The sequence below is a fragment of the Myxococcales bacterium genome (assembly GCA_012517325.1).
GTDB lineage: Bacteria > Lernaellota > Lernaellaia > Lernaellales > Lernaellaceae > JAAYVF01.
Window position 1 is genome coordinate 1 of sequence record JAAYVF010000003.1, and the last position, 48,045, is coordinate 48,045.

A 48,045-nucleotide genomic window follows, 5' to 3' on the forward strand; every position below is an offset into this window, starting at 1 on the left:
GGGGCAGCTGCCCCTCCAGGACGCAGACCAGCAACCTCATCCGCTGTAACTCCTTGGGAGTCATCGAAATCATGTCCTTCTTCATGGGGGACATAATCGCTAAGCAGTTACAGGGGACAAAGTCGCTAAGCTAATACAGCGATTGAACCGCATCTTGACAGTCCACACCCCGGCCGACACAATCCCTCGGTATATTGTTGACGGAGAATCCATGGGCCGTTTGTTCAACCTCATCTTTTGTTTATTCGCCATTGCCGTCGCCTTGACCGGCCTCCCAGCCTGTCATGGCGAATCCAAGGGCCCGCCGGACGAAGATACACCGGCCGACGATTCCGTCTCTTTCGACGGTTCCATCTATTTTTCCGGAACCTGGCTCGGTCAGGCCGGCACCTATGAATTGAACCTCGACACCCGCGAAGCCAAATTGCTGTCTTCCGTCGTGGGCGTTTTCATGCAGACCGCCGGCGCGACCGATGCGATCCTGCTGCTCACCGCTCAGAACGAAGCCGTGATCCTCCGGCCCTCCGACGGCCAGATCATTCCCCTGACCACCACGACCAACGCCTATCTGGCGCCGAACGGCCGCAAATATTTCTATCACGACCCGGAATCCAATACGCTGTACGAAAGCCACGTCGATGCGACCGGTGGCCGCTCCTTCGCGGCGGACGGCCGCTACGGCGCCCACTCGCCGGACCTGGAGCGCGTCGCCTATCTGAACAACCAGGGGGTCGTGCTGACCGACGCGGACAACACCTCGCCGACCCAGGTGGATTTCACCGGCCTGGTCAAACCCGACGAGACGTTCATCGTGCCGGAAAGCGGCGATTACTTCCCGCGGTGGTCGCCCGACGGCGAACGCGTCGTGGTGTCGGTGATGGTGGCCAACGCGGACGGCAGCTTCAACCGGGGGTTGGCGATCGTGACCGACCGCGCCGGCGTTTTGCAATTTTACCTGGCCAACAGCCCGACCGAACCGGCGTGGTCGGCCGACGGCAAATTGCTTTATTACATTTCGGAAAAAACCATCTACGCCTGGGATTTCGACGCGGAGCAGAACCTTTACATCGACGGCGGCAGCAACACCGTCAACAGCAAGATCCGCCTGAATCGAAAAGGCAATTACCTGGGCTTCGTGCGCCTGGCCAGTGACGGCCGCACCGGCGCCCAGGTCTACGACCAGGCCGACGGCGCCTCGACGATCATCGTGCCGTCCGCCAACAACGGCGCTTCCTCGCTCGATTGGCCGCGCCAGTCTTATTGCACCGCCGGCGGCAATGCCGCCCCCACCCTGACCAAGGTGGAAGTGCTGGTGGATGGCGTGGTCCAGGAAAATCCGCAAGTGACGCCGCCGAGCGTCGCGGTACTGCGCCTTTACCTGTCGGACGGTGATTGCAACCTGCGGCACGGCGTCGCCTTGTACCAGACCGGCGACAACATCCGGCGCCCGGTTTCGCTCAACCTTCCCGCCGACGCCGGCTGCAACAACCAGACCACCGATCTGCCCGCGCCGGTCCTGGCGCCGGGAACGTACGAGATCAGCCTGACGGTCGAGGATATCTGCGGTTCGGCGAGCGGGCCGGCGACTTTTCCGTTGACCTATTTGGAAGCCGCGGATGATGATGACGACAACGACGATAACGATAACGACAACGACAACGATACGACGCCGTAGGGCGACGCGATTTTCACATTAAAATTTTGCAGCCTTTTCATCGGGTCAAAACAGTGAAATATTGGCCATTATTCAAGTTCATGACGTGTCGGAGTTTAATATGACCGAGCTGAACGAAAAACGGACGAATTATCGCAAGGCCAAGCTGGCGAAGCAGGATTTGACCAACCTGGATTTGCGCCAGGCCGACCTGACCGGCGCCAATTTGCGCAAAGCCAAGCTGGCCGGGATGAATCTGGAAAACGCCATTTTGGAAAAAGCGGATTTGCTGGACGCCGACCTGAACGGGACGACTCTCTTGCGGACCAATCTGCGCGGTTCGTCCATTCGCGGCACGTGGGTGAAAGTCCAGGCCGATTGCGCGGATTTTTCCGGCGTCCTGGCGCAAAAATGGCAGTTGGTCGACTGTCGCTTCTCGCACGTCAATTTTTCGCAACTCAACACCCGGCGGGTGGAATTTAAAAACTGCACTTTCGAGGCCTGCGACTTCACCCGCGCCAACGCCCCCGACGCCGTGCTGACCAATTGCCGGCTGATCGATTGCACCATCGATCAGGCCGATTTTTCCTGTCTGGTGATCAACCAAACCGAGTTTCAACACGTCAGCCTCAAACAGGCCGATTTTTCGGGAATGATCGCCGAGCAGAGCGCCTTCCGCGATTGCGACCTGACGCGCGCCCTGTTCATCGCCAGCGAAGTGAAGCAGTTCACGCTGGAAAACAATCCCTACACCAAGGCCGATTTCCGCCACGTCAATGGGCTGACCGAGGACCAGCAGGCAAAGATCCTCGCCGCCGGCGGCCGCATCAGCAAACGCCGTCTGCGGAAGTGGATCAAATCGATTTGGCAAACTCCGAAAGGCAAGGCCGCCATCATCGCGGTTTTCGCGTTGATCGTCTTCTTTTACTACAACGCCACGAACAACCCTTCTTCCTGGCGCGAAGAAAAATTAATCCGTCACGCCAACGAGGCGAGCGGCAAAGGCGATTACGACCAAGCGCTGAAGTATTACAAAATTCTGCTGATGCGACAGAAAAAGGATGAAAACGATCAGGCGGTTTTCCGCACGCAAATCGATATCGCGCATCTTGACGCGGCAAAGAAGGATTTCACCAACGCGTTCGCCTCGCTCCGCGAGGCTTTGACCGTGCCCAACATCGGGGAGATGGAACGCCGCAACGCGATGCTGGAAATTCTGCAGCTCTACCTGGCCAAACAGGACATGGCGGGATTTTTTGCCGAGTTGGAAAAAATGATGGCCGCCCAAACCGTTTCCGATCAAATGTTCGAATTATTAAACCAGGTCATCGGCCTCACCAAGGATCCGCAACAGTTGCAATCCATCTTGGCGTTGTTGGATAAACACGGCAGTACCGCCGCCCCGGCCGACAAATTCCAATTCCTTTTCTATCGGGCATTGACCCTCCACGAAATGCGGCAAGATACGGAGGCGGAAAACCTCCTGCTGGCGTTGGAACAGGAGCCCGCGATTCCGCCGCTTCTGCTACGGCGTTCAATGATGACGCGCGCCAATATTAAAGAACTCAGCCAACAGATTGACGACGCCCGCGCCATTTACGCCCGCCTGCGCGAGCTTTTTCCGGACGCCGTGCAGGAAAACGATTACGCTAAAATCAACGAAGCCAACCTGCTGGCCTCGCAAGGAAAATTTGCCGAAGCCGAAAAATTGTATCAGGAAATCATCAGCCATACCGTCTCTCCCGAAATCGAGAATTCCACGAAAATGAGCCTGGCGATCGTTTACAGCAACCTGCGGAAATTCGATCAGGCCCACGGGCTCATCGACGAAGCGCTCAAATACTTCAAATCGGACCAACCGCAATATCAGGAAGCGCGCATCCGGCAGGCGACGATTTACGCCGATGAAGGCAAGAACGACAAAGCCATTTCCTTGCTTCAGGAATTCCTGCTTTGGACGACCAATAAAAACTACGCCGCCTGGGCCAAAAGAGAGTTGAGCAATATTTACCGCCGACTCGGCCGGTACGAAGACGCCTACGCTCTGTTGCGCGAAATCGCCGACAACCCCAACGCCCCGGAAACCAAGGTCGCCTTGCTGGAAGAATACGCGACCATGTTGATCGAAGGCAACGAAGTGGACCGCGCCACCAACGCCATTACCCAGGCTTTGACGATCGCGACCGGCGATCAGCAAATCAATCTGAAACGGCGGCTGTACGAATTGCAAAAACAAAGCGGCAAAATCGCCGAGGCGACGATCACCTTGAACGAGTTGACCGCGTTGCCGCCGCCGGATAAGGAACTTCACCTTTGGGCGTTGCTGGAGCAATCGAATCTGGAACGAATCAACAACAATCTGCCCAAAGCCAACAAATGGTTGCAGGAGATTCTCGCGATCAACTGGGCGCCGGGACAGACTCCCCTGAATTTCGCGATGACGACCAGAGCGCAGGACCCGGAAGGGATCAACCTGGCCAACAAGCTCTACGAAAAAATCATCGCGCTCGAGCCGGAAAAAAGTTATCTCGGCGGAACCGCCCGCCTGGTCCTCGCCGAACGCCTGGCCGACGAGGCGATCGCCAGAAAAACCGCGCCGAGTTCCCGCCTGGAGGAACTGTTGTCGGGGGTGATTCAGGCCAACACCGACATCAACCTCGTCATCCAAGCCTACGATTTGCTGGCCAGGCCTTATCTGGCCAATGGTGACTATTCCCGCGCCCTGCAGTGGTACCAGAAAATGGAACAGAACCGGTCCAACGACCGCCTGGCCATCGTCGCGAAATTGGGCCAGGCCACCGTCTACGCGGCGCAGCAACAGACGGACAAGGCGCTGGATCTGCTGGCCACCGCCCAAGCGACCTGTATCGATGCGATGGACTGCTGCCGCATCGGCACCGAGCAACTGCGCATTTTGAAAAAAGCCCGGAAAACCGACGAAATCAAAAAAATGAACGACTTCCTTCGCAACAAATATTTCGATTGCTGGGCTTCGCAGAATCAGGATCTGGTGGTCAATCCCTAGCAGGCTGTTGAAAAAAGCCGTCCTGGCCTTTTTCAACCGCGCTCAACAAAAAGCGTGGTTTTTATTTCGCTTCATTTTCGGCAACTTCGGAAGTTGCCGAAAATGGCGATCCATCCATGGATCGCACGCCGGGTGTTTTTCAACACCCGGCTAGCCGGCTATTGTTTGGCCGGACGAACCTCGGCCATCGCCAGATGACCCGCCACGAATTGCCGTAGCGCCGCCGCGCTGTCGGGAGGCACCAGGGCGCCGACGTCGATGCGGCTCGCTTCCGCGCAGAGCGGATGATCGGGGTGGCCGGCCCAGATGTTGCCCGTGCATCCGCCGAGGATCAACCAGGGCTGCAAGCCGGACGGCGCCCGGCGAACCAAGGCATCCAATTCCTCGACCGGCAGTTGCCGCCCTTCGTAAAGCCCGACGCCGATGCCGAACCAGCAGTAAGGCAGCAAGGGATCGGGTTGTGCCGCGCATTTGTCGACAGCGATATTCAACTGCCGCGCATGGTCCAAGCCATATTTGATCCCGGCCCCGAAAACAAAGCTCTGCAACGCCGGCCCGGACAGCCGCCTTTCGATCTGCTGAATCCGTTCGTGCTCGGCGCCCCATTTGATGCCGATTTCCATGTAAATCACGTCGCGATCGTAGGCATTGCTCTTCAATCGCTCGGCCTGCGGACGGACTGGGGTCAACAAGCCGGCATAGGCGACCGCGCCCAGACCGAGCAAGCCGACGAGCGCCGCCAGGGCGGGATAGCGCCAGCGTCCGGGCCACGCCGCGCCGACCGCCAGGCCGCCGGCCAACAGCAGCATGGGATAAAGAATGAAAATATGCGCGTGGCTCTCCGGATCCAACAGGCCCCATTCCGGGGCCAATAAACCGTAATCGCTGAAACTGAAAACCACCGAGTAAAGCAGGACGAAACCGATGGGGAACATCGCCCCGAACGCCGCATCCGCTTCGACCCGCCTGGAACCGGGCAGCAGAGCCCGGCCCATTTCGGCTAGCTTGCGCCTATAAAAGGCGATCGACATCCCGAACAGGAACAGAGCGAGAATCAGATATCCGTAAGACAAAAACTGGATCGCCGGAACGGAAAAACCGTGAAAATGAAGCCCGGAGGCCAGGTCGTTGGTCCACAAATGCCAAAGCCGGCCGAAGCCCGACGCCAACCGCCGCCCCAGGCCGGTGGACTTGCCGACGGCGTCGGTCAACCGCCCCAGGCCGCGCCAGTCGTGGGTGAGGTTGTACAAAAACCAGGGTAAAAGCCCGACGAGCGCCCCCGCCAACACCGCCATTCCATGACGGAACCCCGCCCCGGCGGGCCGCGCCAGCCACCACAAAACGAGCAGCCAGAGAACCGTGACGGCGAAACCGTAATGGATCCACACGCCGAGGCCGAAAAACACCCCGTGCAGGAGGTAATCGCGGATGGTCTGACGCGGAGCCGCGAGCTGCCGGAAAACCAGCAGAAACGCCGCCAATGACAGCATGGCGTTTTCCGCGTAGTTGCCCCACGGCAGCAGGCCGATCTGCAACACGGCGGCCGGCGGCAGCAGAAACAGCGCTCCCGTCGCCAGTCCGCCGGGCCATCCCGTCCGCCGCCAGGCGAACCAGGAGGCGAACAGCGCCATCAATACCGTCGTGGTCAGCGCCACGCCCTTCAGCGCCAGGTAGGTTTTTCCGAACAGCAGGAAATACGGAATCGTCAGCAAGCCGAACAACAGGGTGCCGCCCTCGTAATCGCCCGGTTGATATTCAAGCAGGGGCAATTCGGGCCCGGCCATGATCAGCGCGGCGATCGAGCCGGTTTTGTATTCCTCTTCGTCGTAAACGTACTCACTGTAGTAGAGCAGCGGCAGGCGGTCGGCCAGCACGGCCAAGACCAGCAACAAAGCCAGCAGCAGCCCGATCCGGCGATTCATGGCAACGGCACCACTTGCCCGCCGATCGAGCCGGATTCGAAAACGATCGTCCCTTGCCGGTTGCCGGCGCAATCGCCGCCGATCACCCGGCCGTAATCGGAACCTTCAATGAAGGAAATGCCGCGGAAATTGCCCGTCGCTTTCGCCCGCACCGCCAGGCAATCGTCGCTGTCGTACAAAAACAAGAACCCGTCGACGCCGTTGTCGATCGCGGTCGAATCGAGCACGACCGTCCGCGGGCTGGAACGGACGCTGACGCCTTGAAAACGGCAGCGTTCGGCGCGGCAGCCAGAAATCAATCCGGCAGGCGAGTAATAGAAAAAGAAACCGTGCCGATCGCAAAATTCCGCTCGGCAATCGAGAAACGAAACGCGCCGGGCGCCTTCGGCATCGAATCCCGAGTCGGGAGCGAAGCGAACGTCGATCCCCTGGATCCAAACGTCGTGCGCCCCGTTCACGACCAACGCGTCCTCGGCATAAGCCAGCTCAACGGTCTTGGGCAAAGAGGCCGGGCCGAGATCCAAAACCACTTCCTTTTTCTCGGCGTCCCACCAACAAGTGTTTGGTTTCAGTTCACCCGGATTCGCGACCGCGGCGAGGATCTCGACTTGATCCGGGGCCGCCGGCAGAAAAGCGCCGAACACCTGCCGTTCGGCCTTCGCCCGCCAGCGGCTGTCAGCCTGTTTTTGCCAAGCCGCCGCGGTGATCGCAGTGGTCGGTGATAGAACCGGCCGCGGCCGACCGGGCCAGGCCAGGAGGCGGGTCGGCCGGCGCGGATCGCCGGAAAGAGCGGCGGGGATCGCGACCGCTTCGCGGATCGGCTCGTCCTTCACTCCGGCCAACCACAAAGTTCCGCCCGGCGAAAGCGCCGTCAACCCACGTTGGATGGTCCGAAACGGTTTCTGTGCCGAGCCGTCGCCCTCGTCGGCTCCGGCGGTCGGATCGACGTATACCGCCGTCGCGGGCTGCTTTTCCTCGAAAACCGCCTCGCGCGGCGCGGTGATTTTCCACGATTCGTCGAGCCGCCCGGCCTCCGCCAGGGCGCGGGCGACCGCCAGCGAAACTCGCTCGTCGTTCTGGTCGGCCATTTCGACGAGCGCCGGCGCGACCCGGCCGTCGAGATGCGTCGCCAGCGCTTCCACGACCGCCAACCGGACCTCGACCGACGGATCCTCGCGCGCCGCGAGCAGGGCTTCAGCGGCCGTCGGCCCACCGATCCGGCCCAGCGCATAGGCGGCGATTTCCCGCACCCGCGGATCGCGATCGTTTTGCAAATGGCGGATCAGCGACTCGCGCGCCGCTTCCACGCGGTGCACCCCCAGCTTGAGGGCCGCCAGGCGGCGCTCGACATCGCGATCGTCGTCGGGGTAATCCAAGGTCGCCAACCAGGCGCCGCTTTCCTTCGGCGGGGCCGGCCGCGCCGCCGGTCCGCCGGGCGAGCCGGACGAGCAAGCCAGCAGTATCCCGGCCAGAAACAAAATCAAGAGATTGCGTTGCATCGGGGCAGTGTAGCATCGTCGGCGGCAAAACCAAAACCCAACTTGACAGGATCGGGCGGCCCCTCGTACGCTCTGGAGTGGTTTTTTAAGGAAGGAGACCCCCCATGAAAGCGAATTGGCTGTGGTTATTGCTGGGCTTGGCCCTGGTTTTCGGTTTGGCGATGGCTTGCGGCGGCGGCGATGACGACGATGACGACGACAATGCCGCCGGCGATGACGATAACAACACCGACGACGACAGCGGCGACGACGATGACGACAACGACGACAACGACGATTCCGGCGACGACGATCTGGGCGTGCAAAACGCCACGCAGAGCGAATGCCTGGATGACGCCGAAGGGAAGGACGACATCTGGGATCCGATGGAAGATCCAATCGACGTCGTGCAAGTGGCCTGGGACAGCGGCGTTCTGCAGATCGAGGATCTTTTCGCCTACGCCAATTGCGGTTTTGAACTCGAAGTGGCGGTCGCGTTGGAAGACGACGTAATCACCGTCACTGAAAACGACATCGGGACGCCGGCCGATTGCATGTGCCCCTTCAATTTGAATTACGAAATCACCGGCATCCCCGCCGGCGACTACACCCTGCGGATCGAGCGCACCAGCCTGAAGGAAAAGGCCGGTTCGGAAATCTTCGAATTCGCTCTGACGCTCGGCGCCGACAATTTCAAATGGTACGTGCCCTACGTCGAGTTGTTCTCCGCCGGCGACACCGCAACGCAGCCCTTCCAGGCGCGGATCGCGGCCTGCTACCTCTATCACCTGGCCGACCAGCGATTCTACGTTTCCGGCAGCGGCAACATGTATCACGTCTTCGCCTACGATTGGTACAACCTGGACCAGCCGGGCGAAGCCGATCCGAATTGCCAGATGCCGGTCCTGGTGGATATCGGCAACCTGGGTGCCGGTTCTTATTATTTCGGCGCGCCCTCTTACCACGATGACGAATGGTCGATGCTGACCTTCGAAGCCGACATCGAATAACGAAATGCCGTATCCGGGCAAATTGACGCTGGTTGCCACGCCGATCGGCAACCTGGGCGATTTGACTGTCCGCGCGCGGGACGCGTTGGCCGGTGCCGATCTGATCGTCGCCGAGGACACCCGCCGCACCGGGAGACTGCTGCAGCACCTGGCGCTCGACAAACCCCTGCTCTCCTTTTTCGAGGGAAATCAAAAAAGCCGCACGGGCCAGATCCTGGCCGAATTGCGCGCCGGCCGGCAAATCGCCCTGGTCACCGACGCCGGCAGTCCGGTGATTTCCGATCCGGGTTATGAACTCGTGTACGCCTGCCTGGCCGAGGAAATCGCCGTCGAGGCGCTGCCCGGCCCGTGCGCGGCGATCATGGCGCTGCAGCTTTCCGGGCTGCCGCCGGACCGCATTGTGTTCGACGGCTTTCTGCCGCGCAAAGGCCCGGCGCGCCGCGACCGGCTCGAATCGTATCGTCGTCTGGAAGGCACGGTCGTCCTTTACGAGTCGCCCAATCGGTTGACGGAGACCCTGCAAGACCTGCTCGACGCGCTGGGTGACGTTTCCTGCGCGGTGCTGCGCGAAATGACCAAGCTGCACGAGGAGGCGGTGCGCGGCCCCGTCAGTTACGTACTGGAACGCTTCGCCGGGCGGGAAGAAATCCTCGGCGAGGTGACCATCGTCTTTCGGTTGCCCAAGCCGCTGCCGGCCGAATTGGGTCAGGCCATCGCCGGCGCCCGGCGGCTCAAACACGATCTGGGATTCAAAACCAAGGACGCGGCGACGGCGGCGGCGCTGTTCACCGGGGTCGATAAAAAGGCCGTCTACCGCGCACTGACGGAGGATGAACCGGAATGAGCGACGAAGAGATTCGCGCCAAAGTAAGGGAAAAAGCGATCGAAAACCGATTGCCCTGCCGGGTGGCGCTGGCACTGGCGGACGAACTGGGCGTGCCTCCCAAGCGGATCGGCGACGCGGCCAACGCGGAAAAAATCAAGATCGCCGCCTGCCAGCTCGGCTGTTTTAAATAAACAGCCGTCCCCGCCGGCTGGCGGGAACGGCGGCGGCGTTTCCAGGGAAAACGCTATTTGGCCTCGGCCGTTTCCTTATGGATCGGGAACGGTGGCGTCACGCCCTTGGCGTCCCGGCGCTTGCGCGCTTTGGCCTGGTCGCGATCCCGCCGCTTGCGTTTCATCACGGTCATCTTGGTATTCGAAGCCATCGCAAACCTCCTGAATAACCTACCCGCTTTCGCGTGGAGCGCGTTATATACTGCAATTGAAAAAGGCTGTCAAACGCCGTCACTCCGCGAAAACCCGGTAAAAAAACGAAAAATCATCCGGCCGCGCACCTTTTTCGCCCGGAGAGACCCCTCCCCGCCCGCTTCGTGATTGACCCTGCCGGGCGACGATGACAATATGTTTTTTCGTCTGAACTTTCGCTTCCGAAAATGGAGGCCTGCATGGTGCGAAAAGCGAAAAGCGGGATGGAATCCTTCGAGGAACGCCTGGCGCGGTTGGAAGAGTTGGTCACCCGCCTCGAAACGGGCAATCTGCCGCTGGAAAACGCGGTCGACACCTTCGAGGAAGGGATGAAACTCTCGCAATCCCTGGCGGCGACCCTGCAAACCGCCGAAAAGCGGGTCGAGGTGCTGTTGGCCGGCGAGAACGGCCAGGTCGTCGCCAAACCGCTCGAAATCGAAACGACCGACGACGAGGACGACGCCGACGAGGAGCAGAATCGTTGACCAATCTTCTTACGCGCATCCAATCGCCCGCCGATCTGAAAACGCTGAATCCCGATGAATTGACGGAGTTGGCGCGGGAAATCCGCACGGCGATTCTGGCCACCGTCTGCGAAACCGGCGGACATCTGGCGTCCAACCTGGGAACGGTGGAACTGACCCTGGCCATGCATTATGTGTTCGACAGCCCCCAGGACAGCATCATTTGGGACGTCGGCCATCAGGCCTATACCCACAAATTGCTGACCGGCCGGCGCGACCGCTTCGGGACGCTGCGGCAGCTCGACGGCATCTCCGGTTTTCCCAATCCGGCCGAAAGCGAGCACGATAAATTCATGGTCGGGCACAGCGGCACCTCGATCAGCTCCGGCGTCGGCCTGGTGGAGGGCAATCACCTGGCGGGGCGCGACGACCGCAAGGTCGTGGTGGTGATCGGCGACGGCTCGATGACCGCCGGCATGTCGTACGAGGGCCTCAACCATGCCGGGCAACTCAGCCGCAACATCATCATCGTGCTCAACGACAACGAAATGAGCATCAGCCCCAACGTCGGCGCGTTGTCGGGCTACCTGAGCCGGCGTTATCTGAGCCGCGCCGGCGAGGCGATCCGCCGCCGCCTCAAGCTGTTTTTGAAGGGCATCCCGATCGTCGGCGAGGACATGTACCACACGGCGCACCGGATGGAAGAGGCGATCAAGGCCTTTCTGGCGCCCGGTTTTCTGTTCGAAGCGCTGGGCTTCCGCTACGTGGGGCCGCTCGACGGCCACAATCTCGACCTGCTGATCAGCACCTTCCACAACGTCAACCGCGCCACCGAGCCGGTGCTGGTGCACGTGCAGACGGTCAAGGGCAAGGGTTATCCGCCGGCGGAAACGAACCCCGATAAGTTCCACGGCGTCGGCGTCTTCGACCTGGCGAGCGGCCAGGCGAAAAGCAAGGCCGGCGGCCCGCCGAGTTACACCGAGGTGTTCGCCGACACGATGGTCCGGCTGGGCCGCGAAAACCCGCGGATCGTGGCGATCACCGCCGCCATGCCCAGCGGGACGGGCCTGGAAAAATTCGCCGCGCAGTTCCCCGACCGCTCTTACGACGTCGGCATCTCGGAACAACACGGCATCACCTTCGCGGCCGGCCTGGCCAAGGCGGAATTTCAGCCCATCGCCGCGATCTACAGCACTTTCCTGCAGCGCGCCTACGACCAGATCGTCCACGACGTCTGCCTGCAAAAACTGCCGGTCGTTCTGGCCCTCGACCGCGGCGGCCTGGTCGGCGACGACGGCCCGACGCACCACGGCGTTTTCGATCTGTGCTACCTGCGCCACATTCCCGAGATCGTGCTGATGGCCGCCAGCGACGAGGCGGAACTGGTCGACATGCTGGCCAGCGCCTTCGCCTACCGGCGGCCCGTCGCGGTGCGGTATCCGCGCGGCGCCGGCGCCGGCGTGCCGCTGCCCGATCCGCCGCGGATTCTGGAACTGGGCAAGGGTGAATTGAAAAAACCGGGAAACGACGCCGTCATCGTCGCGATCGGCAACCGCGTTTATCCGGCCCTGGAGGCCGCCGCCATCCTGGCGAAGGAGGGCCTCGACGCCGCGGTCATCAACGCCCGCTTCGTCAAGCCGCTCGACGGCGAGTTGATCGCGGAATGGGCCGCGAAGACCCGGCGCGTGGTCACGGTGGAGGAAGGCAGCGGTTTGGGCGGCTTCGGTTCGGCGGTGCTCGAGCTCTTGTCGGCGCGCGGTCTCGCCGACGTGAAAACGCGCCTCGTGGCGCTGCCCGATCGGTTCATCGAACACGGCGCGCCGGAGGCGTTGCGCCGCCGCACCGGCATCGACGTCGCCGGCATCGTCGCCGCCGTGCGCGAACTCGGCCGCGCCGACGCGCCATGACCGCCAAGGTCCGCCTCGATCAACTGCTGTTCGACCGCGGCCTGGCGCCCTCACGCGAGAAGGCCAAGGCGCTGATCATGGCCGGCCTCGTGCTCGTCAACGACCGCCCGGAAACCAAAGCCGGCTCCCCGACCGATCCGGCCGCCGCGATTCGCCTCAAGGACGAGGGCAGCCGCTACGTCAGCCGCGGCGGCGACAAGCTCGTCGGCGCGCTCGCGGCGTTCCCCTTGCCGCTCGCCGGCGGCCGCTTTCTCGACATCGGCCAATCGACGGGCGGTTTCACCGACGCACTGCTGGAGCACGGCGCGGCGGCCGTCACCGGGGTGGATGTCGGCTACGGGCAACTGGCGATGAAATTGCGGCGCGACCCGCGCGTAACCTGCATCGAACGCTGGAACGCGCGCGACCTGCCGGCCGATTTTTTCGCGGGCGCGCTCTTCGACGGCGCGGTGATCGACGTGAGTTTCATTTCGCTCACCCTGATTCTGCCCGGCGTGGCGGCGCATGTGCGGCCGGGCGGATTCCTGCTGGCGCTGGTGAAACCGCAGTTCGAGGCCGGGCGGGCGCAAGTCGGCAAGGGCGGCGTCGTGAAGGATCCGCTGATCATCGCCGCCTGCGTCGAAAAAGTCGCCGCCGGCGCGGCGACGCTCGGCCTGGTCGACCGGGGCCGCGTGCCCTCGCCGATCACGGGCCCCAAGGGCAACCAGGAAATATTTCTTTGGCTGGAGAAACCGGCGGGATGACGGCGCGCTTTTTACATACGGCCGACTGGCACCTGGGCCACGCCTTCGCCTCTTTCGGCGAAGCGGCCGCGCGGCGGCGTGAGGATCAGCGGCAGGCGATCGCCCGCCTGGTGGATCTGGCGATCGCCGAAAAAGTCCATGCCTTTCTCATCGCCGGCGACCTGTTCGATTCCACCCGGCCCGACGGCGCCGCGCTGGGCGTGGCGCGGCAGGCGCTGGACCGGCTCGCCGCGGCCGGCATCCCCGCGTTCGCCGTGGCGGGAACACACGATTACCTGGGCCTCGAAAACGGGCGGCCCGTGCTGGCCCACGAGAACCTGCACTGGTTCGACGCGCCTGCCTGCGACAAGCCGGTCAAAACCGGCCCCGCCGAAAACCCGCTGTGGCTGTACGGCCTCTCGGCCCTGCCCGGCAAACCGGCCGACCTGGACTCGCTGAAATCGCGCGGCGCCGAAGGGACGCACGTCGCGTTGTTGCACGCCACCGTGCTGGCGCAGACCGGTTTGGCGGTGGAACACAAAGACTTGCCGGTCACGCCGCCCCAACTCGCGAATCTGCAACTCGACTACGTCGCGCTCGGTCACTTTCACACGTTCGCCGAAATCCGCTTCACCGGCCGGCTCGTCGGCTGCTATCCCGGCACCCCGGAAAGCCTGCGTTTCGGCGAGACCGGGCCGCGCCTGGCCTTGCTCGTCACCGCCGACCGGGACGGCGTGCATGTCTTTCCCCACGCCGTCGGCAGCGGCGTCTGTGCCGCGGCGGCCCTCGACTGCGCCGGCTCGGCCGACGAGGCCGCCCTCGTCCACGCCATCGAGGCGCACGGCGGCGCGAACGTGTACGCGCGGTTGCGCCTGCAGGGGCTGATCGACGAGCCGCTCGATCCGGAAGCCTTGCACGCCCGCACCGCCGACCGCTTCGCCTATCTCGAACTGGTCGACGAAACCGATTTGTCGGCCAGTCACCGGCTGGCCGATCTGGCCCGCGAACCCTCGGTGCGCGGCCACGCCATTTCGCTGTTGTTGCGCCACCTCGAAGGCGAAACCGATCCGCGGCAGCGCCGGCTCGCGCAACGCGCCCTCGCCCACCTGGTGCTGGAATTCGACCGCCATCGCTCCGGGGGCGCGGCATGATTTACCTGGCCAAACTCCGCCTGGACCAACTGGGCCCCTTCGAGCAACGGGAAGTGGAATTCGGCCCCGGCCTCAATATCGTCGTCGGCCCCAACGAAGCGGGTAAATCGACCATCGCCTGGACGATCCTGGCGGTGCTCGTCGGCGACGCCGAGGCGGAGCGCCGCCATCATCGGCCGCACCAGGGATCGTTCGGCGCCGCGGTGCGGCTGGAAACCGACGCGGAATCGTGGATCGTCGATCGGGATTTCGCCTCGCACGAGGTGAAAATTTCGCAGGTGCGGGACGGCCGCGCCGAGGAAAAATTCCGCGCGGTCGTTTCCCCCAAGGGCCGCAGCGCCAACGTGCAAGCCTTCCGCCAGATTATCGGTTCGCTGTTCGCCCTGCCCGATCCGCAACTCCTGCCGCCCCTGCTCGGCGGCAACCTGGAGCGCGTCCTGCCGGCCGAGGCCGCCGAACGTATCCGGCAGATACTTTCGGGACGGTTGCTGCACGATCACGCCCAGGTGGCCAAGAGCCTCCAGGACAAGTATTTCGCCCTGACGAAGGTCAACCCGGCGGGCCGCAAACGAGTTAAAAACGGCCGGCTGGAAAACGTCGAGGAACGGATCGCCGAGGCGCGGCGGATGCTGGAACAGGCGCACCGCTCGGCCGAGGAATGGCGCAAGGCCGAGCAGGGATTCACGGCGGCCGCGCAGCGGCTGGCGGCGATCGAAAACGAAATGCGCGCCGCCAACCAAAAAATCGACCGGCTGGGCGCCCTGCTCGAGCTCGACGAGAAGCTCGACACCCTGCGGGAAAAAGCGCGCAACCTGGACGTCGATCAGCAGCGCTGGCGCGACCTGGAAGCCCGCGAAAACGAGTGCCGGCGCGAATTGCAGGCGCACGCCGCAGTCGACTCCCTGACCGCCGGCCAGATTCAGAACCTGCGGCGCAAACGCAGCCTCCTGGCCTCCGCCGCCGAACGCGAGGAAAAGCGCCGGGAATTGACCGATCAAACCCAACTGCAAAGCGCCGGCGACCTGGCCTGGAAATTGATCGCCACCGGGCTCGCCGCGGCGCTGGGCGCGGCCGGCATTTTCCTGTTGCCGTCCTGGCGGCCGACCGTGGCGGCGGTGAGCGGATTGTTCGTGCTGGTTTTTCTGGGCCTCGCCCTGCGGACCTGGCTCGGCCGGCTGACCGCCGGAAAAATTCTGCAGGCGCGCCTCGCCGATCTGGCGGCCGACCGCGACCAGGCGTTGGCCGAAGCCGGTAACCTGGCGATCGGCGCCGGTTTCGATCACCTGCATCTGGGTGAACTTGAGGACGTGCTGCGTCGCCTGGAAATCGTGCAACAGTTGCGCCATCAGCTCGAAACCCTGGCTTCGCAGAAGGAGATTTTGCCGTCGGCCGAAAACCTGGCCGAGGCGCAAAAGCGGTTGCGGGCCGAGGAAGAGCGCCTGCAGGACGAAAAGAAATCGCGGCAAGCGGCCCCGCCGGCGATCGCCGCTTACGACACCGATCAACTCGGCGCCCTGGTCGCGCGGTTGACGGCGCTGGAATCGGCGCAGGAAAAGGCCCGGACGGAACGCGACGAAGCGCTGGCCTGGCTGGCGCAGTGCCAGGGGCGGCTCGACAACCCCACGGCCTGGGAAGAAGCCTTGCAGGATTACGAAGCCGAGCGCGAATACCTCAAACAGGAAAGTGAAGCGCTGTGGCTCGCTCTGGAAACCCTGGATCGCGCCCGCGACGAATTCATGGGCGAGGATCTGATCCGCCTCGCCGCGACGACCCAACGCCTGTTCGACCTGCTGGTCGCCGACAACCGGCGTCGCGTGGCCGTCGACCAGAACCTGTCGCCGCTGCTGACCGATCGCGAGGCGACCTTCGACCTGGACCTGCTTTCCCGCGCGACCGGCGATCAATTGCTGCTCTGCTGCCGGTTGGCGCTGCTCGATCACCTGACCGGCGACCGGCGGGCGCCACTGTGGCTCGACGACGCGGCGGTCGGTTACGATCGCGAACGCCGCGCCCGGCTGCTGGAATTGCTGGCGCGCATCGCCGACGAGCGCCAGATCATTCTGTTCACGCCCGACGAGGCGCTGGTCGCGGCGGCCGGCGATCGCGCCCGCGTGATCGCGCTGCCCTGAGCAAACGGAGGAACGGCACCCGTGAGCGAACCGAAAAAGGTCCGCGCCTTATCGATGTTTTCCGGCGGTCTGGACTCGCTGCTGGCCACCCGTCTGCTGGCAAATCTGGGCGTGGAGGTTCTGGCGCTGCATTTCACCGCGCCGTTCATCGACCCGCACCCCGCCGCCGGGAAAGGAAACCGCGCCGCGCAGTGGGCCGAACGGCTCGGCGTGCCGCTGCGGATCGTCGATGTCTGGCCGGGCTTTCTCGAAATCATCCGGGCGCCGCGTTACGGCCACGGGAAAAACCTGAATCCTTGCGTCGATTGCAAGATTCACCTGCTGGCCCGGGCGCGGGAAATCATGACCGGCGAAGGATTCGATTTCGTGTTTACCGGCGAGGTCCTCGGACAGCGGCCGATGAGCCAGCAATTGCCGAGCTTGCAGATCATCGCGCAGCAGTCCGGGCTGGCGGATCGTTTGCTGCGTCCGCTGTCGGCCAAGCTGCTGGAACCGACTCGGCCGGAACTCGAGGGCCTGGTGGACCGCGACAAGCTGCTCGCCTTTTCCGGCCGCGGCCGTAAACCGCAGTTGGCGCTGGCCACCGAGCTGGGCATCGCCGATCCGCCGGGATCGGCCGGCGGCTGCCTGTTGACCGACCACGTTTACAGCCAACGGCTGCGGCACTTGCTGGCGTTGAAAACCGCGATCGGCCACGACGACCTGTACCTGCTCAACGTCGGCCGCCACCTGGCGCTGCCCGGCGGGGCCAAGGTGATCGTCAGCCGCAACGAGCAGGAAAACCACGCGATCCAGCGGCACCAGGCGGCCGGGACGGTCCTGTTGGAACCGCTCGAATGGCCGGGACCGACGGCGCTGCTGGTCGGCTCGGCCGACCCGGCGTCGCTGGAAACCGCCGCCGCCCTGATGAAGCGGTGGGGCAAACCGCCCGCCGAAGCGCGCGTTTCGGCGCGCTTTTTGAGCGACCGTTCAGAACGCGTTTTGGCGACCGCGCTTGAACTGGATGAAACGGCGATTCGCGCCATGCAAATCCTATAATATCGAAAAATAAAGCAATTTCCTCGAACCGTTGTTTTCCGCGCACCGCTGTTTTGTCACGAAGAACCGGAGTCTCAATAAAAAATCGTTGCCTTTGTTTTCTAATAAATACTTTATTAATTGCCGGCATTTTGCTATAATGGTGGTTTGTGAGGTGATTGGCACGATGCATTTGAACGCAAACATCTTGGTGATCGAGCCAGAATCCTATGTCCGCGAAGCCATCACGGATGTGTTGGGTTCCGCCGGTTATACGATTTTCGAAACCGCCACCTCCGCCGAGGCCCGCCGGGTCCTGCACGAGGAAGAAATCGACCTGATGCTGACCGACGTCGGCCTGACCAACTCCGCCGGCCTGGAAATGCTCAACTACGTGCAGCAGGGCCGTTTCGGCCTCGATGTCATCGTGCTGACCTCCTACACCGACATCGACAACGTGCGCCGGATCATCGACAGCGGCGCGTACGACCTGATCGCCAAGCCGGTGCACGCCTACGATCTGCTGCTGTCGGTCAAGCGCGCCATGGAAAAGCGCCGCCTGATGCTCCGCAACAAAGAGCTGCAATCGAACATGGAGAAGAAGATCAAGGAAAAGATGCTCTCCCTGCGGCTGCACACCCAGGAAAAGCAGCAACTGCTCATCTCCACCATCCGTTCGCTGGTCAGCACGCTGGAAGCGAAAGACAAATACACCGAAGGCCACAGCCGGCGCGTCGCCGACGACGTGATGAACATGGCCGAGGCCGTGGGACTCAACGCCGGCGAGGTCGAGGAACTGCACCTGGCCGGCCTGTTCCACGACATCGGCAAGATCGGCATCAGCGAAATGGTGCTCAATAAAAAAGGCCAGTTGCTGGCCGAGGAATACGAGCTGATCAAAAAACACCCGCTGATCAGCCAGAAGATCATCGAGCAGGTGCCGCAATTCAAGCGGTTGTCGCGCATCGTGCGCGCCCACCACGAATCCTTCGACGGCGCCGGCTACCCCGACGGCATCAAGGGCGAGGAGATCCCGCTGGGCGCCCGCATCATGGCCGTTTGCGACGCCTTCGACGCGATGACCTCCGACCGCTCCTACCGCCAGGCCCTCGATCCGGAACGCGCGATGAACATCGTCGAGCGCAACGCCGGCTCGCAATTCGATCCCGAACTGGTGAAGCTGTTCCTCAAGGTGAAGGGCTTCAAGAACTGATCCCGGCGCCGTCGGCGCCTCAGACTCCGCCATCCAGCACGTAGATCGCCAGATTGGCCAGCGTGTGCAGCACGATGGGCGCGGCAATCGTGCCCGTGCGCGCCCGCAAAAAACCGAAAAGCAGGCCGGGAAAAAAGACGCTCAGCCGATACAGGCGCGGTTCGGCGGCCAGGTGCGCGACCGCGAAACAGGCGCTCGCCGCGAGAATCGCCGCGCCGTCCGCGCCGATCAGCGGCCGCGACCGCGCCGGCCAGGCGCGGCTGAACAGCGTTTGCAGGTAACCGCGAAAAAACACCTCTTCGGGCAGCGCGACGGCCACCAATTGCACCGGCAGGCGGGTGAGCAATCCCAGGTCGAAGCGCCAGACGGGCGGGCGGTGGCCGGCGACCCGCCAAAACAGCCAGGCGCCCAGCAGAAAAAGCGGCAACGTCACCGCCGCGGCGCCGAAACCCCAACGCAGACCGAGGCGCCAATTCCGGGTGGTGAGGCCGAAATCGGCGGCGTTGCGCCCCGAGTAAACGATCAGGCCGAGCGGCAACCAGAGCAGCAGATTGGGGACCAGCAGGCCGGCGGCGGTTTTCCAGAGCGGCGCCAAGCGGCCGCCGGCGTAAAACAGGGCGATCAACGCCGGCGCGGCGGCGGCGACGATCAAGGCTTCCCGGGCCGGCCGGGCCGTCAGCCAGCGCATGGCGCGCGATTCCATCAAGCTCACCTCGCCCCGCGTCAAATCTTGCAGCAACGGGCGCAGCCGGGCATCAGCCCTTCCTTCAGCGTCGCCCGGAATTGGCGATACAGCTCGTTGTTCCAGATCGCCGTCAACGGCTCCGTCTTCACGTTGCCGAGCCGCACGTACAGGAACTGGCAGGGATACACGTCGCCTTGTGCGTTCAAAAACGTGCTGCGCCAGATGAAAAGGCAGCGGCGGTCCAGGCGCGCGTTTTCGCTGTACCAGCGACGGATTTCGGCGTCGTTCAAGACGGGCTTGGTCAGCACGCGGTGCCCGGACGGCGTCTGGAGAAATTCGATCAGCGGCGCGAATGCGCCCGTTTCCGGCTCCCACTGGTGCGAAAGAATTTGGATCGGCGTCTCCGGGAACCGCGCGGCCCAGAAGCGCTCCTGCGCGGCGAGTTCCGCGGCGGTGAGAAAATTCAGGTGCGACAGCCGGACCGACAGCGGCTCGATGGCCGCCGTATCCGCGATGAACTGCGGCAAATCGCGGACGCTCGCGGGCGACAAGACGTAGTTCACCATCGCCGTCGAGCGCGCCTTCTGCGCGGCCCACAACCGCAGGGCCGCCAGCGAGCGGTCGTACGCGCCCGGCAGGCCGACGGCACGATCGTGGGTTTCGCGCGCGCCGTGAAAACTGACCATAAACGCGTCCAGGCCCAGGCCGGCGAGCCGCTCGACGGCGGCGACGGTCACCAGCGTGCCGTTCGTGACCAGCCCGACGGGCAGCCCGTGGCCCTTGAAACTTTCGACGATCGCCACCAGATCCGGGCGGGTGAAGGGCTCGCCGCCGGAAATGAAGATGCCCGGCCGGTACGGCGCCCAGTCGGCCGCCAATCGCTGGTATTGTTCGAGCGTCAGTTCGTCGGCGAGCGGCACGCGGTTTTCGTGATTGAAGCAGTACGGGCATTGCAGATTGCAGCGCGTCGTCACGTTGAGGTTGAGGACGAACGGAAAGGCGTTGGCGCGGCCGCCGCGTCGGGCCAGTTGGGCCGGCAGGATCAGCAAATCGCCGATCGTCCGCGCCAGCGGAAAGAAGGGGCGGAAGTTTCGCAGATTGGTGAGCTGCGACTCCAATTTCGTCCAGAGACTCACCCGTCCTCCTGGCCGACGATCCACCGTCGCAGTTGAGCCTTTTCATCCGCCGTGAGCGCCGTCAGGCGCCGGTGAAATTCGCGGTTGTGCATCAGGTTGTCGCAGGTGCGGTGACAGCCGATCGCCGCGAAGTACGGATGCCGTTTCGATTCGTGCGCGGCCATCCGGCGGAATTCGCGGTAGGGTTCGCCGTGCCAGATTTCCGCGAATGATCGTTCGCCCAGCCGTCCCAAAGGCAAATTCACCCCACGGCAGCAGGGCGCCACTTCGCCGGTCGGCAACACCCGCGCGAACATCCAGCCCACGTAGCAGGGAATCTCCTCGACCGCCTCGCGATCGTACTCGCCGCGTGCCGCGCCCAGCGCGCGCAGGCGCCGCCGGAAGCCGCCCCAGTTGTCGAGGCGGAACCGTTCGCCGGCGGCCGCCAATTCCGCGGCGCGCCGCTCGATTTCGTCGAGATGGCCTTCGAGAACCTTCAGGTGCGGTGGCGTCAGCAACAGGCCGTCGGTCCGCAAGTGCACCGAATCGACGAGCGTGAAGTAAGCCCCGTCGGCGCCGACGCGCCGGGCGAAGTCGAACATCTCGCGGGTTTCCTGGTAGTTCATCGAAAACAGCACGTTCGCCAGAATGACCTCGGCCCCCGGCCCCTTCAGCGAGCAATAGAGCCGCAGCAGGCGCTCGATCCGCGCAAACGTCGCCTCGGTCTTGTTCGGATGGCTGCGGCTGTAGACCGCCGGCGTCCCCGCCCACAGACTGACGGTGAGCTCGTCGAGCCCGGCCGCCGCGAGGCGCCGCACGCCCGCTTCGTCGATCGCGCTGAAATTGGTGGTCAGCGCGCCGATCATGCCGTGACGCTTGATCGCCTCGACCGCCTCGAAAATCGCCGGATGCAAAAGCGGCTCGCCGCCGCCGGTCAGGCGGACGCGGCGCGTGCCGAGCGCGGCCAGTTCGTCGATCAGGCCCAGCAGCAGCGGCGCGGGCATCTGCCGCCGGTGCCAGTTTTCCGGCGGGCCGAACTCGCCCAACAGCGGCGAGTTGGTCCAACACGGCAGGCAGTTGTTGTTGCAGCGGTTGGTCGGATCGATGACCACCTGCTCCGGGCCGACGAATGCGCGTTCGCCGTCCAGCGCCCCGGCCAGATCGCGATGGTCGTCGAGAAATTTTTTAAACTCGGGCGCGTGCCGTTCCGCGGCCGTTTCGCTGCGCGGCGCGGCGGTCGCGCGAAGGCAATACGACTCGATCGGCGCGCCGCGGGAAACGAAGCGGTAGCGTACGGCCGCGCCGACCGGCACGGGCAATTCGGCCCGCCAACGGCGCGTCGCCGGGTCATAGGCCATCGCCGCCGTTTGCTCCGCGCCCTCGCCGACCGCGTAATACACCGTCACCTCGCGCGTCTCCGGAATCGCCGCCAGGTATTCGACCGGCAACCGGCCGGCGGCCAAGGCGTCGACAAACGAACCGCATTCCGCGTCGCCGTAGGTCCGCCCCGTGGCGGCGCTTCGCATCGTCCATTGTTTTTCCGCCGGCAAGCCGGCCAGCACGTAATCGGCGAACAGGGCAAAGCCGAGCGCCAGGCCGTCGTCGCTCGCCGCCGGCTGAATGAAAATGTTTTGAAAGCCGGTTTGCGCGAGGATCTTTTGATTGGCCACGCTGTTGAGCCCGACGCCGCCCGCCACGCACAGGTTCGGGCTTTGCGTCTGGTCGAACAAGTGCGCCGCCACGTGCACCAGCGCTTCCTCGAGCCGGTGTTGCAGCGACCAGGCGAATTGCTGGTCGCGCGCGGTGATCGGCTCGTCGGGGGCGCGCGCGGCGCCGAATGTTTCGAACCACCGCGGCGCGAGACGGGACAGCGAAACCGGGTCCTCCAGCACGCGGTCGCCCGACCAGAAGCGCAGCCAGTCTGGATTCAGCCGCAAACCGCCGCCGTTTTCCAGCGTAAGGATTGCGGCGAACGCCGCGTCGAATTCGTTCGGCCCGCCGTAGCCCGCCAGACCCATCAGGCTGCCTTCCTCCATGCTGAGAAAATGCGCGCCGATGGCGTACAAATAGCCGAGGCTGGATTCGGCGAGCCGGCTCTCGAGGCCCACCAGCACTTCGCCGCGTACGAAGTGCCCGAGGGTCAGACTCTCGGCCGGATAATTGCGGGCGTCCGCGGCCGGTTCGGCGGCCAGCAGGTCGGCCGCCGTCGGATGCCGGCGCGCCGCCGAATAGCCGCGCGCGCGAAACGCCAGGTCGCCCGGCACGAAACCCCAACGGCCGCGATCCGGCACCAGCGGCGCGATGCCGCCCGAGGCGTCGACCGTCAGCACCGCCGCTTCGTCGAACGGGCTGGGCAGAAACGCGCCGGCGGCGTGTCCCAGGTGATGATCGAGCAAGACGATCCGCGCCGGATCGGGAAAATCAGGGAACAGCGCGATCGGCGGATGTCCGGCAGGCGGATAATAATACGCCGTGTCGGCCGCGATGAGGTCGACATCCGCCAGGGCGATGCCGGCCTCGGCCAGCACGTAGTTTAGGGCGCGGCGCAGGCTGTTGCGCGGGTCGCCGCGCCGCACACGGCACAGGCGTTCCTCGTTGATCGCCGCCACCGGCCGACCGTCGGCCAGCAGGGACACCGCGCTGTCGTGGTCGCTGACCACGGCGCCGAGCACGTACCGCGGCTTACTCATGGCCGTCCGCCTTGGTCACCAGCAGCGGGCCGACGGCCAGCGCGTCGACCGCCGTCGTCGCGAAACACTGGTAGGCGTCCAGCGGCGTTTCGACGATCGGCTCGCCGTGATCGTTGAAACTGGTGTTGAGCAGGATCGGCACGCCGGTCAGGGCATGCCATTTTTCGAGCAGCGTCCGGAAGGGTCCCTCGCCCGGCGCGACGGTTTGCACGCGCGCGGTGCCGTCGGCGTGCACGATGGCCGGCACCACGGCGCGTTTTTCAGGCCGGACCGGCGCGACCAAAAGCATGAACGGGCTGGGCGCGGTCAGTTCGAACCACTCGGCAAGCCGCTCGATCAGCACGGCGGGCGCGTAGGGCCGGAACCACTGGCGGTGCTTGACGGTTTCGTTCAAGCGGTCGTGCATCCGCGGATCGCGTGGGTCGGCCAGGATACTCCGGCAGCCGAGCGCGCGCGGGCCGAACTCGGCGCCGCCCTGAAACCAGCCGACGATCCGCCCGGCGTCGAGCAGGCACGCCACGCGGTCGGCCAGGTCCGCCGGCCGTTCCACCCGCAACGGAAGGTTGGGCACGCGCCAGCCGCGTCCGGCGCGGTCGTCGGAGTAGATAAAGTCGCTCATCGTCCCGCCCGTCCGACGGCCAGGCCGCGCGCCCGCAGCCAGACCGCCGCGCCCTTCAGCACGGCGCGTTGCAGCGGCGTCATCGCCCGGTAACGCCCGACCAGATGTTCGATGCGGCCCAGGTCATCGCACGATTTGTAGCAGCCCACCGCCGCCGCGGGGTCGTTGCCGAGGTTGGCGAACCACGGCCCGCGTTTTTCCAGCACGTTCGTCCGGCGCCGCCAATCGGCCTGCCGTTCGCCGGCCCACAAATCGCGAAACCGCGTCGTCGCCAGATTTCCGGCCGGAATGCGATGCGCCTTCAGGCATTGGTTGACGTTGCCGTCGGCCAGCACCCGCGCGAACTGCCAGCCCACCGTGCAGGGCATCGCGTCGATGATCGTCTTGTCGTGCTCGCCGGTCGTCGTGTGCGCGCCGGAAATGCGGCGCAGAAACTGCTCGTACTTGAACAGGTGCGGCGCGCCCGGCCCTTCGGCCGCCACCTCGGCGCGCACGCGCTGCGCCTCTTCGTAAAGCCACCGGCGCTGCTCCTCGTCGAGCAGCAGGGTGTCGGTGCGCTCGGGAATGACGTCGAGCACGGTGAATTCCACGCTTTCCGACCGCGTGCGCCGCGCCAGGTCGACCATCGCCCGCAGTTCGCGGTAATTCAGGTTGTTGAGGACGTGGTAAATCTTGATGTACGGCACCTGTCGCTTGCCGCCGTTGAGCAGCCGCAGCATGGCCTCGATCCGGTGGTAGGTTTCCTCGGTCTTGTTCGGGTGCAGGAGGCTGTACATCTCGGGCGACCCCGCCCAAACCGAAACCGTCAGGTAGTCGACGCGCTGCTCGATCAGAAAGCGCACCGTATCCTCGTCGACGAGCGTGAAGTTGGTGTTGATGTTGCACACCAGGCCGCGCTTTTTAATTTCGGTGATGATCGCGCGGATGTCCGGGTGGCAGAACGGCTCGCCGCCGCCCGCGAGGTACACTTCCTTGCTGCCCAGCGCCGTCATGTCGTCGAGCAGGTCGATGATCCGCGGCAGCGGCAGCGTCGCCTCGCGCTGCGGGCTGGGCAGCGCCTTGTCCAGCAGCAACGGGCTGTTGCACCAGCAGGCCAGGCAGTCGTTGTTACAGCGGTTGGTCGGGTCGATCTGCACCGTGTGCGGCCCGACGAAGCTGCGCTCGCCGTCGAGCACTCCGACGATGTCGAGGTTGGCCAGCACGAAATCGTTCAGGCGCCGGAAGGGATCTTCCGGCTGATCGAGCGGCCCGGCGGCGACCGTTGGCGGCTCGCCCGGCATGGCGCGATAGTCGGGGATGGCTAGCTCAGGGCTTTTTTTTTTCGGCTCGTCGATCTTCCAGAACAGCCAGCGGCGTTCGTGCAACGCGACTTCGTAGGCCAGCAGGAGGTTTTCGGCGGTGGCGCCCCAGTTGTACTGCGATTCGGCGCGGCGGCGGGCCTTGGCGCCCAGTTCGCGAACCAGCGCCGGATCGCCCAGCAGGCGCTCGATGCCCTCGGCCAGTTCCGTCGGGTTGCCCGGCGCGACCAGCAGGCCGGCGTCGCCCAGCATCCGCGGCACCTCGCCGACCCGGCTGGCGACCACCGCTTTGCCCGCCGCCATGTATTCGGCGATTTTCAGCGGGCTCTTGGTGCGGGTTTGCGCGTTGTCCTCGAAGCAGGCGACCACCGCGTCGGCCGCCGCGAGGTACTCGGGAATTTCCTGGTGGTTGACCGCGCCGGTGAAAACGATGCGGTTGCCGATGCGCAGTTGTTCGGTCAGTTGAAACAGTTCGCCGAACCGGTCGCCGCCGCCGACCACGACGAAGGTCGCCGGCGAGCCGCGCTCGATCAGCGCCTTGGCGGCGTGCAAAAACAGCTCGAGGTATTGCGCGCCGTGCAACTGGCCGAGGTAGAGCACGACCGGCCCCTCGAGGTGATGCAGCGCCCGCACGCGCTCGCCGGAAATATCGGGGCGGAAATGATCGAGGTCGGCGCCGACCGGCGCGGCGAACAACCGCTGCTCGGGGACGCCCAGCGCCAGCGCCCGCTCCTTCAGGGCTTCCGAGGCGACGCTGACGGTATCGACCAGGCGCGGCAGAATTTTCTCGAAGGTATTGATGGACCAGCCGACGATCCGGTTGTTGGGATTGTAGTTGAAAATGCCGTATTCCCAATCGTCCCAATCGTAGTGCACGGGCTTGCCCAGGCGGTAACCGGCCCAGATCGCCGGGACGCTGACGTGCGGAAAACACTTCTGAAAATGAATGACGTCGGCCCACCGCGCGAACTCGTGGGCGCTGCGCATCTTGGCCACCAGCGCCAGTTGGTAGCGGTAGGCGGGGATGGTCGTGAACGGGAAATCCTGCCGCTGGGTCGCTTCCTCCAGCGGGATTCGCGGATCGAGCAGATGGTAGATCAGCCGCACGTGATGGCCGCGTTTGACGAACTCCGTCGCCAGGTAGGTGATGCGGACCGTCCACGGCTCCGAATCGGAGTACACGTCGTGTGGATGGAACATCAGGATGTTCATCTACGTCCCCGGAAACACTTTCACGCCGGCGCGCTTTTCGTAGCGTTTCATGTACACGTTGGTGATCAGGTTGACCGCGAACAGCACGCCCAGCGCGGGAAGCTGCCACAGCCAGCGGCGCAATCGCCAATGCAGGCACCGCCACCGTTTCAGGCCGGAATCGCCGACGAAATCGGCGAGCCGCCGCTCCTGCCAACCCGTCCGCCGCCGCAGTTGCGCGGCCTCGCCGGCGAGATCGCGCGCCTGGCGCTGGGTTTTTTGCAGGTCGCCGCGCAGCCGGTCGGCTTCCGCCAGGCGTTCGGTCAGGGCGCGGCGCGCGTTTTCGGCCTCGGCCTGGGCTTCGCGCCACGCGTTTTCCATCGCCTGCAGTCGTTGCGCCTGCCGCGCGATCTTGTCGGCCAGTTCGCCGAACCGCTTTTCGGCGCCGTCGACGTAATGCTCTTTCTCGTGGACCGCCCGCTCCAATTCGACCAGCTTGGCGGCCATTCCGGCGCTCAGTTCGTCGCGCTCGCTTTCCATGGCCTGCCGGTCGGCGCGAGCCTGCCGAATATCGTTTTGCAGCGCGGCCAGCCGTGTCTCGGCCTCTTCCGCCCGCCGGCGGGTTTCGGCCAGGTCGCTTTCGGTTATGGCCAGCGCGGCGCGCAACTCCGTCGCGCGGCTCTCGTCGGCCGCGGCCAGAGTGTCGAGTTTTTCGCCGAGGCGCCGGATCTCGGCGACGAGCTCCTGCTCGTGCGCCGAAGGGTTCCGGTCGCCGTTTTCTCCGTTTGCCACGCTTGGTTCCAACCCGTCCATCATTGGTCCGGGGATTCTATGCCAAATAGACCGGTCCCGCAAATCCGCCGCCGGATCATCGCCCGCCTTCGACGAGCGAAAAATCGGGCCGCCGGATGAAAAAAGGGCCGCTCCCCGCGGAGCGGCCCCGGAATCGTCGATCGTCGCTTAGCCTTTGTACTGCAGGTTCTCGAGCAAACCGGCCGCGCCCATGCCGCCGCCGATGCACATCGAAACGATGCCGTACTTCAGGTTGTTGTCGATCATGTGATAGATGATCTGCGTGGAGAGCTTCGCGCCGGTGCAGCCGAGCGGGTGGCCCAACGCGATCGCGCCGCCATTCGGGTTGACGCGCGGGTCGTTTTCGATGCCCAGCTCGCGGCAGCAATAGATGGCCTGCGAAGCGAACGCCTCGTTGATCTCGAACACGCCGATATCATTGAGGGTGAGTTCTTTTTCGCCCTTGGCCTTGCGCAGCTTGTTGACCGATTTCATCAATTCCGGAATCGCCAACGCCGGACCGATGCCCATGTAATCCGGATCGAAACCGACGACCCGGTAGCCCACCATCCGCGCCATCGGCTTGATGCCCTTGGCGTCGGCGACTTCCTTGGCCATCAAGACCAGGGCGGCGGCGCCGTCGCTCATCTGCGAGGCGTTGCCGGCCGTGACCGAACCCATGCCCTGGGTTTCGGGGTAGGTGGATTTCGGATTGGCGAAGGCCGGTTTCAGGCCCGCCAGGCCTTCGTAGGTCGAGTCACCGCGGGGGCCTTCATCGACTTCGAAGGTGAATTCCTTCACGCCGCCTTTGCCGTTGTAGATCTTGGTTTTCAAGGGCACGATTTGCGCCTTGAAGCGTCCTTCGGCGACGGCCTTGGCGGCCTTCAAATTCGACTCGAGCCCGAATTTGTCCTGGTCCTCGCGGCTGACATTGTACTTTTTCGCGACGTTCTCGGCCGTTTGGCCCATGCCGACGTAAGCCTTGTGATACTTTTCGGCGAGTTTCAGGTTCGGCACGATCTTGTTGCCGCCCATGGGGATCATCGACATGGTTTCGGCGCCGCCGGCGACGCCGATGTCAATCATGCCGCTGGCGATGTCGTTGTGGAGAATCCACATCGACTGGATGCCGGAGCAGCAATAGCGGTTAATGGTGAAGGCCGGCATTTCATCCGGCAGGTCGGCGCAGTGGACGGCCTGGCGGGCAAGGTTCATGCCTTGCTCGCCTTCGGGCATCGCGCAACCGAAGATGACATCCTGGACTTCCTTCGGATCGATACCGGCGCGTTTGATCGCCTCGGCGAGAACCACGCCGGCCATGTCGTCAGGCCGCGTATGAACTAGATTTCCGCGTTTGGCCTTGCCCACGGCGGTGCGGCAAGCGGAAACGATAACGACTTCTCTCATGGTTCGCTTCCTCCCGTCTGCTAGTTACGCAAGGGTTTGTTGTTTTGGAGCATGAACGCGATGCGCTCGCGGGTCTTGGGCTCACCCAGGAGGCTCATGAAGGCTTCGCGCTCGAGGTCCAACAGTTCCCATTCGCTGATCGTCTGGCCTTCCCAGCGGTTGCCGCCGGCGAGGATGTGGGCCAGTTTCGTCGCGATGAAAACGTCGTAGTCGCTGATCCAACCGGAATCCCGCATACCCTTGGCGCCGACGATGAAGGCCGCTTTCGTGCTTTCGCCGCCGACGGGGATGTCGACGCGCGGCAAGCCCGGATCGAAGCCCGCTTTCCGCATGCCCAACGCCACCTGCTTGGCTTTGTAGATGAGCAGGTCGCGGTTCGGCACCATGATGTCGGTCGCGCGCAGGATCATGTTGTCCACGGCGTCCTTCATGCCGACCGCCACCTTGGCCATCGCGACGTTCTCGAACGCTTTTTGCGCGAACGGCAGGATGGCGGTGTTGGCCGCGCCCTTGCCTTCGATCGTCCGCAAAACCATTTCCTTCGTGCCGCCGCCGGCCGGAATCACGCCAACGCCGACTTCGACCAGACCGATGTAGGTCTCGGCCGCCGCCACGACCTTCTGGCCGTGCAGGGTGATTTCGCAACCGCCGCCCAGGGCCATGCCCGCCGGAGCGGTGACGACCGGGCGCTTGCAGTACTTCATGCGCATGTTGGCGCGCTGCAGTTCGTAAGCCAGCTTTTCGACGACTTCGGATTGGCCCTGGTTCATCGCCATGAGAATCATGAAGATGTTGGCGCCGACCGAGAAGTTATCGGCGTGGTTGGCGACCACGGCCGCTTCGAATTTGCCTTCCTCGAGCAGATCGACCATCTTGTGCTGCATGTCGATGATGTCCTGGTCGATCGCGTTCATCTTGGTGTGGAACTCGAGGCACAGCACGCCGTCGCCGATGTCCCAGATCGTCGCGCCGTCGTTCTCGGCGACCTTGCCGATCGCGTCCTCGGACAACACGATGATCTTCGGGTCCTTGGCGACTTCGAGGTATTTGTGGCCGACCAGGTCGTACTGGTACAGCTTCTTGCCGTCCTTCTTGTAGAAGGTTTCGTTGCCCAGCTCGAGCATCTTCAGGATGTTGGCCGGCACCGGCTGGCCTTCCTTCTTCATCCGGTCGACGCTTTCGCGCAGGCCGATCGCATCCCACGTTTCGAACGGGCCGAGCTGCCAGTTGAAGCCCCATTTCATGCCGCGGTCGACTTCGAGGATCGTGTCGGAGATTTCGGGAATCCGGTTGGCGGCGTAGATCAGGCCCTGGCTGGCGACCTTCCACGCGAACTGGCCGGCTTTGTCGTCGGAATTGACGATTTTTTTCATGCGGGCGGCGAGGCCTTTTTCACCTTTGGCCGCTTTGATCGATTCGAATTCGGGCTTGGTGGCCTCGATGTATTCCATCTTGTTGTAATCGAGCACGAGGCGCTTCTTGCCGTCTTTCTTGTAGAAGCCGCCCTTGGTCTTGCCGCCGAGCCATTTCTTCTCGACCAGACCCTTCAGGAAGGCGGGCGGATCGAACACGTCGCGCTGTTCGTCATTCGGGCAACCGTTGAAGCAGGTTTCGGAAACGTGCTTCAAGGTGTCCAAACCGACCAGGTCCGCCGTCTTGAACGCGGCGGTCTTCGGGCGACCGAGCGGCGGGCCGACGATGGTGTCGACTTCGTCGATCCGCAGGCCCATTTCGGCCATGGCCTTCATGGTGGCCATCATGCCGTGCACGCCGATGCGGTTGGCGACGAAGTTGGGCGTGTCTTTCGCCCAGATGACGCCCTTGCCCAACGTGTCGGTGCAGAACTCGTCCATGAACTTGAGCAGTTCCGGCTTGCTCTTCGGATGCGGGATGATTTCGAGGAGTTTCATGAAGCGCACCGGATTGAAGAAGTGGGTGCCCATGAAATGTTCCTTGAGGGAATCCGAGCAATCCGCCGTCATCTCATCGACCGAAAGGCCGGAGGTGTTGGACGTGACGATCGAATCGGCCTTGCGGAACTTGTCCACCTTGGCGAGGATCTGCTTCTTGATGTCCATCCGCTCGACCACGACTTCGATGATCCAGTCGCAGTCGCCGATTTTCGCAAAGTCGTCGTCAAAGTTGCCGATTTCGATGAAATCGGCCGCCTTCGGCGTGTAAAAGGCGGGCGGTTTCGCCTTCAACGCGGCTTTGAGGCTTTCGGAAGCCAGCTTGTTGCGGACGTTCTTGTCGGTGGCGACCTTTTCCTTCTCTTTGTCCGTCAGCATATTGGGGAAGGGCACGATGTCCAGCATCACCACAGGGATGCCGCACCCGGCCAGATGAGCCGCAATGGCGCTGCCCATCACGCCGGAGCCCAACACCGCAGCTTTCCTGATCTGTCTGCTCATGCGAAGCTACCTCCTTTTGATTTATCACAATCAGGATAGAAATACTTATTTTGATACAAACAAAGGCGGCCAAAACGTGCCGTGACGCCTGGCTGTCCTGTCGTAGACTGGCGAGAGCGGATGCTCGGCAAAGTATCCTCTCGATTCGATTTTATGAATGAGTGCTCATTCAACCAGATTCTCGCAAAAGCCGCAAGAAAAAAATCCTGCTCGACTTTTCGTAGAGATCCCCGGAACCCCGACGGGTCGCCGCACGGCCTTGGCCAATGACGCGGCACCCCCTCAATTCAATATCTGACTGATGAACGCACCATATTCTTTACGGGTTGCGAAACGTATTGTAGCTGACGCCAAACAAACTGCAACCCACTTCGAAGAAAAAAATGGCTTGCCTTCGTTTTATTCCAAATCAATCAACACCATGCTGGAATTACATCTTGCTTTCGGATGGATCAATCGATGCTGGCCGCCCGACCTTTGCCCTTTTCCAAATCCTCCAGTGGAATTTGCAAATGCCAGGCGGCGCCGTCGCCCTCATAGACCAGGTGCACGAGGCCGGCGGCATCGATGGTCATCGCCAGGTCTTGAACCCCGTATTGGAAACCGCGATCCACCGTCGTCAGCCGCCAGGTCAGTCCGGTCTTCACCGCCACGATGATGCTGTTGTACTGGGTCTGTTTGACGAACGCCACCACCGGCGTCTCCGTTGGCGACAGAGCGATCGCCGTGCGTTGGTATTGATTGATCCCATCGGGAATGTTCGTGCGAACCCACTCGCCGTTGCCGGCGATCAGATCGCCCGTCGACATCAGCGTCCCGAAAAAATCCGTCGTATAGGAAACGTAAACCGTGCCGTCCGCCTTGCGAACCGCGTCGTTGTGGCTGCCCATGCGACGCATCGACGAGATTTCCGGGTCCGGCACCTCGATGGATTCGTGGTTCCAATTGACTCCAGGCTCACCCGGGTAGAAATAAAACAACGCTTCGTAGTCGACGTCACCGTAAATCGAGTAGCAATGCCACGTGCCCATGATGCCGGGCGTGTTGTCGTCGGCGAAGAGCAGCGAAACCGAGAAATCCGAGCCTTCGTTCCACCATTGGACGGTTTCGGCCACCCATTCCGGCCCCTTGGTGTAAATCAGCGCGCTATAATCCGCAAAGGGGATGGATTCATCGCGGCCGACCGCCGCGACGGCCGGGTTGCCCTCGTTGTCCAAAGCCAGGTCGTAATAGACGAACTCGCCTGGTTCAGACGTCGACAACGAACGGGGTTGCCAGTCGCCATCGCGGTTGGTCGCGTAGGTCAGCATGAAACCCCAATAAGCCAGGTGCGCCGCGCCGTCTTCGTCCACCACCACCGCCGGCGCCATGCCGTGAGCGTCCACCCAAGAGAAATTCCAAACGGCGGCGCCGCGTCGCGCCAGCCATACTTCCTGGGCGTCGGCTTTGATGCTCTGCACGCCGACGAAAGGACGGCCATTGCCGTTCAAGGCGATTCCGCCGGCGACCGCCTCGCCCGAATCGTCGATCGGCAACTCCCGCCATTTCTGTTCGGTTTGTTGGAGTAGGTAAACGCTTCCTTCATCCGAATCGGGATAAAGAATCGTGCTGTTTTCACCGGAAATGTCGATGGCGCTATATTGATATATTTTTCTCTGGCTTTCGACCGACTCCACATCCCATTGGATATCTCCTTGGATCGCCTTCCAGAGATTATCGGCGTCAACATCATTAAAGAGGATTACACAGTGGTTCTCTTCATTTATCTCTAATACCGGGATTGAGCTGCGGAGCCCTCCCAAATCAATAGTTTTCAAACTCCAACCTAATTCATTTTTTATTGCAAGACAGTTTGGTTCATCACCATAAAAGAATAGGTAAACAACATCATCAGGCCCTACGGTAATTGCCTGTCCATTGTTCAATTGCCCATCAACCGCTGTTTCAACAATCCAGCCATCAACTGTTTTTGTAGCGTAAGTCAGCTTCCGGAAAATCAGAGAATAAACTAGATGCGGCCGATTCTGGGAATCCAATGCCAAACGTGGTCGACATTTTGCGGTGAGGTCTCCCGAATCCACCTCTTCGACCACCCAAGCACCCGAGCGATTGGTGGCATAAAGCGCTTTGTCTTTGTAAACGTCCGGTAAAAACGCCGCGTGCAAATAACCCTCGCTATCCGCCTTGAAATCGAATTCGTACAAACCCGTACTCGGCCAATAGGCGTAATCGGCCACCTTTTCGAATTGCCATTCGCCGCCGACCTTTCGCGCCACGGCCAACCGATCGTTGACGATATCCTGAAACAAAATGTTCAATTCGCCGTCCGGCTTCACCGCCACCGCCGGCAGGACGGCGCCGTGCGCCACCAAATCGCGCGAAACGATCGCGCCGTCCTTGACGTAGGTGACGAACAGCGTCCGGCCCTTGATAAACGCCGCCGCCAGCGTGCCGTCCGCCAACCGCCCGACGCTCAACCCGTTTTCCCCCGGCACGCCGCCCGCGATCATCTCGATCCGTTTTCGCCCGTCGTCGTAATAAACCAGCGATTCCGACGGCGAGGTCGTGTCGTCGTTGTCATTATTGTCGTCGTTATCATTATCGTCATTATTGTCGTTATCGTCGTTATCATCGTTATCGTCATCGTCACTATCGTCATCGATGCTATCATTATCGTCATTGTCGTCGTTATCGTTATTGTCGTTATTGTCATCATCGCCGCCGGAATCGTCGTCATCGCCGCAAAGGCAGGAGGAAAGGATAAGGGAGGAAAAAATGACCAAAAGAACCGATAAAATAGGCGTCTTATCCGACAAAATCGCTTGCATTAGAATCTCACCCTTGTTCGATTACCCGCCTTCGCGATACATGGTGCATCGCGAAGGCGGGATCGGGTCGTTTCGTCTTACAAAGCGCTCAACAAACCTGTCTCCAAATCCGACTCGGTTGCGGGAATCGTCGAATTGCAAAGGCAACTGTCATCCTCTGAAATCCGGCTCTCGCCAGAAATTGTTATGAGGATCTTTTCTGCTTCGCCGAGGCAGACCGTCACGCTGGAGTCCACCTGGCGGAATTCGATCTCGATTTCACCCGCTTGGTCGAGCAGATCGTACTCCGCCTCCGTTTCCGGTACGAAAAGCCATTGCCCGATCAATTCCCGGGGAATATTCGAGGTGGTCTCTCCCCCGATACCGGCCCCGACAGCGAAAGCCAGCGGAACAAAAAAACCGAGAATAGCGATGAACAGTTTCCTCATGACGCTTTCTCCTTTCTACTCCAGATGAACGGCGTTCACGGCCGATAAACCCTTACGTCAATGTCGCGTTGCCTATTTTTATCGGGAGGGTAAAAAGAGTTTCTTTTTGGCGTTTCGCTTGCCGGTTATTGGGATTGCTTTTGCTTTGGAATATCCGCACCCAGACTGGGCACAATGTGAAACAATAGCAGCGATTGCGGGCTTGTACTCACCCTCGATGCTCGACATAACCGCTCCTCGTCCCAGTGGCGGCAAAGAATCATCCAGTTGTTTTCTTAATAAATCAGTCTCCCGGGAAACACAAGTACTTTATTGTATTCAATTCATTCGATCTGCCTGGGGCAATGCCATCAATCCGCAAACTCATGATTTGCGCCAGCCCAAGTTAACTCCGCAGCCCCTTGCAGGGCCCGGCATTCTTCATTAGTGTTCTGGACTTGAAGGTCGGAGAAATGATCCGGCCGGTTGGAGGAGTCGGAAGTGAAGCGAATTTTCGCGCTGTTTTTCGCGCTTTGCCTGGCCTTGGGGATGGCCCTGGCGGCTTTTATCTCTTGCCAGGATATGGAAGAGGCCGATATTCCGCCGCCCGGAACCGAGACTGACGACGACAGCAGTGGCGGCGATACCTGGTCCTGCGACATCTCACCCCAGGGCACCGTCGATCTGGCTTATACCCCGGATTGCGGCACCCTGCCCGACTGGGCCACGGAATTTTCGATCACCGGCCTGCGCGGCACGGCAGCCGTCATGGCCGACGGCGAGCGCTATCGCCTCCGCGGCCATTACAATTTCCCGGATAAACCGAAGGGGAAATTGGAGCCGTCGATCGAATGCCCCAGCGGCTCGAATTATCAGAAATGCAGCTATCCGTTCGACGAAAGCAGCGGCGATTTCGAGTTGCGCTGGCAGGTCGAAAACTGCCCCGATCTCAAGCACCCGACGACCATCACCATCAACCTTTACGACGAAAGCACCCGGCTCACGGTGCCGTTTTGCAACGTTTATCTCGGTGAACTCCCGGCCGCCGACGACGACTCCGCGTCCGACGACGACGACGGCTGGACTTGCGACATCCCCAACGACGGGTTGAGTCCCGTGCCGTACACCATCACCTGCACCGATCCGTACATCAATGGAAACGAGATTACCGTCGCCAGCCTGAACGGCACGGCGGACACCCTGGAAAAAGGCGCGCGCTTCGAGATTCAAGGCCAGTTGGACCTGACGACCATCAAGGCCGGCAAGGTCGAATTGACGATCGGCTGCCCGAACGGTTCAACCTACCGCAAATGCAGTTGGCCGTTCATCGAGCCGTCCGGCGATTTCACCCTGCGGCTGGAAGTGACCGACTGCGTGCCGCTGGATCACCCGAACGAAATCACCCTCAACATCTGGAACGCCGCCGACACGGAAACCATGGCGTTTTGCCACATCCTCCTCGGCGAAACCGCCGATGACGACAGTGCCGACGACGACGCCACCATCACGCCAGCGGGAGTCGCGCCGAAGCAGCACTAGGACCAGCATCATGACCAAGGCCGAACGCTTTCACATCCACCCGGAAAATCCGCAACAACGATTGATCGACAAGGTCGTGGAGGTGCTCAAGCGCGGCGGGCTCATCGCCCACCCCACCGATACCACCTACGCCCTGGGCGTGGCGCTCGACAACAAGCAGGGCATCGAAACGCTGTATCGCATCAAGGGCAAGGATCTGAAGCGGCCGCTGTCGATTTTGTGCTGCGATCTGTCGAACGTTTCGGAATACGCGCAGGTGGACGACGTGGCCTATCGCCTGCTGCGGCGCCTGCTGCCCGGCCCGTACACGATGATCCTGCCCGCCACCAAGGCGGCGCCGCGCATCGCGCAGACCCCCCGCAAGGAAGTCGGCTTGCGCGTGCCCGCCGACAACATCCTGCGGGCGATCGGCGAAAAGCTGGGGATGCCGCTGGTCAGCACGAGTTGCTCGGTGGCCGACGGCGAACTGCTGGCCGACCCCGACGACATCATGCGGTACTACGGCCATCAGCTCGACATCGTGATCGACGCGGGCTTCATCTACCCCGAGCCCAGCACGATCCTCTCGTTCATGAGCGGCCGCCCCGAACTCATCCGCCAGGGAAAAGGGCCGATCCAGGACGAACTCTAGTCGCCGCTGCCCGCCGCCAGATCATCCCACAGAATTTTTCGCACCCGCGCGCGCAATTCGTCGGGCGTCAGGCCGGCGGGCGAAAATGGCGGATGAAAGCGGACCCGCGCCTCGCCGGGCGTGAAGCGCAGCCGTTTGGGCGGCAGAATCCGGCGCGTGCCCTCGATGCTCACCGGCAGGATCGGCAAGCCGGATTCGACGGCGATGACGAACGCGCCCAGCTTGAAATCGCCGAGCGTGCCGGCGCGTTGGCGAATTCCCTCCGGGAAAACGCACAAGCTGCGGCCGGCGGCTCGCAAGCGTTCGAGGTGCGGCCGGATTTTTTCCAATTGGCCGCCGGCGCGTTCGCGCTCGACGGGAATGTGGCCGGTCAGACGCATCGCCCAGCCGAATACCGGGATTTTGAACAAAACGACCTTGGCCAGCATCCGCAACGGCACCGGGCAGGTCAGGTAGAGCGCGACCGTATCCAGATGGCTGCGATGATTGGCCACCACCACGTAATTTTGCCGCGCGTCGACGTTGTCCAGGCCGCTCGCCGCGACGCGCATCCCGCCGGCGCTCGCCACCGCGCGGCACCAGCGGCGGGTCACGCGGTCGATCACCGGCCCGGTGAATCCCAGCAACGCCGCCAGCAACGCCAGATCGCCCCAGACCAGGGTCGCCCAAATGATCCGCGCCAGAGCGAAAGTGTTGCGGCAGGCGTTCATCGGCTCAACGCTCCAGAATGGCGCAGGTTTCCAGGTGGAAGGTCTGGGGAAACATGTCGAAGGCGCGAACAATCCGCAGGGCGTAGCCGAATTTGGCCAGCGCCTCGAGGTCGGCGACGAGCGTCAGCGGCTCGCAGGAAACATAAGCGATCCGCGCGGGGCGCAAGGTGCCGAGCAACCGGACGCCCTCTTCCCCGATGCCGTCGCGCGGCGGATCGAGCAGCACCAGTTCGTATTTGCGGCGCTGAACGACCAGTTGGCGCAGGGTCGCGATCACCTCGCCGGCGATGAATTGGGCATTGCTCGCCCCCGCCGCTTCGATATTGCGCCGGCCGAATTCCGCCCCGCGCGGCCACTCGACCGCCGTCACCTCGCCGGCCGCCCGCGCCAGCGGCACGGTGAAGTTGCCGATACCGGCGTACAGTTCGAGAACCCGGTCGTTTTTGCCGGGCGCGAGTTCGCCGAGCGCGAAAGCGATCAGCTTCTCGTTCACTTCCGGATTGACCTGGGTGAAACAATCGGGCGCGAAGAGCCGTTCCTCGCCGCCGACGCGCCACCGGCAAACGGCGTTCGCGGCCACCGCGAAACGATCGCCTTGCCATTCGAACCAATCGCGCGGCGAATTGATTTCCAGCGGATCGTAAAACGGATGCAGAAAAAGCCGGCCGGTCGCCGGATCGAGGACGCCCTTGATCTTGAGCGGATAGGTCGAACCGACGTGAAGCGGCATCGCCTGCCGATAAGCCGCCGCCGCTGCGAACAACTTTTCCTCCAGCGGCTGGCGCATCAGGTGGCAGGACCGCAAGGGCACGACCGCGTTGCTGCGCCGTCGCTGCATGCCGAACGAGCCGTCCGCGCCCAGCGTCAGCACGCTCCGCATGCGGTAACGGCATTCCAATGGCGACGCTTCGGGAGGCGCAAGTTTTTCGTGCGGCAGCCCGCGGCGGCGGAGAATGTACCGGAGGATTTCCTGTTTGGCGGCCAATTGAGCCGGATAATCCAGGTGCATCAACTGGCAACCGCCGCATTCGGCGTAATGCGGACACGGCGGCAAAACGCGCGCCGGCCCGGCGGCCAGCAATTCGGTCAGATCGGCTTCGACATAACGCTTCCGGGCCTGAATCACGACGGCGCGGACCCGGTCGCCCGGCGCGGTCGCCTCGACGAAAAAGGCGATCTGGTCGTAGCGCGGCCGCACCGCCGAACCTTTTCCCTTGCCGTTTGGGGCCACGGTCTCGATCAGAATTTCCACGGTTTCGCCGACCGCGGGCAACGGCAGGGGCATCGCCTTCTCCTTTCGGCGGCCATTCTAGAAACCGCTTTTCCGGCCCGCAAGCGTACTTGTCCGAAAACGCGGGCGACGCTAGGCTGGAGACCATGTTGCGCCAAATGATCGCCCTTGTTTTGCTAGTGGCCGTCGCCTTGATGGCGAGTGGCTGCTTCGACGTCGACACCGAGGTGAAGGTGCTGCCCGACGGCAGCGGCTTCGTCACCGTGTGGGTGCGCATGACGACGCGCCTGGCGGCCATCGGCACGGCGGCCCGCGGCTCCAGCCTGGCGGCGGAAAAGGTCGCCCTCCTGCGCCGCCTAGACGAGATTTTTTACGAGCGGGAAGGCGTCCGGCTGGTGGATCGCAACATCGTCGAGGAGGCCGATTCGCAGGTGTTGCGCTATCGATATTCGTTCGACGACGCCGCGGCCTTGAACCGTTTCTGGGCCGACGCCGAAAACGCCAAACAGGACGTGACCATCAGCGGCGCCAAGTTGGATCTGGTGCGGACCGGCGCCGACTGCGGCGCCTCGTTCGACGCCACGGTGTCTTTCACGCCTCGTCCGCTGGAGCAGATTCTCGAGATCGGGACCGCCGTCTTCGGCAAACAGGCGCCCGAGACCAAAACGCAACTGGCGGAGGAATATTACAAAGGTCGCTTCCGGTTGCGCCTCGTTCTGCCCGGGCAGACCGCCGGGGCCGACGCCGATCAGGTCGATACCGCCGGCCGGCCGATCTGGCAGAAAAGCCTCTATGACCTGCTGCGTAACGGCCTGGTCGCCAAAGCCGCCTCGCGGCTCGATTGCGACGGCAACACCGCCCGCCCCGCCGCGCACGACGAAAGCTTTCCGGCGCCCGCCGAAACGATTTCCGACGGCCCGCGGCCGACCATGGCCGAGGTGCTCGAAGCGCTCAACGGCCTGGGCGATCTGGTGACGATGGAAATCCGGGCCGACGTCGATAAGAAAAGCAGCCTGCGTCTGACCTACCGGATCGACAGCCGGGTCGATCAGCCGGTGCAGAATCTTCTGCTGGCCATGCTCGCGCCCCTGTCGACCCTGGCCGAGGATTGGGAGTGGCAAAGCAGTCGCGACAAGGACGGTTTCCTGCGCCTGACGCTGCGCACGAAAAAGCCGCTGCGGTTGGATCAAACCGGCAGTGGTTTTCTGTTCGCCGGGCGCGACGGCAATCACTTCACCTTCCGCCTGAAACTGCCGCCGCTGGTGCTGGCCCGCGCCGCGCGCGGCCCCGACGATCCGGGGCCGGTCATGGTCAAGGTCCGCGTGAAAATGCCGCGCCGGATCGCCCAAGCCAACGCGACCTTCGTGGAAGGCCAATCCGCCCGCTGGGTCCTCACCCAACGCGATCTGGTCGAACCGGTGGTGCTGGAAGCGATCAGCGAACCCTGACCCGTGCCTACAGTGACCGCCGTTCGCCCCCGGCCAACTGCGCCGCCGTGTGGATGACCGTCTGCAACGCCATGTCGGTCGGATCCAGAATCATCGCGCCGACGCCGTGGGCCACGGCCATGGCCGCGAAAACGCGATTGACGGTACGCCGTTTCACCATGCCGTAGGAAATATTCGACAACCCGATCACCGTTTCGGCCGCCGGAAAGTGACGGCGCAGCGAGGCGATCGTTTCCAGGGTCACCGCGGCGCCCTCCGGGTTCGCGGTCAGCGGCTGAACAATGGCATCGAAGTACAAGCGATCCGGCGGTAATCCGGCGTCGGCGGCCCGGCGATAAATCTGTTCGCACATTTCGAGCCGGCGGCACACGTTGGGCGGCACGCCTTGATCGTCCATCGCCAGGGCGATCACCCCGGCGTTATGGGCCATCGCCAGATCCAGCATGGCTTCCAGCCGGGCCGGCGCGGCGGTAAGGGAATTGAGCAGCAAGCGTCGCCGGCCCGCCAGGTGAGCGGCGGCGCGGCGAAGGATTTCCGGATCGGGACAATCGAGACAGAGCGGCTGTTGGCCGGCAATCAACGCGCGGTCGATCAGCCACTTCAGGTCGTCGGCCACCCGGCGGCCCGGCTCGTTGCCGCAACCCGCGTGCAGATCGAGATAGTGGCAGCCGGCCCGCGTCTGGCGGTCGATCAAGTCGTCGATGAAAGAGGCGTCGCGCTCCGCGACCGCCCACTGGACGGCCTGAATGCCGACATTGATTTTTTCGCCGATCAGGATCATCGCCGCCTTCCCGACGCGCAACCTTCGCTGGTGGTGATATCTGATTTATCGTCCATTTTCGGGGGCCGCTTTATAGCGGAGGCAATTTTTGTTATTTTTATCGCCATGAAACACACCGATGATCTCCATCAACTGCCGTTGCCGCCGCTGGGTGTGACGATTTTCCGTCACAAACCACAATGGGCGGGCGAAATCGCCGATTTCGCGGGCCTTAGTTTTTGCCGGGCCGTGGCCGAAGCGACCGCCGGAGCGGAGCTTTGGGTCGACGGCGGTTCGATTCACGTCTGCCAGTGGTCGCCCGTCGGCCTGGGCTTGCGCGAGCCGGTCGCCCAATTCCAAAAAGATCTGTCCCCGCGCCTGCCGTTCGGCATCGCCGGATTCCGCCTGGCGCCGCTGGATCGCCAGCGCGCCGGAGTAACGCCGGACGTGGTTCTGGTGCGCGGGCCGGCGACGATCATCCGGGTCATGGCGGAAAAAGCCGGGTGGGACCGGGCGGCCTGGGAATTCGCCGCCGAGGACAATCTGGCTCGCAGCGCGCTTTTTCCGATGAAATCGCAGCGGGACGGCAAGGGACCGTTTTTTCTGAAATCGGTCAATCGTGTTTTGGGTTCGCTGGATAAGGTGCCCGGTTGGGAAGCCTGCACGGCATTCGCCTTCCGGAATCGCGGCATCTCGGCGGGCTTCGAAGCGATCATCAAGCGGTATTTATCGAGCATGTCGGTCTGCCGCAATTCGGTGGTCATCCCCTATTTAACCGGCAAATTCAACATTTCCTATTTTTGCGCCGGCGGCATTTCCTGGGGCGGCAATTACCCGTTCCACGTCACTTCCGGCTGGCCTTCCGCACTGTGGCCGGAGGTGTCCTCAATCCTTTCCTGGTGAAACCGGTTTCAATAACGAGCTTTCACCGAGGCGGATTTTCAGCGGGTCGAGCGCCCCGCCCGGCGCACCCGTCGCCGCCTCCAGAAGTTCGCCCAGATTGTTCGCGGTAACCCCGCCGGAAATCTTGATGCCGCCCGCGAACGATTCGCGCATCAGGCGCAGGGCGTGAACCGTCGCGCCGCCGCGGCCGAAACCGGTGCTGGTTTTGACGAAGTCGGCGCCGGCCTCGCCGCACAGCCGGCAGGCCCGGCGGATTTCGTCGTCGGTCAATTCGCAAACCTCGAGGATCACCTTCAGCCGGGCGCGATAACCGGCGGTCGCCGCGCGCAGCGCCGTCAGATCATTCGCGACGCTTCGCTCGTCGCCGTTTTTCAAATCGCGCCACCGCAAGACGGTGTCGATCTCCGTCGCCCCATGGTCGAGCGCCCAACGCGTTTCCTGCAACTTGAGCGCCGACGGATTCCGGTCGCCGAGCGGAAAACCGACCGTGGCCGCGACTTGGATCGCCAAGCGATTCTCCGCGGCCAGACGGCGGATCGTTGGTTCGACTTCGTCGTGCCGGACGCAAATCGCGTAAGGCGGCGCGGGCAAAGTGAAGGTCTGCCGCAGAAAATCGTCCCAAGCGGTTTCGTAGGCCGCCAGCGGATCGGCGGCCTGCCCGCGAAAGGCTTCCGGCCGCGCCAGAAACGTATGATCGCAGATGCACGCCACGTCGGCGGGGGTCAAGGCGCGATAATCCACTTTTGTTCCCTTACCCGCGGCAATGCCGCAACCGGCGCCGCAAAAACGAACCGACAACGAATCCGTTCTTGCGGAAACGGGCGAATCAATCCTTTTTCTCGGTCGCCACTTGCAGCTTGAACAAGTAATTCAGAGAACGCGTGTCGTTTTCGCCGTCACATCGGACGCAAGCTTGAAATTCAAGGTTCCAATCGGTCAGGTATGGTTTGAGAAATACCTGCGCATCGCCGAGCGTGGCCAGGTTATGCCACCAATCGGCTTCGGACGCATCGATGGTCGGCCAGTCCAGTTCCACTTCGCCGTCCGCGTCGGCCAGATAAGCCGTGCAATTAAATCCGCCCGTCTCGACCGGCGTCCAGGCGGCGTCACTGTAGGCTTGAAAAACCGTCCAGAGCCAGATCTGTTCGAAGTCTTCCGGTCCGGCGTCGGCTCCCAGTTTGTCCAGTTCGTTGACAATGGACGTGGTCACGCAGGCGGGCTGCCCGCCGTCCGCCGGGTAGTCCACAACGATCGGGTCCAATTCCAGGTAGGCGATTCCATCGATGAAAAATTCGTCGAGCACCGATTCGACCACGTCCTCGGCCGCATCCTCCACCTCATCCTCGAAACAACTGCAACCCGGCGCCAGAACAACGGCACTCGCGGCCATGAGAAAACAGAACATCCATAAATAATTATTCATTCGCGCCCTCCTACTCGTGAAAACACCGTTCTGCCGATTGGCGGCGGAAACCATCGCGATCCGGTTGCAAATTCGAGGATGTACGAAAAAATAACACCAGTTTGGCCAAATAAAGTCAACTGGAATCGGGCGCCAAGCGGGCCGGGAACGGCGCGCTTCACCCATGAAACCCAAAAATGCGGGTTACGACTCGATGAGCGGCGAACTCTTCCCGTTTTCCACGGTCAGTTCCTGAATCGTGGCGAGTTGATGTTCGTCGGGACGAGCGCTCGTGCCGTTTTGCTTGAGTTTTTCACGGTAGCGCCGCAGGGCCGGAGCCATGATTTCGCCGATCAGCGTGCGGTAATCCATGCCGGCGCTCTGGGCGATCAGGCACAGGTCCGACCACCCGGGCGTCAGGCCGGGCAGCGGGTTGCACTCGATGAAATACGGCTTGCCGACCCGGTTGAGCCGCAGGTCGATGCGGGCCACGTCGCGGCAACCGAGCAGAATGAAGGCGTTTCGGGCGACGCGCTCCAACTCGCGCAGCAGCTTGGCGTCGACGTTCGCTGGGGTGTCGTAGCGGATTTCCTTGTTTTCGCTGAGCTTGTGCTCGAAGGTATAAACCGGATGCCGCGCCTCGGGATTGAGGTAGACGATTTCCATCGGCGGCAGCACCTTCGGCCGCGTTTCGCCCAGGAGCCCGAGGGTGAATTCGCGGCCCGGCAGATACTCCTCGACCAGCATCGGCTGTTTGTACTTGGCCAGCAGCACGGCCGCCAATTCGCGCAGGCGATCCTCGTTTTCGACGACGCTGTCGGGCATGACGCCCTTCGAGCTGCCCTCGGCAATCGGCTTGATCAGCACGGGGAAGCTCATGTCCTTCGGGAACCGTTCCTTCGCGGTGCGCATGACGAAGAACTTGGGCGTCGGCACGCCCGCCTGGATCAGGATTTTTTTCGACAGCGCTTTATCGAGGGTCAATGACAGCGTGGCCGGATCGGAGCCGGTGTACGGAATGGCCAGCAGTTCGAGAATGGACGGCACCTGGGATTCGCGGTTGCGGCCGATGATGCCCTCGGCGATGTTGAACACCAGGTCGACCTGGGCCGCCGTGATCAGCGAGGCGAATTCGGGCGTCGCCTCGACGTAAACCACGTCGTGGCCGTAGGAAGCGATGGCGTCGCCGAGCGCCTGGACGGTCTTGGGCGAATCGTACTCGGCTTCGCTGTCGTCGTCGTCGGCCTGTTTGGGAACGATGCGCTTGAGGTTGTAGGTGACCGCGACGCGCAGCGGCCGGCGACGGATTTTCGATTTGCTCTTGGAGACTTTGATGCCCTGGCGTTCGGCGGCGCTGCGGATCACCGTTTCCAGCACGCCGTCGATGTCCTTGACGCCCACTTGTTTGGCCGACAGATAAATGCCGGCGCCCGCGTCGAGGCTGGGCAGCGCGTTGACTTCGATGAAGTAGATGCGGCCGTCGGGCATGACGCGGTAGTCGATGCGGCCCAGATCGCGGACGCTGAGCAGCGAATAGATTTTCTTGGAGTAGCGCAGCAGTTGGTCCATCTGGGCCGGGGTCAGCACCGCCGGGCACTTGACCGAAACCGCGTTGCTGGCGAACTGCTTCAGGGTGAAGTCGTAGATGTTGTACTTGCGTTCGCTCATCGCCGAGGTCTCGAAATGGTACTCCGCCGGCGGCAGCACGCCGCTGGTTTTCGGCGACGATTTTTCGAGAAAGGCCACCGTCACGTCGCGGCCGGGGATGAATTCCTCGATCAGCACGCCGGCCGGGTAGCGCAGCAGCAACTCGCGCACCTTGTCGTACAGCATGTCCGGGTAATCGATGACCGAATCCTGGCTGATGCCCTTGGAACTGCCTTCGAAATTCGGCTTGACCAGCACCGGATAGCGCAGTTCCGGCGGGGTCCAGTTGCGCATGTCGTCGATGAACACCCATTGCGGCGTCGGAATGCCGTAGCTGGCGACAAGGTACTTGGTGAGTTGCTTGTCGAGCGTGACCGTGCAGGTATAGGCGTCCGAGCCGGTGTACGGCAGATTGATCTGGTCGAACAGTCCCGGATAAAACGCTTCGCGGTAGCGCCCGAAGCGCCCCTCGGCGGTGTTGAAGACCAAGGCCGGATTCAAGGCTTCGAGCCGGGCGACGACGCGGGACGCCGGGCCGGACACCTCGACCAATTCGACTTCATGGCCCAACCGTTCCAGCGATTCGCTGATCGCCCGGATGGTTTCCGGCCGGTCGAATTCGGCCTCTTCCTCGGTCTGGCTGACTTGCAAGTTGTGGGTGAATGCGATCTTCATTTTTCCCTTCTCTCTGATTCAATCGGAAACGCGCCCGCAGGCCATGCTTTTCGTTGCACGCATCACAACCGGACGATTAGTTCAAGCCACTTTTTCGAAGGTTGGCGCAGGAGGAAGGGTCGGGCCGGGTCCGGGCACACCAAGGGGGGGTCATCGCCTTCGGTCGATGTTTCGTTGGACGCAAAAGCCGGTTTTTGTCTCGTGATCAATTGCTTTCGCTTTCGGGAAATCGGTTGACCTTAACAAGGACCACCCGCGTTCCCCGCCAACATATAATTTTTTTCCCCCCAGTCAATCAAAAATCACGGTCCTCATCATTTTTTCCGCGCGCGCCGTCATGGGTCCGCGGCGACCCGTCATTTTCATCGACCGACCGATCCGGTTTTCCCGGGCGAGTTTGTCTTTTTTTGAGAATTCCACTATGCTCGGTCGACTTTGGTGAAGAAGCTTGATTGTCCCATTCCGGACAAAAGCACGATACAAACCGCTCAAGGAGTCAGTGATGCGGCATTCCACTCACTTGCTGTTCTCCCTCATTCTCTTTTTTGCCCTGATCGCCACGGCCCAGGCCGAAACCCACTGGATTCGGTTCGACGGCACCATGGCCGATCAAAACGCGAAAATCGTCATCCAGGACAATTCGAAAAGCGACTTCGAATTCCGGATGCATTTACCGGGGTTGCGGGTCCGCGACATCGTCGTGGACGGCGCCGATTGGCAGGATCTGGATTTCGGCCAAAGCACCCGCCAGGCCAATCCCGGCGATCCGGCCGTCCCCGTGTTTTCGCGCTGGATCGCGCTGCCCCAGGGCGCCGCGCCGCAAATCGAAGTGACCTTGAGCAACGCCACGGTGATCGAAAACGTCAATTGCGCGCCCGCCCAGGCGCCGTACGCCGATTGCTACGGCGAACCCGATCCGGAGTTCGCCCGCAACGAAAAAATCTACGACAAAAACGCCTGGTGGCCGGAAAAGCCCTATCGCGTCGAAGGCCCCTATGTCATTCGCGGCCTGCGGATGTTTTTGTTGCAGATCTACCCGGTTCAAATCAATCCGGTGACGCTGCAAGCCCGCGCCTACGCCGACGCGGTCGTGCACGTCGGGTTCTCCGGCTCGAAAGGCCGCTTCTTCGACCGTCATCAGGCGGCCAGTTTCCAGGCGATTTACGAACAAGCGATGAACCGGATGGCCTTCGCCGATGAAACGCCGCCGGCCGCGACCGGCAAGAGCCCGAACGGCGCCGAATACGTCATCCTGACCGACCCGGCCTTCGTCGATCCCGCCCAGGATCTGGCCGACTGGAAAATTCTGCAGGGCTACGACACCGAAATCTACACCACCGATGAAGTCGGCACGACGGCGGCCGCGATCAAGGCCTGGGTGCAGGAAGCCTACGACACCTGGGATCCCGCGCCGGAATTCGTCCTGTTCATCGGCGACTCCGAACACATCACCCCGACCTACGACGATCCGTACATCGCATCCGACCTGTACTACTTCACCGTCGACGGTTCGGACATCTTCGCCGACATCGCCTACGCCCGCATCACCGCCGACACCGTCGAAGAACTGCAAAAGCACATCACCGACATTATCAACTACCAGCGCTATCCGATCGTCGACAGCGCCTTCTACACCAACTCGTATCACGCCGCCTACTTCCAGCATCAGGGCGGCGGTTACGAGGAACGGCGGTTCCTGCGCACCACCGAGGAAACCTACCAGTGGTTCAACCAGTACATGGCCGACAGCCCGTTCACCCCGCACCGCATCTACGTGACCGAGGCGGCGGTGACCCCGCGCTTCTGGAACCAGGATGTCTACCTGTGGACGGCGAGCTGGTGGACCTATTCGACGGTGGACATCGTGCCGGAATTGCTGCGCGCCAACGGGTTCGCCTGGAACGGCGGCGCCTCGGACATCACCGCGGCGGTCAACGGCGGCACCTCGTTCCTGACCCACCGCGATCACGGCGACACCGACGGCTGGTCGGACCCGGCGTTCGTCACCAACCAGGTGCTCGCGCTCACCAACGGCGACAAGCAGCCGATCGTCTGGTCGATCAACTGCCTGACCGGCTATTTCGACAACGACGACAAGAACGGCGAATGCTTTTCGGAAGCGTGGGAACGGAACGTGAACGGCGGCGCGGTCGGCGTTCTCGCCTCGACGCGCGTCAGCTACTCGGGTATCAACGACCGCATGTTCTGGGGCTGGCTCGATTCGATGTGGCCGGAATTCATCCCCGAATACCCGACCGGCACCAACAACTCGCCCGAATGGCGGGCCAGCCTGCTGATGCTGTACGGCAAGCTTTACATGGATACCTGCTACCCCGGCGACGCCTACGCCACCGAAGGCATCGAGGAATTTCATTGGTTCGGCGACCCGACCCAGGAACTGTACGCGGGCGAGCCGCAGACCTTCACCGTTTCGCATCTGCCGATCGTGCCGATGGGCGCGACCGGCTTTGACGTGGAAGTCAACGCCGACGACGCCCGGGTCGCCCTGGTGCAAAACGGCCTGATTCTCGGCAAAGCCTACAGCGCCGGCGGCGCCGCGCACATCGAATTCGACGGCCCGATCGGCGACATGACCGACGTTCACCTGACCATCACCCGCCGCAATTACCGGCCTTACGAAACCGACATCATGGTCGGCGCCACTTCGGACGGCATCGTCGCCCTGAACCGCGTCGCCTACTCCGAAAGCGACACC

At 62.6% G+C, this 48,045-nt stretch carries 35 protein-coding genes and 1 pseudogene; 17 read left to right on the top strand and 19 right to left on the bottom strand.

Annotated elements, in window-relative coordinates:
* The first annotated feature begins 211 nt into the window (after positions 1–211).
* Both GX444_00190 and GX444_00195 read left to right on the top strand, forming a co-directional pair.
* On the top strand, positions 212–1,675 hold the full coding sequence (locus GX444_00190; protein NLH47000.1) for a hypothetical protein: 1,464 nt from the start codon (positions 212–214) through the stop codon (positions 1,673–1,675).
* 100 nt (positions 1,676–1,775) lie between these two features.
* Positions 1,776–4,679, top strand: coding sequence for a tetratricopeptide repeat protein (locus GX444_00195; GenBank protein ID NLH47001.1), 2,904 nt, complete (start codon positions 1,776–1,778; stop codon positions 4,677–4,679).
* 158 nt (positions 4,680–4,837) lie between these two features.
* Here the strand turns inward: GX444_00195 and GX444_00200 are convergent, their stop codons facing one another.
* Positions 4,838–6,601, bottom strand: a complete 1,764-nt coding sequence (locus tag GX444_00200) for a hypothetical protein (protein ID NLH47002.1) — start codon at positions 6,599–6,601, stop codon at positions 4,838–4,840.
* Positions 6,598–8,100 carry a hypothetical protein gene (locus GX444_00205; GenBank protein ID NLH47003.1) on the bottom strand — a complete coding sequence of 501 codons (1,503 nt, stop codon included), beginning with the start codon at positions 8,098–8,100 and terminating at the stop codon, positions 6,598–6,600. The genes GX444_00200 and GX444_00205 overlap by 4 nt, the downstream gene beginning before the upstream one ends.
* Positions 8,101–8,204: 104 nt before the next feature.
* Here GX444_00205 and GX444_00210 point away from each other — a divergent pair, with 104 nt between their 5' ends.
* Genes GX444_00210 through GX444_00220 form a run of 3 tightly spaced genes read left to right on the top strand, consistent with a single transcriptional unit; the run spans position 8,205 to position 10,106 of the window.
* Positions 8,205–9,089: a hypothetical protein gene (locus GX444_00210; protein NLH47004.1), complete on the top strand. Its 885-nt coding sequence runs from the start codon at positions 8,205–8,207 to the stop codon at positions 9,087–9,089.
* 4 nt (positions 9,090–9,093) lie between these two features.
* Positions 9,094–9,933, top strand: a complete 840-nt coding sequence (rsmI, locus tag GX444_00215) for a 16S rRNA (cytidine(1402)-2'-O)-methyltransferase (protein ID NLH47005.1) — start codon at positions 9,094–9,096, stop codon at positions 9,931–9,933.
* Complete coding sequence (locus GX444_00220) at positions 9,930–10,106, top strand: hypothetical protein (protein NLH47006.1); 177 nt, start codon at positions 9,930–9,932, stop codon at positions 10,104–10,106. Before rsmI ends, GX444_00220 begins: the two co-directional genes overlap by 4 nt.
* A gap of 53 nt (positions 10,107–10,159) precedes the next feature.
* On the opposite strand, the gene GX444_00225 is transcribed toward GX444_00220, so the two are convergent.
* A complete protein-coding gene (locus GX444_00225) occupies positions 10,160–10,297 on the bottom strand; it encodes a hypothetical protein (protein ID NLH47007.1) in 138 nt (45 codons plus the stop codon).
* 264 nt (positions 10,298–10,561) lie between these two features.
* Between GX444_00225 and xseB the strand changes: the two genes are divergently transcribed.
* The 7 genes from xseB to GX444_00260 all read left to right on the top strand — a co-directional run bounded on the left by xseB (position 10,562) and on the right by GX444_00260 (position 18,940).
* Positions 10,562–10,822 carry an exodeoxyribonuclease VII small subunit gene (gene xseB, locus GX444_00230; GenBank protein ID NLH47008.1) on the top strand — a complete coding sequence of 87 codons (261 nt, stop codon included), beginning with the start codon at positions 10,562–10,564 and terminating at the stop codon, positions 10,820–10,822.
* Positions 10,819–12,708 carry a 1-deoxy-D-xylulose-5-phosphate synthase gene (locus GX444_00235; GenBank protein ID NLH47009.1) on the top strand — a complete coding sequence of 630 codons (1,890 nt, stop codon included), beginning with the start codon at positions 10,819–10,821 and terminating at the stop codon, positions 12,706–12,708. Before xseB ends, GX444_00235 begins: the two co-directional genes overlap by 4 nt.
* The gene (locus GX444_00240) at positions 12,705–13,451 is read left to right on the top strand and encodes a TlyA family RNA methyltransferase (protein NLH47010.1); all 747 of its coding nucleotides are present in this window, start codon (positions 12,705–12,707) and stop codon (positions 13,449–13,451) included. The genes GX444_00235 and GX444_00240 overlap by 4 nt, the downstream gene beginning before the upstream one ends.
* Positions 13,427–14,581: a DNA repair exonuclease gene (locus tag GX444_00245; protein NLH47011.1), complete on the top strand. Its 1,155-nt coding sequence runs from the start codon at positions 13,427–13,429 to the stop codon at positions 14,579–14,581. Before GX444_00240 ends, GX444_00245 begins: the two co-directional genes overlap by 25 nt.
* Positions 14,578–16,710: an AAA family ATPase gene (locus tag GX444_00250; protein ID NLH47012.1), complete on the top strand. Its 2,133-nt coding sequence runs from the start codon at positions 14,578–14,580 to the stop codon at positions 16,708–16,710. The genes GX444_00245 and GX444_00250 overlap by 4 nt, the downstream gene beginning before the upstream one ends.
* A 21-nt stretch (positions 16,711–16,731) precedes the next feature.
* Positions 16,732–17,748, top strand: a complete 1,017-nt coding sequence (locus tag GX444_00255) for a hypothetical protein (GenBank protein ID NLH47013.1) — start codon at positions 16,732–16,734, stop codon at positions 17,746–17,748.
* 166 nt (positions 17,749–17,914) lie between these two features.
* The gene (locus tag GX444_00260) at positions 17,915–18,940 is read left to right on the top strand and encodes an HD domain-containing protein (GenBank protein ID NLH47014.1); all 1,026 of its coding nucleotides are present in this window, start codon (positions 17,915–17,917) and stop codon (positions 18,938–18,940) included.
* 19 nt (positions 18,941–18,959) lie between these two features.
* Here GX444_00260 and GX444_00265 read toward each other — a convergent pair whose 3' ends face one another.
* The 10 genes and pseudogenes from GX444_00265 to GX444_00310 form a co-directional block, all read right to left on the bottom strand.
* Positions 18,960–19,643: a CPBP family intramembrane metalloprotease gene (locus GX444_00265; protein ID NLH47015.1), complete on the bottom strand. Its 684-nt coding sequence runs from the start codon at positions 19,641–19,643 to the stop codon at positions 18,960–18,962.
* Positions 19,644–19,663: 20 nt separating this feature from the next.
* Positions 19,664–20,761, bottom strand: a complete 1,098-nt coding sequence (locus GX444_00270; protein NLH47016.1) for a radical SAM protein — start codon at positions 20,759–20,761, stop codon at positions 19,664–19,666.
* Entirely contained in the window at positions 20,758–23,430 is a 2,673-nt protein-coding gene (locus tag GX444_00275) for a radical SAM protein (GenBank protein ID NLH47017.1), read from the bottom strand. Before GX444_00275 ends, GX444_00270 begins: the two co-directional genes overlap by 4 nt.
* Positions 23,423–24,049, bottom strand: coding sequence for a hypothetical protein (locus tag GX444_00280; GenBank protein NLH47018.1), 627 nt, complete (start codon positions 24,047–24,049; stop codon positions 23,423–23,425). The genes GX444_00275 and GX444_00280 overlap by 8 nt, the downstream gene beginning before the upstream one ends.
* Complete coding sequence (locus GX444_00285) at positions 24,046–26,559, bottom strand: glycosyltransferase (protein NLH47019.1); 2,514 nt, start codon at positions 26,557–26,559, stop codon at positions 24,046–24,048. Before GX444_00285 ends, GX444_00280 begins: the two co-directional genes overlap by 4 nt.
* Complete coding sequence (locus GX444_00290) at positions 26,560–27,330, bottom strand: hypothetical protein (GenBank protein ID NLH47020.1); 771 nt, start codon at positions 27,328–27,330, stop codon at positions 26,560–26,562.
* A 168-nt stretch (positions 27,331–27,498) separates the two neighbouring features.
* Positions 27,499–28,737 (bottom strand): thiolase family protein, encoded by a 1,239-nt coding sequence (locus GX444_00295; GenBank protein NLH47021.1) that lies wholly within the window; start codon positions 28,735–28,737, stop codon positions 27,499–27,501.
* 20 nt (positions 28,738–28,757) lie between these two features.
* Complete coding sequence (locus GX444_00300; protein NLH47022.1) at positions 28,758–31,148, bottom strand: 3-hydroxyacyl-CoA dehydrogenase; 2,391 nt, start codon at positions 31,146–31,148, stop codon at positions 28,758–28,760.
* 2,588 nt (positions 31,149–33,736) lie between these two features.
* A pseudogene (locus GX444_00305) lies at positions 33,737–33,976 on the bottom strand (hypothetical protein).
* Positions 33,977–34,053: 77 nt separating this feature from the next.
* Positions 34,054–34,404 carry a hypothetical protein gene (locus tag GX444_00310; protein NLH47023.1) on the bottom strand — a complete coding sequence of 117 codons (351 nt, stop codon included), beginning with the start codon at positions 34,402–34,404 and terminating at the stop codon, positions 34,054–34,056.
* Positions 34,405–34,884: 480 nt separating this feature from the next.
* Between GX444_00310 and GX444_00315 the strand changes: the two genes are divergently transcribed.
* Both GX444_00315 and GX444_00320 read left to right on the top strand, forming a co-directional pair.
* Positions 34,885–35,922, top strand: a complete 1,038-nt coding sequence (locus tag GX444_00315) for a hypothetical protein (protein ID NLH47024.1) — start codon at positions 34,885–34,887, stop codon at positions 35,920–35,922.
* Positions 35,923–35,932: 10 nt separating this feature from the next.
* Positions 35,933–36,553, top strand: coding sequence for a threonylcarbamoyl-AMP synthase (locus tag GX444_00320; GenBank protein ID NLH47025.1), 621 nt, complete (start codon positions 35,933–35,935; stop codon positions 36,551–36,553).
* Here GX444_00320 and GX444_00325 read toward each other — a convergent pair.
* Together GX444_00325 and GX444_00330 are read right to left on the bottom strand one after the other, a co-directional pair.
* A complete protein-coding gene (locus GX444_00325) occupies positions 36,550–37,263 on the bottom strand; it encodes a 1-acyl-sn-glycerol-3-phosphate acyltransferase (GenBank protein ID NLH47026.1) in 714 nt (237 codons plus the stop codon). The genes GX444_00320 and GX444_00325 overlap by 4 nt on opposite strands.
* A gap of 4 nt (positions 37,264–37,267) precedes the next feature.
* Complete coding sequence (locus tag GX444_00330) at positions 37,268–38,548, bottom strand: class I SAM-dependent RNA methyltransferase (GenBank protein ID NLH47027.1); 1,281 nt, start codon at positions 38,546–38,548, stop codon at positions 37,268–37,270.
* A 92-nt stretch (positions 38,549–38,640) separates the two neighbouring features.
* Here GX444_00330 and GX444_00335 point away from each other — a divergent pair, with 92 nt between their 5' ends.
* Positions 38,641–39,942, top strand: a complete 1,302-nt coding sequence (locus GX444_00335; protein NLH47028.1) for a hypothetical protein — start codon at positions 38,641–38,643, stop codon at positions 39,940–39,942.
* 7 nt (positions 39,943–39,949) lie between these two features.
* On the opposite strand, the gene GX444_00340 is transcribed toward GX444_00335, so the two are convergent.
* Positions 39,950–40,723, bottom strand: a complete 774-nt coding sequence (locus GX444_00340) for a dihydropteroate synthase (GenBank protein NLH47029.1) — start codon at positions 40,721–40,723, stop codon at positions 39,950–39,952.
* 105 nt (positions 40,724–40,828) lie between these two features.
* Here GX444_00340 and GX444_00345 point away from each other — a divergent pair, with 105 nt between their 5' ends.
* Entirely contained in the window at positions 40,829–41,605 is a 777-nt protein-coding gene (locus GX444_00345) for a DUF169 domain-containing protein (GenBank protein ID NLH47030.1), read from the top strand.
* On the opposite strand, the gene deoC is transcribed toward GX444_00345, so the two are convergent.
* The 3 genes from deoC to GX444_00360 all read right to left on the bottom strand — a co-directional run bounded on the left by deoC (position 41,588) and on the right by GX444_00360 (position 45,329).
* Positions 41,588–42,346, bottom strand: a complete 759-nt coding sequence (gene deoC / locus GX444_00350) for a deoxyribose-phosphate aldolase (GenBank protein ID NLH47031.1) — start codon at positions 42,344–42,346, stop codon at positions 41,588–41,590. The two genes, GX444_00345 and deoC, sit on opposite strands and share 18 nt — an antisense overlap.
* Before the next feature lie 85 nt (positions 42,347–42,431).
* Entirely contained in the window at positions 42,432–43,028 is a 597-nt protein-coding gene (locus GX444_00355; protein NLH47032.1) for a hypothetical protein, read from the bottom strand.
* Between the two features lie 183 nt (positions 43,029–43,211).
* Entirely contained in the window at positions 43,212–45,329 is a 2,118-nt protein-coding gene (locus GX444_00360) for a D-alanine--D-alanine ligase (protein NLH47033.1), read from the bottom strand.
* A 502-nt stretch (positions 45,330–45,831) separates the two neighbouring features.
* On the opposite strand from GX444_00360, the gene GX444_00365 reads away from it, so the two are divergent.
* The coding region (locus GX444_00365; GenBank protein NLH47034.1) for a hypothetical protein at positions 45,832–48,045 on the top strand (2,214 nt) is incomplete at its 3' end.

What these genes read in the sequence shown, in the direction of transcription:
- GX444_00345 (NLH47030.1), top strand. Translation starts at nt 40,829, where the DNA reads ATGAAACACACCGATGATCTCCATCAACTGCCGTTGCCGCCGCTGGGT.
- GX444_00220 (NLH47006.1), top strand. Translation starts at nt 9,930, where the DNA reads ATGAGCGACGAAGAGATTCGCGCCAAAGTAAGGGAAAAAGCGATCGAA.
- GX444_00300 (NLH47022.1), bottom strand. Translation starts at nt 31,148, where the DNA reads ATGAGCAGACAGATCAGGAAAGCTGCGGTGTTGGGCTCCGGCGTGATG.
- GX444_00275 (NLH47017.1), bottom strand. Translation starts at nt 23,430, where the DNA reads ATGAGTAAGCCGCGGTACGTGCTCGGCGCCGTGGTCAGCGACCACGAC.
- GX444_00240 (NLH47010.1), top strand. Translation starts at nt 12,705, where the DNA reads ATGACCGCCAAGGTCCGCCTCGATCAACTGCTGTTCGACCGCGGCCTG.
- GX444_00335 (NLH47028.1), top strand. Translation starts at nt 38,641, where the DNA reads ATGTTGCGCCAAATGATCGCCCTTGTTTTGCTAGTGGCCGTCGCCTTG.
- GX444_00295 (NLH47021.1), bottom strand. Translation starts at nt 28,737, where the DNA reads ATGAGAGAAGTCGTTATCGTTTCCGCTTGCCGCACCGCCGTGGGCAAG.
- GX444_00325 (NLH47026.1), bottom strand. Translation starts at nt 37,263, where the DNA reads ATGAACGCCTGCCGCAACACTTTCGCTCTGGCGCGGATCATTTGGGCG.
- GX444_00330 (NLH47027.1), bottom strand. Translation starts at nt 38,548, where the DNA reads ATGCCCCTGCCGTTGCCCGCGGTCGGCGAAACCGTGGAAATTCTGATC.
- GX444_00260 (NLH47014.1), top strand. Translation starts at nt 17,915, where the DNA reads ATGCATTTGAACGCAAACATCTTGGTGATCGAGCCAGAATCCTATGTC.
- xseB (NLH47008.1), top strand. Translation starts at nt 10,562, where the DNA reads ATGGAATCCTTCGAGGAACGCCTGGCGCGGTTGGAAGAGTTGGTCACC.
- GX444_00195 (NLH47001.1), top strand. Translation starts at nt 1,776, where the DNA reads ATGACCGAGCTGAACGAAAAACGGACGAATTATCGCAAGGCCAAGCTG.
- GX444_00310 (NLH47023.1), bottom strand. Translation starts at nt 34,404, where the DNA reads ATGAGGAAACTGTTCATCGCTATTCTCGGTTTTTTTGTTCCGCTGGCT.
- GX444_00355 (NLH47032.1), bottom strand. Translation starts at nt 43,028, where the DNA reads ATGAATAATTATTTATGGATGTTCTGTTTTCTCATGGCCGCGAGTGCC.
- GX444_00360 (NLH47033.1), bottom strand. Translation starts at nt 45,329, where the DNA reads ATGAAGATCGCATTCACCCACAACTTGCAAGTCAGCCAGACCGAGGAA.
- GX444_00280 (NLH47018.1), bottom strand. Translation starts at nt 24,049, where the DNA reads ATGAGCGACTTTATCTACTCCGACGACCGCGCCGGACGCGGCTGGCGC.
- GX444_00225 (NLH47007.1), bottom strand. Translation starts at nt 10,297, where the DNA reads ATGGCTTCGAATACCAAGATGACCGTGATGAAACGCAAGCGGCGGGAT.
- GX444_00250 (NLH47012.1), top strand. Translation starts at nt 14,578, where the DNA reads ATGATTTACCTGGCCAAACTCCGCCTGGACCAACTGGGCCCCTTCGAG.
- GX444_00200 (NLH47002.1), bottom strand. Translation starts at nt 6,601, where the DNA reads ATGAATCGCCGGATCGGGCTGCTGCTGGCTTTGTTGCTGGTCTTGGCC.
- GX444_00265 (NLH47015.1), bottom strand. Translation starts at nt 19,643, where the DNA reads ATGGAATCGCGCGCCATGCGCTGGCTGACGGCCCGGCCGGCCCGGGAA.
- GX444_00285 (NLH47019.1), bottom strand. Translation starts at nt 26,559, where the DNA reads ATGAACATCCTGATGTTCCATCCACACGACGTGTACTCCGATTCGGAG.
- GX444_00190 (NLH47000.1), top strand. Translation starts at nt 212, where the DNA reads ATGGGCCGTTTGTTCAACCTCATCTTTTGTTTATTCGCCATTGCCGTC.
- GX444_00210 (NLH47004.1), top strand. Translation starts at nt 8,205, where the DNA reads ATGAAAGCGAATTGGCTGTGGTTATTGCTGGGCTTGGCCCTGGTTTTC.
- GX444_00205 (NLH47003.1), bottom strand. Translation starts at nt 8,100, where the DNA reads ATGCAACGCAATCTCTTGATTTTGTTTCTGGCCGGGATACTGCTGGCT.
- GX444_00340 (NLH47029.1), bottom strand. Translation starts at nt 40,723, where the DNA reads ATGATCCTGATCGGCGAAAAAATCAATGTCGGCATTCAGGCCGTCCAG.
- GX444_00320 (NLH47025.1), top strand. Translation starts at nt 35,933, where the DNA reads ATGACCAAGGCCGAACGCTTTCACATCCACCCGGAAAATCCGCAACAA.
- rsmI (NLH47005.1), top strand. Translation starts at nt 9,094, where the DNA reads ATGCCGTATCCGGGCAAATTGACGCTGGTTGCCACGCCGATCGGCAAC.